General features: G+C 37.9%; 53 protein-coding genes and 4 pseudogenes (2 of these 57 running past the window's edge). 43 read left to right on the top strand and 14 right to left on the bottom strand.

The annotated features are described in order from the left end of the window. The 35 genes and pseudogenes from dnaE to AACL23_RS03420 all read left to right on the top strand — a co-directional run. On the top strand, nucleotides 1-2,475 hold the 3' portion of the coding sequence (dnaE, locus tag AACL23_RS03265) for a DNA polymerase III subunit alpha (protein WP_339050112.1). 1,008 nt of this gene lie to the left of the window's left edge; the window shows 2,475 of its 3,483 coding nt (coding positions 1,009-3,483); its start codon lies beyond the left edge, outside the window; its stop codon occupies nucleotides 2,473-2,475. Between the two features lie 18 nt (nucleotides 2,476-2,493). Then, nucleotides 2,494-3,453, top strand: coding sequence for an acetyl-CoA carboxylase carboxyl transferase subunit alpha (gene accA / locus AACL23_RS03270; protein WP_044612432.1), 960 nt, complete (start codon nucleotides 2,494-2,496; stop codon nucleotides 3,451-3,453). A 154-nt stretch (nucleotides 3,454-3,607) separates the two neighbouring features. Next, nucleotides 3,608-4,567, top strand: coding sequence for a ferrochelatase (hemH, locus tag AACL23_RS03275; protein WP_339050114.1), 960 nt, complete (start codon nucleotides 3,608-3,610; stop codon nucleotides 4,565-4,567). A gap of 248 nt (nucleotides 4,568-4,815) precedes the next feature. Further along, nucleotides 4,816-6,267 (top strand): murein biosynthesis integral membrane protein MurJ, encoded by a 1,452-nt coding sequence (gene murJ, locus AACL23_RS03280; RefSeq protein ID WP_234817448.1) that lies wholly within the window; start codon nucleotides 4,816-4,818, stop codon nucleotides 6,265-6,267. A 45-nt stretch (nucleotides 6,268-6,312) separates the two neighbouring features. Beyond that, a complete protein-coding gene (locus tag AACL23_RS03285) occupies nucleotides 6,313-7,077 on the top strand; it encodes an NTP transferase domain-containing protein (RefSeq protein ID WP_046493865.1) in 765 nt (254 codons plus the stop codon). Beyond that, entirely contained in the window at nucleotides 7,077-8,798 is a 1,722-nt protein-coding gene (aepX, locus tag AACL23_RS03290) for a phosphoenolpyruvate mutase (RefSeq protein WP_339050122.1), read from the top strand. Before AACL23_RS03285 ends, aepX begins: the two co-directional genes overlap by 1 nt. Beyond that, nucleotides 8,795-9,982, top strand: a complete 1,188-nt coding sequence (aepY, locus tag AACL23_RS03295; protein WP_046493862.1) for a phosphonopyruvate decarboxylase — start codon at nucleotides 8,795-8,797, stop codon at nucleotides 9,980-9,982. Before aepX ends, aepY begins: the two co-directional genes overlap by 4 nt. Beyond that, nucleotides 9,982-11,073: an aminotransferase class V-fold PLP-dependent enzyme gene (locus AACL23_RS03300; protein ID WP_339050126.1), complete on the top strand. Its 1,092-nt coding sequence runs from the start codon at nucleotides 9,982-9,984 to the stop codon at nucleotides 11,071-11,073. Before aepY ends, AACL23_RS03300 begins: the two co-directional genes overlap by 1 nt. Nucleotides 11,074-11,091: 18 nt before the next feature. Then, complete coding sequence (locus AACL23_RS03305) at nucleotides 11,092-11,499, top strand: class I SAM-dependent methyltransferase (protein ID WP_339050128.1); 408 nt, start codon at nucleotides 11,092-11,094, stop codon at nucleotides 11,497-11,499. Between the two features lie 567 nt (nucleotides 11,500-12,066). Beyond that, complete coding sequence (locus AACL23_RS10200; protein ID WP_157791393.1) at nucleotides 12,067-12,192, top strand: hypothetical protein; 126 nt, start codon at nucleotides 12,067-12,069, stop codon at nucleotides 12,190-12,192. After that, the gene (locus AACL23_RS03310; protein WP_339050130.1) at nucleotides 12,189-12,698 is read left to right on the top strand and encodes a hypothetical protein; all 510 of its coding nucleotides are present in this window, start codon (nucleotides 12,189-12,191) and stop codon (nucleotides 12,696-12,698) included. The genes AACL23_RS10200 and AACL23_RS03310 overlap by 4 nt, the downstream gene beginning before the upstream one ends. A 202-nt stretch (nucleotides 12,699-12,900) precedes the next feature. Next, the gene (locus tag AACL23_RS03315; RefSeq protein WP_200488459.1) at nucleotides 12,901-13,095 is read left to right on the top strand and encodes a LicD family protein; all 195 of its coding nucleotides are present in this window, start codon (nucleotides 12,901-12,903) and stop codon (nucleotides 13,093-13,095) included. A 55-nt stretch (nucleotides 13,096-13,150) separates the two neighbouring features. Then, nucleotides 13,151-14,305 (top strand): CDP-glycerol--poly(glycerophosphate) glycerophosphotransferase, encoded by a 1,155-nt coding sequence (locus tag AACL23_RS03320; protein ID WP_012737931.1) that lies wholly within the window; start codon nucleotides 13,151-13,153, stop codon nucleotides 14,303-14,305. Nucleotides 14,306-14,308: 3 nt separating this feature from the next. Then, nucleotides 14,309-15,406, top strand: coding sequence for a glycosyltransferase (locus tag AACL23_RS03325; protein ID WP_100096009.1), 1,098 nt, complete (start codon nucleotides 14,309-14,311; stop codon nucleotides 15,404-15,406). Next, complete coding sequence (locus tag AACL23_RS10205) at nucleotides 15,396-16,469, top strand: EpsG family protein (protein ID WP_422389619.1); 1,074 nt, start codon at nucleotides 15,396-15,398, stop codon at nucleotides 16,467-16,469. Before AACL23_RS03325 ends, AACL23_RS10205 begins: the two co-directional genes overlap by 11 nt. Beyond that, nucleotides 16,466-16,939, top strand: coding sequence for a glycerol-3-phosphate cytidylyltransferase (gene tagD, locus AACL23_RS03330; RefSeq protein WP_012737928.1), 474 nt, complete (start codon nucleotides 16,466-16,468; stop codon nucleotides 16,937-16,939). The genes AACL23_RS10205 and tagD overlap by 4 nt, the downstream gene beginning before the upstream one ends. Continuing rightward, on the top strand, nucleotides 16,940-17,962 hold the full coding sequence (locus AACL23_RS03335) for a sulfotransferase (RefSeq protein WP_100096007.1): 1,023 nt from the start codon (nucleotides 16,940-16,942) through the stop codon (nucleotides 17,960-17,962). A 391-nt stretch (nucleotides 17,963-18,353) separates the two neighbouring features. Then, nucleotides 18,354-18,698 carry a hypothetical protein gene (locus AACL23_RS03340; RefSeq protein ID WP_339050140.1) on the top strand — a complete coding sequence of 115 codons (345 nt, stop codon included), beginning with the start codon at nucleotides 18,354-18,356 and terminating at the stop codon, nucleotides 18,696-18,698. Between the two features lie 475 nt (nucleotides 18,699-19,173). Then, nucleotides 19,174-20,352 carry a glucosamine inositolphosphorylceramide transferase family protein gene (locus AACL23_RS03345; protein WP_100096005.1) on the top strand — a complete coding sequence of 393 codons (1,179 nt, stop codon included), beginning with the start codon at nucleotides 19,174-19,176 and terminating at the stop codon, nucleotides 20,350-20,352. 493 nt (nucleotides 20,353-20,845) lie between these two features. Next, nucleotides 20,846-21,892, top strand: a complete 1,047-nt coding sequence (gene galE / locus AACL23_RS03350) for a UDP-glucose 4-epimerase GalE (RefSeq protein ID WP_012737924.1) — start codon at nucleotides 20,846-20,848, stop codon at nucleotides 21,890-21,892. A gap of 171 nt (nucleotides 21,893-22,063) precedes the next feature. Beyond that, nucleotides 22,064-23,050, top strand: a complete 987-nt coding sequence (locus AACL23_RS03355) for an SDR family NAD(P)-dependent oxidoreductase (protein WP_012737923.1) — start codon at nucleotides 22,064-22,066, stop codon at nucleotides 23,048-23,050. A 30-nt stretch (nucleotides 23,051-23,080) separates the two neighbouring features. Beyond that, a complete protein-coding gene (locus tag AACL23_RS03360; protein ID WP_339050144.1) occupies nucleotides 23,081-23,881 on the top strand; it encodes a glycosyltransferase in 801 nt (266 codons plus the stop codon). 31 nt (nucleotides 23,882-23,912) lie between these two features. Continuing rightward, a complete protein-coding gene (locus AACL23_RS03365; RefSeq protein ID WP_100096003.1) occupies nucleotides 23,913-25,814 on the top strand; it encodes an HAD-IIIA family hydrolase in 1,902 nt (633 codons plus the stop codon). A 6-nt stretch (nucleotides 25,815-25,820) separates the two neighbouring features. Further along, on the top strand, nucleotides 25,821-26,015 hold the full coding sequence (locus tag AACL23_RS03370; protein WP_171770458.1) for a hypothetical protein: 195 nt from the start codon (nucleotides 25,821-25,823) through the stop codon (nucleotides 26,013-26,015). Between the two features lie 30 nt (nucleotides 26,016-26,045). Further along, a complete protein-coding gene (locus AACL23_RS03375; protein ID WP_422389640.1) occupies nucleotides 26,046-26,300 on the top strand; it encodes a hypothetical protein in 255 nt (84 codons plus the stop codon). Nucleotides 26,301-26,469: 169 nt separating this feature from the next. Further along, complete coding sequence (locus AACL23_RS03380; RefSeq protein ID WP_193432620.1) at nucleotides 26,470-26,799, top strand: hypothetical protein; 330 nt, start codon at nucleotides 26,470-26,472, stop codon at nucleotides 26,797-26,799. Further along, on the top strand, nucleotides 26,792-26,977 hold the full coding sequence (locus AACL23_RS03385) for a hypothetical protein (RefSeq protein ID WP_100096002.1): 186 nt from the start codon (nucleotides 26,792-26,794) through the stop codon (nucleotides 26,975-26,977). Before AACL23_RS03380 ends, AACL23_RS03385 begins: the two co-directional genes overlap by 8 nt. After that, nucleotides 26,965-27,219, top strand: a complete 255-nt coding sequence (locus AACL23_RS03390) for an SIS domain-containing protein (RefSeq protein WP_202972859.1) — start codon at nucleotides 26,965-26,967, stop codon at nucleotides 27,217-27,219. Before AACL23_RS03385 ends, AACL23_RS03390 begins: the two co-directional genes overlap by 13 nt. A 13-nt stretch (nucleotides 27,220-27,232) precedes the next feature. Then, nucleotides 27,233-28,552, top strand: a pseudogene (locus AACL23_RS03395) (mannose-1-phosphate guanylyltransferase/mannose-6-phosphate isomerase). 2 nt (nucleotides 28,553-28,554) lie between these two features. Continuing rightward, nucleotides 28,555-29,294 (top strand): annotated as a pseudogene (locus tag AACL23_RS03400) (glycosyltransferase family 2 protein). Between the two features lie 38 nt (nucleotides 29,295-29,332). Next, a pseudogene (locus tag AACL23_RS03405) lies at nucleotides 29,333-30,258 on the top strand (glycosyltransferase family 2 protein). A 6-nt stretch (nucleotides 30,259-30,264) separates the two neighbouring features. Further along, nucleotides 30,265-31,692: a glucosyltransferase domain-containing protein gene (locus tag AACL23_RS03410; RefSeq protein ID WP_339050150.1), complete on the top strand. Its 1,428-nt coding sequence runs from the start codon at nucleotides 30,265-30,267 to the stop codon at nucleotides 31,690-31,692. Nucleotides 31,693-31,748: 56 nt separating this feature from the next. Further along, nucleotides 31,749-31,862 (top strand): annotated as a pseudogene (locus AACL23_RS10210) (DUF6056 family protein); the annotation flags it as partial. 256 nt (nucleotides 31,863-32,118) lie between these two features. Next, nucleotides 32,119-33,078, top strand: a complete 960-nt coding sequence (locus tag AACL23_RS03415) for an NAD-dependent epimerase/dehydratase family protein (protein WP_100095998.1) — start codon at nucleotides 32,119-32,121, stop codon at nucleotides 33,076-33,078. A gap of 78 nt (nucleotides 33,079-33,156) precedes the next feature. Continuing rightward, entirely contained in the window at nucleotides 33,157-33,588 is a 432-nt protein-coding gene (locus AACL23_RS03420; RefSeq protein ID WP_100095997.1) for a DUF29 domain-containing protein, read from the top strand. A 49-nt stretch (nucleotides 33,589-33,637) separates the two neighbouring features. Here the strand turns inward: AACL23_RS03420 and AACL23_RS03425 are convergent, their stop codons facing one another. Then, the gene (locus tag AACL23_RS03425; protein ID WP_100095996.1) at nucleotides 33,638-33,859 is read right to left on the bottom strand and encodes a hypothetical protein; all 222 of its coding nucleotides are present in this window, start codon (nucleotides 33,857-33,859) and stop codon (nucleotides 33,638-33,640) included. 191 nt (nucleotides 33,860-34,050) lie between these two features. On the opposite strand from AACL23_RS03425, the gene cpsG reads away from it, so the two are divergent. Continuing rightward, nucleotides 34,051-35,427, top strand: coding sequence for a phosphomannomutase CpsG (gene cpsG / locus AACL23_RS03430; protein ID WP_100095995.1), 1,377 nt, complete (start codon nucleotides 34,051-34,053; stop codon nucleotides 35,425-35,427). Between the two features lie 218 nt (nucleotides 35,428-35,645). Here the strand turns inward: cpsG and AACL23_RS03435 are convergent, their stop codons facing one another. Beyond that, the gene (locus AACL23_RS03435) at nucleotides 35,646-35,939 is read right to left on the bottom strand and encodes a hypothetical protein (protein WP_100095994.1); all 294 of its coding nucleotides are present in this window, start codon (nucleotides 35,937-35,939) and stop codon (nucleotides 35,646-35,648) included. Between the two features lie 710 nt (nucleotides 35,940-36,649). On the opposite strand from AACL23_RS03435, the gene AACL23_RS03440 reads away from it, so the two are divergent. After that, the gene (locus tag AACL23_RS03440) at nucleotides 36,650-37,390 is read left to right on the top strand and encodes a helix-turn-helix transcriptional regulator (RefSeq protein WP_100095993.1); all 741 of its coding nucleotides are present in this window, start codon (nucleotides 36,650-36,652) and stop codon (nucleotides 37,388-37,390) included. 48 nt (nucleotides 37,391-37,438) lie between these two features. Here AACL23_RS03440 and AACL23_RS03445 read toward each other — a convergent pair whose 3' ends face one another. The 10 genes from AACL23_RS03445 to tolQ form a co-directional block, all read right to left on the bottom strand. Next, a complete protein-coding gene (locus tag AACL23_RS03445) occupies nucleotides 37,439-39,016 on the bottom strand; it encodes a hydantoinase/oxoprolinase family protein (protein WP_339050154.1) in 1,578 nt (525 codons plus the stop codon). Further along, nucleotides 39,016-40,113 (bottom strand): DUF917 domain-containing protein, encoded by a 1,098-nt coding sequence (locus AACL23_RS03450; protein ID WP_339050156.1) that lies wholly within the window; start codon nucleotides 40,111-40,113, stop codon nucleotides 39,016-39,018. The genes AACL23_RS03445 and AACL23_RS03450 overlap by 1 nt, the downstream gene beginning before the upstream one ends. Continuing rightward, nucleotides 40,110-41,408: a purine-cytosine permease family protein gene (locus AACL23_RS03455; RefSeq protein WP_422389620.1), complete on the bottom strand. Its 1,299-nt coding sequence runs from the start codon at nucleotides 41,406-41,408 to the stop codon at nucleotides 40,110-40,112. Before AACL23_RS03455 ends, AACL23_RS03450 begins: the two co-directional genes overlap by 4 nt. Before the next feature lie 97 nt (nucleotides 41,409-41,505). Then, the gene (locus tag AACL23_RS03460; protein WP_100095990.1) at nucleotides 41,506-42,645 is read right to left on the bottom strand and encodes a JmjC domain-containing protein; all 1,140 of its coding nucleotides are present in this window, start codon (nucleotides 42,643-42,645) and stop codon (nucleotides 41,506-41,508) included. Nucleotides 42,646-43,148: 503 nt separating this feature from the next. Beyond that, nucleotides 43,149-43,946, bottom strand: coding sequence for a tol-pal system protein YbgF (ybgF, locus tag AACL23_RS03465; RefSeq protein ID WP_100095989.1), 798 nt, complete (start codon nucleotides 43,944-43,946; stop codon nucleotides 43,149-43,151). A gap of 17 nt (nucleotides 43,947-43,963) precedes the next feature. Further along, nucleotides 43,964-44,485, bottom strand: coding sequence for a peptidoglycan-associated lipoprotein Pal (gene pal / locus AACL23_RS03470; protein WP_012737905.1), 522 nt, complete (start codon nucleotides 44,483-44,485; stop codon nucleotides 43,964-43,966). Nucleotides 44,486-44,524: 39 nt separating this feature from the next. After that, nucleotides 44,525-45,814 carry a Tol-Pal system beta propeller repeat protein TolB gene (gene tolB, locus AACL23_RS03475; protein WP_012737904.1) on the bottom strand — a complete coding sequence of 430 codons (1,290 nt, stop codon included), beginning with the start codon at nucleotides 45,812-45,814 and terminating at the stop codon, nucleotides 44,525-44,527. 71 nt (nucleotides 45,815-45,885) lie between these two features. Next, a complete protein-coding gene (tolA, locus tag AACL23_RS03480) occupies nucleotides 45,886-46,833 on the bottom strand; it encodes a cell envelope integrity protein TolA (protein WP_100095988.1) in 948 nt (315 codons plus the stop codon). Between the two features lie 43 nt (nucleotides 46,834-46,876). After that, nucleotides 46,877-47,299 (bottom strand): colicin uptake protein TolR, encoded by a 423-nt coding sequence (gene tolR, locus AACL23_RS03485; RefSeq protein WP_012737902.1) that lies wholly within the window; start codon nucleotides 47,297-47,299, stop codon nucleotides 46,877-46,879. Between the two features lie 34 nt (nucleotides 47,300-47,333). Then, a complete protein-coding gene (gene tolQ, locus AACL23_RS03490) occupies nucleotides 47,334-48,053 on the bottom strand; it encodes a Tol-Pal system protein TolQ (protein WP_044612428.1) in 720 nt (239 codons plus the stop codon). Nucleotides 48,054-48,685: 632 nt separating this feature from the next. Here tolQ and glyA point away from each other — a divergent pair. The 5 genes from glyA (at nucleotide 48,686) to AACL23_RS03515 (ending at nucleotide 53,627) form a co-directional block, all read left to right on the top strand. Then, complete coding sequence (glyA, locus tag AACL23_RS03495) at nucleotides 48,686-49,927, top strand: serine hydroxymethyltransferase (protein WP_339050163.1); 1,242 nt, start codon at nucleotides 48,686-48,688, stop codon at nucleotides 49,925-49,927. 375 nt (nucleotides 49,928-50,302) lie between these two features. Then, nucleotides 50,303-51,313 carry a PTS mannose transporter subunit IIAB gene (gene manX / locus AACL23_RS03500; RefSeq protein ID WP_100095986.1) on the top strand — a complete coding sequence of 337 codons (1,011 nt, stop codon included), beginning with the start codon at nucleotides 50,303-50,305 and terminating at the stop codon, nucleotides 51,311-51,313. A gap of 51 nt (nucleotides 51,314-51,364) precedes the next feature. Beyond that, nucleotides 51,365-52,168 carry a PTS mannose/fructose/sorbose transporter subunit IIC gene (locus tag AACL23_RS03505; RefSeq protein ID WP_012737896.1) on the top strand — a complete coding sequence of 268 codons (804 nt, stop codon included), beginning with the start codon at nucleotides 51,365-51,367 and terminating at the stop codon, nucleotides 52,166-52,168. A gap of 14 nt (nucleotides 52,169-52,182) precedes the next feature. After that, entirely contained in the window at nucleotides 52,183-53,076 is an 894-nt protein-coding gene (locus tag AACL23_RS03510) for a PTS mannose transporter subunit IID (RefSeq protein ID WP_012737895.1), read from the top strand. Nucleotides 53,077-53,162: 86 nt separating this feature from the next. After that, complete coding sequence (locus AACL23_RS03515; RefSeq protein ID WP_095033806.1) at nucleotides 53,163-53,627, top strand: DUF986 family protein; 465 nt, start codon at nucleotides 53,163-53,165, stop codon at nucleotides 53,625-53,627. A 72-nt stretch (nucleotides 53,628-53,699) separates the two neighbouring features. On the opposite strand, the gene recJ is transcribed toward AACL23_RS03515, so the two are convergent. Continuing rightward, nucleotides 53,700-55,436, bottom strand: a complete 1,737-nt coding sequence (gene recJ, locus AACL23_RS03520; protein ID WP_339050168.1) for a single-stranded-DNA-specific exonuclease RecJ — start codon at nucleotides 55,434-55,436, stop codon at nucleotides 53,700-53,702. A 115-nt stretch (nucleotides 55,437-55,551) separates the two neighbouring features. On the opposite strand from recJ, the gene AACL23_RS03525 reads away from it, so the two are divergent. Next, the gene (locus AACL23_RS03525; RefSeq protein ID WP_339050170.1) at nucleotides 55,552-56,013 is read left to right on the top strand and encodes a hypothetical protein; all 462 of its coding nucleotides are present in this window, start codon (nucleotides 55,552-55,554) and stop codon (nucleotides 56,011-56,013) included. A 323-nt stretch (nucleotides 56,014-56,336) separates the two neighbouring features. Here the strand turns inward: AACL23_RS03525 and ppnN are convergent, their stop codons facing one another. After that, nucleotides 56,337-57,671, bottom strand: partial view of a nucleotide 5'-monophosphate nucleosidase PpnN gene (gene ppnN, locus AACL23_RS03530; protein WP_339050172.1) — the 3' portion only. 48 nt of this gene lie beyond the right edge of the window; only the last 1,335 of its 1,383 coding nucleotides appear in the window; the start codon falls outside the window, past its right edge; its stop codon occupies nucleotides 56,337-56,339.

Below are 57,671 nucleotides of genomic sequence, written 5' to 3' on the forward strand. Positions count from 1 at the left end.
TTCCCTGGCTATTTTTTGATTGTGATGGAATTTATTCAATGGGCGAAAGACAATCACATTCCCGTTGGCCCAGGTCGAGGCTCTGGAGCTGGCTCTTTAGTGGCCTATGCGCTTCAAATCACAGATATTGATCCCCTTGAATTCGATTTGCTTTTTGAACGTTTTTTAAATCCTGAACGTATTTCTTTGCCTGATTTTGATGTGGATTTTTGCATGGAAAAACGGGATGCGGTGATAGAACATGTCGCGGACATGTACGGGCGAGAATCCGTTTCACAGATCATCACTTTCGGTACCATGGCTGCCAAAGCGGTAATACGTGATGTGGGGCGAGTGCTCGGCCATCCGTACAGTTTCGTTGACAGGATCGCAAAATTAATCCCCTTCGATCTCGGGATGACATTAGAAAAAGCGTTTGTGGCAGAGCCTGAATTAACGAAAGCCTATGAAGCCGATGAAGAAGTTCGAAGTTTGCTAGATATGGCGCGTAAGCTGGAAGGGGTCACTCGTAATGCGGGTAAACACGCAGGAGGCGTGGTGATCGCGCCGACAAAAATGACTGATTTTGCCCCTTTATATTGCGATTCTCAAGGCCAAAACCCGGTGACGCAATTTGATAAAAATGACATCGAATATGTGGGATTGGTGAAGTTCGATTTTCTCGGTTTACGTACTTTGACCGTGATCCACAAAGCCGTTGAGATGATCAATCAACGCATCACCACTCAAGGCGCACAGCCTATTGATATCTCTTTGATTCCGCTCAACGATCCAAAAAGCTTTGAGGTGCTACAGCGATCTGAAACGACCGCCATCTTTCAGCTTGAATCCAAAGGCATGAAGGATTTAATCAAACGCTTAAAGCCTGACTGTTTTGAGGACATCATCGCGCTGGTCGCTTTATTTCGTCCGGGCCCATTACAATCGGGCATGGTGGATAATTTTATTGATCGCAAACAGGGGCGTGAAGCCATTTCTTATCCTGATATTGAGTGGCAACATCCTTGCTTACAGCCCGTATTAGAACCCACGTACGGCATTATTTTATATCAAGAGCAAGTCATGCAAATTGCTCAGGTGCTTTCAGGTTATTCTCTAGGGGAAGCGGATATACTCAGGCGCGCCATGGGCAAAAAAGACCCTGTTGAGATGGCAAAACAGCGATCTATTTTTGAAAATGGGGCCAAAGAAAAAGGGATTGATGGTCAGTTGGCCATTAAAATTTTTGATTTGGTTGAAAAATTTGCCGGCTATGGGTTTAACAAATCACATTCTGCTGCTTATGCTTTATTGTCATATCAAACACTGTGGCTCAAAACACATTATCCGGCTGAATTTATGGCCGCCGTGATGACGGCAGATATGGATAACACCGATAAAATAGTAGGGCTGGTGGATGAATGCGCCCGCATGAGGCTTACAATGTTACCGCCAGACATCAACAGTGGATTTTATCACTTTCATGTGAACGCCCAGGGGAAAATTATCTACGGGATGGGCGCCATTAAAGGGGTCGGAGAAGGTGCAATAGAAGGTATCTTAGAAACACGTGATCAAGGAGGGGAATTTAAAGATTTGTTTGATTTCTGCGCGCGGACAGCCACTAAAAAATTAAATCGTCGGGTATTGGAAAAATTAATTTTCTCTGGGACTCTGGATAAATTAGGCCCACATAGAGCGGCATTAATGCACGCCTTACAGAACGCAATCAAAGCCGCAGAACAACATGCTAAAGCCGAATTGACTGGGCAAGCAGATATGTTTGGTGTGCTTACCCAGGATCCAAAAAAAATAGAGCAATCCTACGCACAGGTACCGCCATGGCAACAGCAAACGGTTCTGGATGGAGAACGTGAAACTTTAGGGCTCTACTTAACGGGGCATCCTATTACTCAGTATTTAAAAGAAATTCGTCACTATGTAGGGTCAAACCGTTTACAGGATCTTTCCCCCACTCCAAGGGGTAAAAATGTCACTGTGGCAGGATTTGTGGTCTCAGCAAAGGTGATGACCACAAAACGAGGTGCGCGAATTGGTCTCTGTAAGCTTGATGATCGTTCTGCACATTTGGATATCATGTTGTTTAATGATGCATTCGAAAAATATCAGCATTTATTGCAAAAAGACCTTATTCTAATTGCCAGAGGCCAGATCAGTTTTGATGATTTTAACAATGGACTAAAAATGACCGCCCACGAACTGATGGACATCAGTGAAGCCCGTGAAAAACACGTCCGGGCGCTTGCGATTTCAGTCAGCCATACACAGGTAAATAAAGTATTTTTTGATAAACTTCGTGACATTTTAGAGCCCTGTCGTTCAGGAAGTGTCAAAATACATTTTTATTATCAAGGCAAAAATGCCTCTGCTAAATTACGTTTTGGTACTGATTGGCATATCACACCGACCAACCGCTTATTGATTGATTTACGTAATTTGATCGGTCATCAGCAGGTACAACTAGAATTTGACTAAAACGAGAACATAATGAGTTTGAATTTAAATTTTCTTGATTTTGAGCAGCCTATTGTAGAGCTGGAAGCAAAAATCGATTCTTTAACCGCCATTAACCGTCAAGACAACCCCCTCAATATTGATCTAGACGAAGAGATCCAAAAATTGCGTGATAAAAGTATTCAGCTCACGCATAAAATCTTTTCTCATCTTTCTGCCTGGCAAATTGCTCAACTGGCTCGCCATCCGAATCGCCCTTATACGCTTGATTATATTGAGCATATTTTCACGGATTTTGAAGAATTAGCGGGGGATCGTCATTATGGTGATGATAAGGCGATTGTTGGAGGCATTGCGCGCCTGAATCAAAAGCCCGTCATGGTGATAGGTCATCAGAAAGGGAGAGAAACCAAAGAAAAAATTCGACGTAATTTTGGGATGCCTTCTCCTGAAGGGTATCGAAAAGCGTTGCGTTTGATGGAAATGGCTGAGCGTTTTAGATTGCCCCTGTTGACTTTTATCGATACGCCTGGAGCCTACCCAGGTGTTGGCGCCGAAGAAAGGGGCCAGTCTGAAGCCATCGCGCGAAATTTACGTGAAATGTCACGTTTGAAAACGCCTATCATTTGCACGGTTATTGGTGAAGGAGGATCTGGCGGTGCTTTGGCGATTGCTGTAGGTGATGTGGTGAATATGTTGCAATACAGTACTTATTCTGTGATTTCGCCTGAAGGCTGTGCGTCTATTTTATGGAAAAGCGCCGATAAAGCCTCAGTTGCAGCAGAAACGATGGGGATCACCGCGCATCGCCTGAAAGAATTAAAAATGATTGATACCGTGCTCCCTGAACCTTTGGGAAGTGCACACCGTGATCCCAAAGCAATGGCGGAGTCACTCAAAGAGCGATTGATCAAAGATCTGGAATATTTGAAACAGTTTGATTCTTTGAAATTGCTTGATAGAAGGTATGAAAAATTAATGAGTTACGGGTATTGCTAAAAACCTGTCTCTCAGCGACAAACAAACTCCGTTAGCTAGCTGCCCTCGTGCGTAGGCACCTGCCTTTTTTGATCACTGTTGTTGCAATCATTTATGATGATAGATAGTATGCCCCTGAAATTTAGGCAGCTGATTCATATCATGAGGAAAATGGGTGGTAAAAAGTAAACTTGGCGTACTTTTAGTGAATCTAGGCACTCCAGATGCCCCTACTGTTCCTGCTATTAAACGCTATCTTAAACAATTTCTCAGTGATCGAAGGGTAATAGACACTCCCCCTATTTTATGGTGGCCACTTTTGCGGGCCATCGTTTTACCCTTTCGTTCTAGACGAGTGGCTAAACTATATCAATCTATATGGATGCCTGAAGGTTCCCCTCTATTGGTTTATAGCCATCGCCAGCAAAAAGCATTGGCAGCACGCTTACCAGATGCCTCCGTAGAATTGGCGATGAGCTATGGCTCTCCTTCTTTAGGTGACGCGATTAACCGATTAATCACTCAAGGGATCATAAAACTGGTGATATTGCCGCTTTATCCACAATATTCTGCGACCACCTGCGGTTCTGTTTGGGATGCGGTGTCTGGCATTTTAAAAAAATATCGTTCTTTACCCTCAATTTACTTTATTCGTGATTATGCTCAGCACCCTTCCTATATCAATGCACTAAAACAAAGTGTCGCACGTTATTTTGAAAAACATGGCCAACCCGATAAATTATTGCTTTCCTTTCATGGTATTCCTCAACGTTACGTGCGTTTGGGGGATGATTACCCAAAGCGCTGTGAAGACACATATCGTGCACTCAGCACGGCTTTAGGGTTACACAACAATAAAATCATGATGACCTATCAGTCTCGCTTTGGCTGGGAGCCCTGGTTAACGCCATACACCGATAAAACATTAAAAAGCTTGCCAGCTAAGGGCATCAAACATATTCAAGTACTCTGCCCTGGGTTTTCCGCTGATTGTTTAGAAACATTAGAAGAAATCAAAGAACAAAACAAAGAGATATTTTTGAAGGCCGGGGGCAAAAAATTCGAATACATTCCGGCGCTGAACGATTCTCCAGAGCAGATTGACTTATTAGAGCAGTTGGTAAGTTCGGGTTAACGGCCATTTTTCAATCAATCGATTGTTACTTTTTGATAATAAATTTGAACAATAACATTGTTACAGTCACACCCCCGCTACATTGGTCGCTCACCGCCAAGGGCGGTAGCGTGTTTAAAGAATGTAAAAAAGCGATAAATTTTTCATGGCATCCTCCTTATCACTTAATTTTAAATAAACTGAAAATTCAATGAATGAAACAAGAGTCTTTTCACAAATCCATTAACGCCTCCATTTTCTGGAGAGGGTTGGCAAGACTATCGGGCTTAACAAAACACATCATCATAGCGGCCATGATCGGTTTAAATACACAGCTTGATGTTTTTTTTATGGCGACGGTATTGTTGGGTATTCTGGTGTTTTCCTGGGGCGAGATCGCAGATGTTATGTCGGTCCCCCATATGGTGAAAACCTGGAAAAATGGACAAAAAGAAGAATTTAAAAAAATCGCTTCTGGTTACATGTCGTTTATTTTTCTCGGATCTTTACTGTTAGCCTTCATGGTTTATCTGTTCAGTCATCAATTATCCTTATTACCCATAGGATTTAATCCGGAGAGAAAAAAACTCCTGGCTCAGTCTCTGCCTTGGTTATTACCGGCCATTATCTTATATGTGCCCTTTCGACATATGGGGGCTGTTTTGCGCTCTGTGCGACAATTTTCGCCCTTGTATCAAGGGGAATTTTTATTATCGCTGATAACGATGCTTTGTATTGTCTGCTTTTATCACTATCCTAACGTTTTATTCTGGTCTTATAGTATGGGAGTCACAGGAGCATTTTTATACCTTTTATGCAGAACATGGCGTTTTGTCCTCCCGCTCAGTAATCCTTTCTCGTTTATTGTTCGTCAATCACTCGTACTAGCACCGGGCCTGATGATTTTACAAGGCACGCAATATTTTTATACCTTCACAGATCAGCTATTTGTTTCATTTTTAACGGTCGGCATGGTCTCTGCGTTATTTTATGCGGTGAGCATCACCTATGTACTCCCTAGTCTGATGGGATTAGAGAATACTTTTATCACTGTGATAGCCGAGCAATCAGACAAAAAAGAACGAGTAAAAAAAATGGATGATCTGTTAGCGCTGGTCATTTACGTTGGTTTTGGGGCAACCCTATTGATGATAGTGGCAGGCAAAGCCATAGTGGCATTACTATTAGAGCGGGGATTATTTACGGTCGCAGACACTGAAAGTGTTTCGATTGCCTTAATGGCTTATAGTGGTGTGATCTTACCTTTCTTTCTGAACAAGCCCTTTGATCAAATTTTTCAAGTGGAGCGTAAAATTCGCTTAATGGTATGGCGCACCCTACTGGGCCTCATTGCCAATGTCATCCTCAACAGTGTTTTTCTTTTCATCTTTCATTGGGGAATATTCGGCGTCGCGCTCGCTACCTCGATCAGCTACTGGGTTATGATGCTTGCGAGCTTACAGGGATTAAGAAAAATAGGTTATGAATTTGACCTCTTGCGCGCTCTCAAGTGGTCAAGCTGGCTCCTATTATTCTTGGTGTTCGCTTATTTTGGGTGTCAATCGATACCTCAATATTTTACTCACCCTATTTTTGTATTAATCAGCTGTGCTTTATTGATTGGCCTCACGTTACTTCTAGCGGGTTTGATTTATCAGGGGAAGGAAAGGGTATTAATAATAGCTGTGATAAGGCGTTATAAAAAATTTGAATTTATATAAAATGTTTTCGTGTTACTCCGAAAGTGATTATTGGAGGCATTTTTAATGCGGGCTGTCATTCTTGCCGCAGGTCGAGGTCTACGTCTACAGCAACCTAAACAGGAACAAATACCAAAATGCCTGTTACAATTTGATGGTAAAACTTTACTTGAACGTCACCTGATACTTTTAAAAAGTGTGGGGGTCTATGATGTCACTATTGCACTTGGTTTTCGTCATGAATTAATTGAGGCTGAAATTAAACGCCTAAATTGGCAGCCATCCCCCGAAACTTTTGTGAATTCATCTTTTGATCTCGGGAGCGTGCTAACTGTTCATACTGTGACAGATGCAGTAACTCGAGGAGGTGATGTGCTGTTGATGGATGCCGATGTGTTGTGCGACATAGATATTTTAAGTGCCTTGGTAGCCAATAATCAATCAACAAACCGTTTGTTGATTGATTATAATTTTGAAGAGGGTGAGGAGCCAGTTAAGCTCTGTATACGTGATGGGATTCCTGTTGAATTAAGAAAGAAACTATCAGTTGACCTAAAATACGACACTGTTGGCGAATCAGTTGGTTTCTTTCGTTTTGATGAATCGGCAGCACAGCGCTTTGCTACTATTGTGCGAGAGTATATCGATAGTAACCGTGCGCATATGCCTCATGAAGAAGCCGTGCGTGATTTATTACAAGAATACAATCATATATTTGAAGTTCGTGATATCACAGGGGCTCCATGGATGGAAATTGATTTTCCTAAGGATATCATACGCGCAAAAAATGAAATTTTGCCTCAGCTAAAACCATTATTAGGAGTTGTTTAGTGAGTACTGTTTCCCCTTCTTATACCATCGATTCTACTAATAAAATTCCGTTAACTCATAGTGCGCAATTACGACAAATGTTGTTAAGTGATGAACTTGAATTTCTTATGGAAGCCCACAACGGTTTGTCTGCTCGCATTGTACGTGAAGCCGGTTTTCGTGGGATCTGGGCATCGGGTCTGTCGATTTCAGCACAATTTGGTGTTCGTGATAACAATGAAGTGAGTTGGACCCAAGTAGTTGACATGCTTGAATTTATGGTAGATGCAAGCAATCTACCTATTTTACTGGATGGTGACACAGGTTATGGCAACTTTAATAACATGCGTCGTTTGGTACGAAAGCTTGAGCAACGTGGTGTTGCTGGAGTTTGTATAGAAGATAAGCAATTTCCAAAAACAAATAGTTTCATTAACGGAGAGCGCCAACCTTTGGCCGACATTGAAGAATTTGTTGGAAAAATTAAAGCAGGCAAAGACACGCAAACCGATTCAAATTTTTCTATCGTTGCCCGTGTTGAAGCTTTAATTGCCGGTTGGGGGATGGATGAAGCATTACGCCGTGCGGAAGCTTATCGGCTCGCTGGCGCTGATGCGATATTGATCCACAGTAAACTCTCAAAATCAGATGAGATCGTGGCTTTTGCCCGTGAATGGGCCGATCGCGGCACTCCACTGGTGATTGTTCCAACACGCTACTACAGCACAGCGACCGATGTATTTCGTCAAGCCGGTATTAGTACGGTGATCTGGGCAAACCATTCGGTACGTTCAGCAGTTTCTGCGATGCAAAGCGTAGTTAAAGAAATTTACGAAACTCAAACGTTGATCAATGTAGAAGATCGCATTGCTTCTGTTAACGAAATTTTTCGTTTGCAAAATGCTGCTGAATATACTGCTGCCGAAAAAATTTATTTATCGGCTTCCAGTAGCCCACGTGCGGGGCTTGTGCTGGCTGCTAGTCGTGGGGCGCGTGAACTGGAGCCTATTACTCATGACCGTCCAAAAGTCATGTTACCGATTGCCGGTAAATCATTATTACGTTGGTTGGTCGATGGCTTCAAAAAAGAGGGGATTAATGACATCACGGTAGTCGGTGGTTATCGTGCGGAAAACATCGATAATACCGGGATTAGATTGGTTGTCAATCAAAATTACGCAACAACCGGTGAATTGGTATCACTAACCTGTGCCATCGATAAAATTAACAGCGAAGTTACTATCTGCTATGGTGATTTATTATTTCGTCATTATGTATTGCGTGATTTGCTTGAAAATACTGCTGAATTTTGTGTCGTCGTTGATTCATCACAAACAAGTGCTGACAATCGTACTGTACGTAACTTCGTTTATTGTACTGAAAAAGATAATCGAGGAATGCTTGGTCAAAAAGTACTACTCAAACATGTCACCAACGATTTAAACGCCATGCCTTATGAAGATCCTTTGGTACAAGGACGCTGGATTGGTCTACTAAATGTGTCTGGTAAAGGGTTAAACAGATTGAAGATTGTGTTAACGAATCTACGTATGCAACCTGAATTTAATACCTTTGGTATGCCAGAACTACTAAATGCGTTGATTGCAGATGGTGCGGCCATAGAAGTGCTTTATATTCATGGTCATTGGCGTAGTGTGAATGATCTCAATGATTTCACCAATGCACAGACACCGCTAAAAAATACAGAGAATTTGTCATACAAACCGGAGATTGATCAATGATTGAAGCGCATCAATTTGTTGAAGCAGCGCGCGAAAGGGGCTTTGACTGGTATGCTGGTGTGCCCTGCTCCTATCTAACCCCTTTTATCAATTATGTATTGCAGGAACCATCTCTACGTTATGTATCTGTGGCTAATGAAGGTGATGCTGTTGCGTTGATTGCTGGCGTTGCACTCTCCGGAGCAACTGGGCTATCTCACCGACGTGGTATTGCGATGATGCAAAATTCAGGACTGGGTAACGCAGTCAGTCCTTTAACTTCGTTGACTTGGACATTTCGTTTGCCACAGTTACTGATCGTTACCTGGCGTGGTCAACCCGGTGTTGCTGACGAGCCACAGCATGCATTGATGGGGCCGATTACACCCGCAATACTGGAAAAGATGGAGATCCCTTGGGAATTATTTCCCACCGAGCCTGATGCCATAGTCCCAGCCTTAGATAGATCGATAGCTCATATGGACAAAACGGGACGACCCTATGCGTTAGTCATGCAAAAGGGAAGTGTAGCCTCTTATCCGCTTAAATCCAGTATGACTGTAGTGTCGACTAATAAAACAACTTCCTGTGTATTTTCGAAATGGCGAGGCCTTGAGCCTATATTTAGGCCATCACAATATCAAGCCTTACAAAAAGTAATTGAAAAAACACCAACCGCTTCGACAGTGGTTTTTGCATCAACGGGATTTTGTGGGCGGGTATTGTATGCCATCGACGATCGACCTAACCAGTTATATATGGTCGGATCAATGGGTTGTGTGGTACCGTTAGCACTCGGATTTGCTTTGGCACGCCCGGATTTAAGAGTGGTGATACTTGATGGTGATGGTGCAGCATTAATGCGGATGGGAGCATTCGCCACTGTGGGTGCTTATGGTTTATCGAACATACAGCATCTATTGCTTGACAATGGTGTCCATAACTCAACTGGAGGGCAAGCAACAGTGTCGCCTCATCTTTCATTTGCGGGTGTTGCTACGGCCTGTGGGTATGCGTCATCACTTGAAACGGATGATATTGAAGAAATCGATACTTGGCTAAGTTCAGTACCCTCAGCTGGTCCCCGTTTTGCCTGCCTCCTGACAAGGATAGCCATGCCTAAAAATTTACCCCGTCCCTCTATGACTCCTGTTGATGTAAAAACACGGTTGATGCGACATATTGCGGTTAATGGAGCTAACTAATGCTATTACTAAACCCTGGCCCTGTAACATTAACGGAATATGTACGTAACAGTTTGTTGCAGCCTGATTTATGTCATCGTGAAAGCGAATTTTTTGATTTGCAAGATGAGATAAAAAAACGGATTTTAGCAATTTATGAGTTAGATCCGGCTCAATGGGCAGCGATATTAATAACAGGTTCAGGTACTGCGGCTGTTGAAAGCATGTTGGCGGGGTTAGTTCCTGAAACAGGTCGCTTGCTCATTGTCGAAAATGGTGTCTATGGTGAGCGTATTGCACAAATCTCTGCTCAATACGGTATTATGTATAAAAGGATCGTCGGAGATTGGATGCAGGGGCTTAACCTCGATGTGATTACCTCGGAGCTTGATTCTACACTTAAAGATCAACGTTTCAGTCACTTAGCGGTAGTACATCACGAGACTACTACAGGGCGGCTTAATGATTTGCCATCGCTAAGCAAATTATGTTGTGAACGGGGCGTTAAGTTACTTGTCGACGCGGTCAGCAGTTTCGGTGCGGAGCAATTAAATTTCTCCGACGAAAGCCTAATCGGTATCGCGGCAACGGCTAACAAATGTCTACATGCTGTGCCAGGGGTTTCATTCGTGGTAGTACGTCGTACTGCTATCTGTCAGGCAACCAGTCGTACTTATTATCTTGACCTTAAGCGATTGATTCATTTGCAAGATCAACGCGATACACCGTTCACACCTGCTATACATGCCTATTATTCGCTAGCGGCAGCGCTGTGTGAACTCGAGGAACAGGGAGGCCGAAGAACTCGTTACCAAAATTATTCAGCACTGTCCGAACAGGTACTGATAGGGATGAAGGCTCTCGGAATTGAGCCAGTCGTACCCATTTCTCAGTCATCAGTAGTGTTACGTGCCTACCATTTACCAATAGGGCTGACGTATGCCAAGTTACATGATGCATTGAAAGCAGAAGGTTTTGTGATTTATGCAGGACAAAGGGATTTATCAAAAACACTATTTCGAATTTCTACGATGGGTGATCTGAATTCAGCTGATATCGATCGGCTGTTGAAAGGCGTAGCTAAAGTAATAAATGAACTAAAAATATATTAATCAACAGATAATACATTAATGAAATATACAACATGTAATGATGAAGATGTAAGTAAATTAGAGGTTAAGCCTTTTTATGATGATTCCTCAGTAAATTCATTAAATATACATTTTAATAATACCGAAATTGAAGAAAGAGAAAATAATGAATTTGCAATTTTAAAGAAAATTTTCAATTCATATGATATTAAAGCATCTAGGATTATTAATCCGGGATGCGGAACCGGCTATGCTTGCAGTTTAGCGACACGCTTAAATTTAAACTATGTAGGGATCGATTTTAGTAGTCAACAAATAGCGTTAGCTAATTCACTAGTTAATAAAAATGAAAGAATAAAATTTATTAACGACAATTTTTTAAATATTAGTAATTATTTAAAAAATAGGGATTTTGTATTAATTCAATTTTTATTACAGTTTTTTTAGATAAAGAATTAGATTTAATCTTTAAAAAAATCAGTAAAAATTATAAAGGCTATCTTTTTATAGAGGAAGGTGTGTCTACTTTAAAGAATAGAATCATTATAAAAGATCATGATATGAAGATAAATCATTTTTATAATACCCAATATAGAACAATTCGTGATTTTCTTGAAATTTTTTCAAAATATTTTTTTGTCCTTGAGTATGATTTCATATTACAAAATATAAAAACGGAGAGGATAGATACTAAATATATGTATTTTGTTTTAAAAAATTTTTAAAAAATATGTTTATTTTATCCATTTTATTATTCTTGATTAAAGAATCAGAAAAATATGAAATTACTTTCAAATAAAGATATAATTTCAATAAATATTCAGTCGCAGAAAATTTTTTCTTGGATTTCTGAGTCAATAAAAATCAATCAATATTATCGCCAAAAACAAGTTTGAAGCCTAATCAAGATTCCTTTTATAATTTTATACCATGCCTACTACCACATGTCGATTTTGGGAGCATAAAAGTAGTTAATCGTTTCCAGATAGAATACCATTAATAAATGGCCAAATAATGCTCTATAATATTAATACTGGTGATATTAAGGCTATTATGGACGCAAATTTCATTACTACGATGAGAACTGCTAAAGTAGCAACACATTCGATAAAGCTTTTTGCAAAAAAAATATCCAGGTGATTTCTTTTATTGGGCTGGGCAATATAGCTTACACTGTTTTAAAAATGATAAAGCACACCTTTATCAATAAGGATGTACATATTCTAATATATAAAAACAAGAATCAACATAATGATTTCATAACTTTTTGCAAAAAAATAGTTGAATCTCATATAGTCACCTTTCAAATTTGTGAAACATACTTTGACTGTATTTTAAATAGCGACATTATTATATCATCAGTTACTTTTTTTGATGGCAACATTGCTCCAGATAATGCTTTTAAAGAAGGTTGTCTTTTGGTTCCAATTCATATTCGAGGTTTTATGAATTGTGATTTATTTTTTAATAAAGTTTTTTTTGATGATTTTTCTCATGTAAGTGGATTTAAATATTATTATAATTTTAAAAATAAAGCTCATGAAGTTAGTGATGTAGTGAATGGTATCAGCTTTTGGAAAGAGAAAAATATCATGAAAGAATTATATGTTAAAACGTCGGTACTACAGTTCACGATATATATTTAGTTAAAATATATTTACTTGAAAATCAATTAGATATTGGAAATTTTTTTAATATTAATGATTCTAACTAAAAACTCCATATTAACATATTTTCTTGCAGAAAATAGGAAATAAAGCTGTAAATAAAAAACCTGAAATATTATATATTCATTTTTTATTATGAAAATGTAGTAATAAACATAATATAAATTTGGAATAAAAATTTATGACAATAGAAAAATCAGTACTACGACAAGCACAATTACTTTTATTGGAAGGTTTAAAAGAAATAGATCGGATTTGTAATAAACACAATATTAATTATTGGATTGATAGCGGAACATTATTAGGAGCCAAAAGACATGGCGGATTTATACCATGGGATGATGATATTGATATATTAACCTTACTGTTCGAGTAAACTGATGGCTATTACTTAATTTAGATTAAGCCACGTTCACATAATCTATAGAATAATGAAATATCTATTTAATTATATTTTTTGCTTTTTTTTACCTTTATTATATCGCCCCAAAAAAAAATTGGTAATTTTTACATTTGATAAAAACAATATTAAATTCAACTCTAAAGCATTGTTTGAATATTCACTCAAAAAGAACATCTTTGATGTCAGATATATTATAAATGACGATAAATTAAGAAAAAAACTTATTTTAAAATATGGTGATAAATTTTTAACAACTAAAAAGATAAAAGATATAATAATAATATCAAATGCAAAAGTTTGGGTTACAGATGGTAGTTTCCCTCTTAAAACACCATTTGGGCATAAGATTAGAATTTTAATTAATTTATGGCATGGTATTCCTCTGAAAAAAGTAGGTATTATGGGGTACTCAGGTTTACAAAAATTAAGAATCTTTTTAACCCTAAAAATGTTTGCAAAACATTATAATTTATTTTCTACAACGAGCTCAAATTTATCATCAATTTATTCAAAAAGTTTCTTAATTAATGATAAAAAAATAAAGCCATTCGGGCAACCAAGAAATGATAGCTTATTTGTAAGCCATTATTCTATCAATGATTATATTTCTGATTTACCCAAATACGAAAGAATTATCTTATATGCTCCGACATGGAGAGTGGGACTCTACGGTAATGACTGGGTTGGTGAAGATACTAAGTTTTTTCCATTTTCAGACTTTAATCAAGATATTCTTGAAGAGTACTTAAAAAAGAACAATATTTTACTTTGCTTAAGACCACATCATTTACAAAAAATAGAGATAAAAAATTCAGAATGGATTAAAAATTTTTCATCAGATGTTTGTAACGAAGTGATGGATGTCATAGCGAAATTTGATCTATTAGTAACGGATTATTCAAGCATTTATTTTGATTTTTTAATATTAAATAAACCTGTCTTATTCTTACCGTACGATTTAAAATTGTACGAAAATAACGTGGGTTTAAACTTTGATTATCAAAATGTTACACCTGGTCCAAAACCCACAAGTCAGAGTGAATTTATCTATGAAATATCTAAACTATTAGATGATGAATCCTATTATAAAACTGAAAGACATAAAACTAATAATTTTTTTAATGAGATAAAATATGGAAGTTGTCAAAAAATACACAAATTTATTATTGAAAATTTGGATTAAGTGATGAAAAACAGGATTAAAAAATTAGTATTTTTAACTGAAAGTATGGTTAGTGCTGGCGGTGTAGTTCGAGTAATCAGTTTATGGGCTAACTATTTTTCACAAATGGGCTTTAATTGTAAAATACTATCAGTTATTCCTGGTAAAGCATATTTTGGCTTAGAGAAAAATATAAATTTCAAAATTAAAAAATATATTTTCAAGAACAAAATATTAGCTTTACCCATAAATTTGCTCTTAATTCTTCCTATTTTAAAAGAAGCAAAAAGCTCATACCTAATTGTAAATAAATCAGCTTATATAGAACCTATTTATTTTTGGAGAAAATTGGGTTTTTTTAAAAATATTAAGCTTGTTTATTTCTCTCATGGTGGAAATAATGAATTCGAAACATTTTATATGTCTCGCCGTACCACTAAGCATCGAGTTCGCATGATTTTTGATGTATTTGATGATGTAGTCTGTTTATTCAAAAATACCGACACTACACCAGATGTTGTAAAAGATGAAAAAATAAAATTTATTTTTAATCCATGCCCAATCCCAACTTACATAAGAGCAGCGAACGAGTATGATAAAGTTGTAATCTTTGTTGGACGGGTAACCAAGAAGAAAGGCGTTGACGATTTAATAAAAGCTTGGAAAATAATTGAGCCCAAACATAAAAATTGGAAATTACAGATTGTAGGTGATGGATCTGATAAAGAAGAATGCATATCACTAGCTCAAAATTTAGAATTAAAAAATATATCATTTTATGAGTCAACAAATGATATAGTGAAATATCTTAGAAGATCAACAATAAGTATATTACCTTCTTTATTTGAAGGAATGCCATTGAGTATACTTGAAGCAAAATCTCAAGGATGTGCTGTTATTTCAACAAAAACAAGTGGCGGAAAAAAATTAATTAATGATATGATAAATGGTATATTAGTTGATATCTCAAATGTACAAGAATTAGCGAATAAGATTGATCTTTTAATTAATGATGAAAATTTAAGAAATAGAATTATAAGGCAAGCTTATTCAGAAATGAATGTCTTTGATATATCATCCATAGCTAAGAGTTGGTCGCAGGTTTTTAAAGATGATATCTGAATATAGTCCAATTTTTTTATTAAATTTATCGTTAATTTATTTATTAATAGCTGTTTTTTGTGCAATAATTAAAAACAATTCTTTTTCTATATTTGTTTCCTTATTATTAATAATAATATATGTGACATTATTTGGGCTGCGTGATTACTCAATTGGTTCAGATACCAGAGATTATGTAGAAAATTTTCTTTACAATAACAATAATTTTGAACCCTTATTTGTAGTTATAACTTCGTTAATTCAATTAATTACTAGTAATCCAACTGCATACTTACTGATTTTATCATTAATTTATGGGGTAAATATATTTTTTGCGTATATCATATTTGGTAAAAATGTAAAATCTCATATAACCATATTTATATGGTTTCTTTTATTTAGTCTAACACCGCTTCTTGGAATAATTAATTATTTTAGACAACCTATCAGTATTTCATTTTTTTTGTTAGGGTTGGCTGTTTATTTAAATAAAAAAAAAATAAATTTCCTTTCGGGTTTTCTATTTATATTTTCTACACTTATCCATTATTCAAACATTATTTTTTTACTGTTATTAGTATTCTCTAGATTTATAAATCTTAAAGCAATATTTTTTATTTTTATTATTGCATTGTTATTGTTCTTAGATGATTTTGGACTGTTTATAATAAATAAATATGGAGATTACCATATAGTACAAAAAACATTGGCCAAACATATACATCTTAATGCGAAACGTTCAATATCGACCATACATATGTATATTTTTTTATATTTTTCCCATCTGTTAATTTTCTTGTATTTTTACAAATATAGAATAAATAATAAAATATATACAGATTTATTAAAGTTATATGTGTTAATATTATCAGTATCTGTTTTTCTATCATTTAATAGAGAGATAGCTATCAGAATCTATGTTCCGTTGCAGTATATACTCCCGATACTTTATATGCATATATATACACATATAAAACAAAAATTAACATTCAGCCTATTATTTATAAGCTATGGGTTATTCTATTTTTGTTATATTTTAAACCGTCCTTGGTTCACAGATCAATTTTCAGGCAATATCAATTGATAAAAAAAGTTATAACATACGGAACATTTGATCTTTTCCATGTAGGGCACATTCGTCTTTTGAAGCGACTAAAAGCACTTGGTGACTATCTGATTGTTGTAATCTCCACTGACGGTTTCAATCAACTTAAAGACAAGAAATCATTTTTTTGCTATGAAGAACGAAAAGAAATAGTTGAATCTTGCAAATATGTTGATTTGGTTCTTCCCGAAAATACATGGGAACAAAAAAGATCAGATATCATTAATAATAAAGTCAACATCCTAGGAATAGGAGATGACTGGACAGGTCATTTTGATGATTTAAATGATATATGTGAAGTTATTTATCTAAAACGAACTGAAAACGTTTCTACAACTGACATAAAAAATAAATTATCTGTCATTACACTTCAAAAACTGCGAGAGCTTGAAGAATCAGTCCACAATATTTTTGATATTATAAAAGCAATATCTGGAGCTAATAAGTAAATGTTAGGACCAAAGGTAATCACATGTACTGGTTATGGTGGTACGGGTTCAAGTGTTGTTTCCGATTTACTAAAAGAATTTTCTAATGTTTGTTCATTTGGAAATTTCGAGTTTAGGTTTTTGCACGATCCTCATGGACTTAGAGATTTAGACTATGGGATTGTCCAAAATAATAATCGATTAACTACAAGTTACCATATCAATAACTATATAAAGTATATAAATTTTCTTAGCAAAAGTAATGTTTATCCATATGAGAATTTTTTTAATAAGAAATTTAAAAAAATTACAAACGAATATTTAAGAAATATTATTAATATAGAGTGGAACGGTTTTTTTCATCAAGATGTTATTAGTGATACGTCTATTAAAAAATTTATATATTACCTTGAGAGATTTTATCAGAAAAAAATTCTAGGTATGAAAGAAGGTGGGGCAAAAATTTATGGAAAGATTTTTAATAAAAAAATGTATTATTCTTACCCAAGAGAGAAATTTTATATAGAAACTCGTAAGTATTTGCGAAATTTAATCAATGCATCTAATTACGATTTAAAAGAGTATGTAATGTTTGATCAACTTGTTCCACCTAATAATACTCATCATTATTTGAAGTATTTTGACGATTTAAAAATTATTGTTATTGATCGTGATCCTCGTGATTTATATCTTTTAAATAAATGTCTTTGGAATGAGAAGTGGATTCCTACTGAAAATATTCATGACTATATTAACTGGTTTAAAATCCTTAGAGAACATCAAAAATTTGATCAAGAAGATAAAAAAAGCGTTCTACGATTGCCTTTTGAAGACTTCATCTATAAATATGATCAAACAGTACAAAAAGTATGTGACTTTTGTTGTCTTAAAAGCATTAAACATACTAACAAATATAAATATTTTGATCCAAAAATATCAAAAGACAATACAAACTTAAAAAGTAAATATTCTAAATATAATATTGAAATCGCTTCTATCGAAACGGAGCTTGTTGAGTTTTGTTATAATTTTTTATACAAATAATAAAAGAATTAATTATGAAGAATGTTATCTGTTATACTTTTGATGTTTTTGGTTTATACACTTCAGTTATATTAAACTTTTCAAGTTCGCTAAAGTTCATTTCATAAAAGAAAACCATATACCAAAACTGTGATCAAACCACTGATGTGAAAAAATATGGGATCAAAAATGGAGGCATCTATGTTTGGCCCGCAAACGCATATTTCAACTAATATACCTGAGTATCATAGCATCGCCAGTTTCCAAAGATAAAACAGGCAAAATAAAGAATTTATTAAATATAACAATCATCTAACACAATTATATTTTTTATCTTAATAGGCTAAAATTCTAAAAATTTACTAGAGGCTGTCATATATCATGTTCACATCAGAATATCAAAGATGATAGTTTGCACATTTTAGAATGTCATTATCATGATAATATCAGGCTATTATACAACGACTTAATTAAAAAATCAGAGTATGATATATTAAAATGTTATCAAGTAGATACGCAACTTCCTAATCTCCAAAAATTTTACACGTTACAAATAAATTTAAATGAAAATTTGAATGATATTTTTAAAAAATTTGCAAAAAATACCCGTAATGAAATTAATAAATGTTATCGAGATGATAAATTATTGTTTCTAATAAATGAAAAAATTAATCAGAAAGATATTGTCGAATTTATCATTTTATTTAATAAGTTTAATAAATTTAAAAACCTTGGTACCAACGTTAATGAACTGTAAAAAAGTCTTGTTAGAAAAAAAGAAAATATTGCATTCTTTAAAGCAGTAAAAGACAATAGAATTGTAGTATTTAATGTTTATTTCGTAGACAATAATAGAGCTAGGCTAAAATGTTCTGTTTCTCTTCGTGGAGAAGATGGCAAGGAAAGAAATTTAATTGGCAGAGCCAATCGCACATTACATTTTGAAGCAATTTCATTTTTTAAAGAAAAGGGATACAAGCTTTATGATATGGGTGGCGTTTCACTTACTGAGGATAAAATGGGTATAGATTCGTTTAAATCTAAATTTGGCGGAATTTTATTTACAGAATGGGAAGGTAATTGTCCTATCAGTATGAAAGGTAAATTATTCATTGAATTATATAAAATAATAAATAAGCTAAAATAATTAAATTTAATATTAATAAAAAACCTTCAACGTGAAATATAACTTTTATCCAAAAGTTTTAATTTAATGCAAATGGAGCTAAATATTGATTTCTATAAAGATTGGTAGTGGTAAATCCATCGATGCTGAAGTAGTAAATTCATGTTTATTTTATGATAAATTAACATTAGAATTTTCATTCCCTGATGGTAGTGTTATAAAATCATCCTTACTACCGAATAGAGTTTCGTTTACAAAAAACAAAAAGCTCATTAATGAAAAAATTACTTTATTTGAAAAAAGATTTAATCAAAAAATTAAAACTATCAACCCTAAACGCATATTATTTATAGAATATTTTTTGTACTATTTTTGCTTAATTTTAAAAAATATCTTTGTTAAATTTTTTATGCCAAATCAATGGGTTATAGCATATCGTAAAATTGGCAATAAAGATTGGAAAATCATTGAATTTAAAAAAAATGAATTAATGGCAGATCCCTTTATTTATTATTGTGATAATAAATACTATTTATTTTATGAGGGATTAAATTATGATGTAGACCGAGGATACATTTGCGCTGGTGAGTTAGATACAGAAAAAAATAAAATAATAAATATTAAAAAGATTATTAATGAGAGCTATCATCTTTCTTTCCCTTATATATTTGAGATTAACTCTGAATTGTACATGGTTCCTGAATCATCAAATAATCACACAGTAGATCTTTATAAGTGTAATGAATTTCCATATAAGTGGGATAAAGTAAAAACACTTATTGGTAATATAGAAGCCGTTGATACAGTCTTGATTAAAAATGAAAATATGTGGTATTTGCTCACTAGTGAAAAAGTTTACGGTGCTTCTTATGGGGATGAATTAACAATATTTATAAGTGAAGATCCATTAAAGAAACCCTTTAGGCGTATTTCTGATATGCCTGCTGTTCATGATATTGCTTTAGCACGTAATGCCGGTTCTATTTATGTGAGTAAAGCAGGTAACTTATATCGCGTATCACAAGACTGTTCTCGTCGATATGGTTTTAAAGTCAATATAATGAAGATCACCCAATTATCTGAAAAATATAAGTACCGTGAAGAACTTATCTCTAAGTTTGACTTACCAAAAAATGCAATTGCAATGCATACGTATAATTTTGCCCATGAAATAGAAATTACTGATTTAAAAATCATTAATAAAGATATTGCTTCATTACTAAGAAATGCCCGTCGTATTTTTAAAAAAATATGGGCATCTATTCGGTCCCGGATCATTTCATAGATCCTCGTCATTCACTCGGTTCATGGCCAAAATAGCTACTGAGGCACATAATCGAAAGCAGATTAGCTTGATTGATTAGGCTCCTGCCAGGCAACTCCAACTAGAACCGTAATTCAGGCAAGCAAAGAGCATTCACATTGGCTAAACGTTATGGTGTCACTGAAATGACCGCTTAATAAATGGTAAAAACGTGATGATGTTTGTTTAGTACAACCATTATTGTTCATCGTTTGCAAACGATGCTGTGCCTGTTCAGGAAGCCATGATTGTTTCCCTAACGAGTTTTACACAAAGTTAACTTGAGTGAAATTCGTAAAAAAATTCATGAAAACGACGAATTTTAAAGATAATACGAAAACAGAACTCGTTAGGATAGATATCTGGGTTGTCGTAGGGCACGATGAGGTTCTAACGAGGGGGTGACTACCAACCGAAAGGCAAGCGCCGCTCTACTCACTTATGTCTAGTAAGTACTAATTTCACAGAGGTGAAAATGAATAATGTAAAAGTATTGGTCACGGGTGGCCTCGGCTATATTGGTAGCCACACATGTGTACAGATGATTGAGCAAGGTGTCCAACCTGTTATTTTAGATAATTTATGTAATGCCAACCCTGAGGTATTAAACCGTATTGAAACGATTACGGGAACAAGACCGACTTTCTATGAAGGTGATGTGCGTGATAAATCGATCATTGATGCGATTTTTACTCAGCACAACATAACTTCCGTGCTCCATTTTGCAGGGCTTAAAGCGGTTGGTGAATCAGTACAAAAACCAATTGAGTACTATGACAATAATGTTTATGGGACATTGGTGTTGGTTCAATGTATGCAAAAAGCTGGCGTAAAAAGCCTTATTTTTAGCTCTTCTGCGACAGTGTATGGTGACCCAGAAAAAGTTCCGCTTACTGAACAATCTAAAGTAGGTGCAACCACGAACCCATATGGCACCAGTAAATATATGGTAGAGCGTGTTTTAACCGATTTACATATTACTCACGACGAATGTTCAATTACACTACTGCGCTATTTTAACCCTGTTGGTGCTCATCAATCAGGGTTAATCGGTGAAGATTTTCAAGGTATCCCTAACAATCTCATGCCATATATTGCACAGGTTGCCGTTGGTCGATACAAAGAAGTCATGGTGTTTGGTGTCGATTACCCAACGCTTGATGGTACTGGTGTGCGTGACTATATTCATGTGATGGATTTAGCAGATGCTCATATCACGGCACTGAACCATGTAAGCCAAAAACCAGGCTTACATATTTATAACTTAGGCACTGGTAAAGGCACTAGCGTGTTAGAAATGATTGCTGCTTTTGAACAAGTGGTAGGTAAAACTATCCAATACAAAATTGTTGGACGCCGCTCTGGTGATATTGCGGAATGTTGGTCTAGCCCTGCAAAAGCTTTTCAGGATTTAGGCTGGAAAGCAAAGTATTCTCTACAAGAGATGGTTGATGATAGCTGGCGTTGGCAATCACAGAATCCTAACGGTTATAGTACTGTTGAAAACATTAACTTACTTTAAATTTAATCATTTAAAAAAATTTGCCCTTGCTTCAGAATAATAATGAAAAAAATAATATTCTTTTTTATCAAAAAGATAGATAAAAAAACCTTAGGTCTTTCTACATAGAGCCTCTTCCATTTTATTTTTTTGAATAAAATTTTTGATTAATTTTCATTAGGTACTAATTAAATGCACAATAAAAAAAATATTCCTATATCCCTAGTCGCAGGAGCTGCAGGTTTTATTGGCTCTCATTTATGTGAGTGCCTGCTTAATGAAGGAAAAAGGGTCGTTGCGGTTGATAATTTTTCCAGAGGACAGAAGCGTTATCTAGAAAGGCATGTCAATAATCCTGATTTTAAGTTGCTATCTGCCGATTTATCTCAGCGTGATGACACATCATATACCTTCGAAGAAGCCGCTAAGCAAGGCACTATATCAGAGGTTTGGCATCTTGCTGCCAATTCTGATATTTCTGCTGGCGTTGCTGATGGAGACATTGATCTTAAAGATACCTTCCTAACGACGGTGGAAATATTAAAAGCGATGAAATTACATTGCGTAAGAGAGCTTTACTTTGCTTCGAGTTCCGCTATATACGGGGATCTGGGTGATCAACAGTTGCATGAAAATATCGGGCCCTTGATGCCTATCTCGAATTATGGTGCGATGAAATTAGCCTCAGAGGCATTGATCAGTGCCTCTTGTGAAGCTGAACTTGATAAAGCTTGTGTTTTTAGATTCCCCAATGTGGTTGGGGCTCCCGCTACACATGGAGTGATCTATGATTTTATTCATAAACTTATCGCGAATCCTGAGTGTTTAGAAGTGCTTGGAAATGGTACGCAGCAAAAAGCTTACCTCCATGTTTCAGATCTGATCTCTGCAATGATCGCCTTCAGAGCAAGAACAGATACCTCAAAACGTGAGGTGATTAATATTGGGCCGATTGATACAGGGGTGACCGTAAAATGGATCGCAGAACAGGTGGTTTCCCGTATTAATCCGCTAGCTCAAATTAAATATGGTAAAGGCAATAAAGGCTGGATTGGAGATGTACCTAAATTTCATTATTCAACAGAAAAACTGCAAAGCTACGGTTGGCAGCCAAAGTTAGGATCTGCTGAAGCCGTTCGATCTGCTATCAATGAAATAGCAGATCAGCTTGGTCAATAAATATTCATTATTAACAACAGTAGAAAATTTATGCAACCTCTTGTCTCAATCATTGTTCCAACCTTCAATGAATCAATTAACGTATTAGAAGCCAGTTTGAAAAGTCTCTTTAAACAAACTTTTAGAAATTTTGAATGCATTGTGGTTGATGACAGCACAGATCTAGCGCTCGCAGATTTTTGTAAACAACTTTGTTTACAAGATAGCCGCTTTGTTTATGTTAAGCCGCCAAACAGGCTGGGATTGGCGGCCAGTCTAAATTTAGCGCTTCAAAAGGCTCGCGGCGATTGGGTTGCAAGGTTTGATGCCGATGATATCTGTATGCCAGATAGACTTGCTCAACAGATTGAATTTTTATCTAAGAATAAAGACATCGACGTATTGGGTGGTGCTGTTGAAATTGTTGATGACTCTTTAAATAGATTGGGGTTTAAATTTTATCCCAAGGCTCACAATGACATCATCAAAAAAAGTCATTTTATCAATCCTCTTGCACATCCTACTGTGATGTTCAAGCGTGATCTGGTATTGAACTTACGTGGCTACGATACAACCTTTAAATATGCTGAGGATTTAGAATTATGGCTTCGACTGATTAACAAAGGTATAAAATTCGCTAATCTTGACAAAATCCTCATCCAATATAGGCAGTCAACCTTAAATCGAGCCCATGTTAATTGGCGTTTTAATCTCAAGGCAAGGATTAAAAATTTTAAATTAAATTATTTCATTCGCCGTGTTTCAGGCATCGTTATGATTGGATGCTGGGCTTTTTTACCAAAAAAAATATATGAATTTATTTACAAGGCACTGATGCTTCGCCCTCAATAAATTCTATTCAATCACGTTTTTGAGGAATATCATGGATTGTCAGGTCGCTATATTGGCGGGAGGGTTAGGTACCAGATTAAAGTCGATGATGGGCTCTTTACCCAAACCTATGGTGCCAATATTAGATAAACCCGTTCTTGAGCACCAAATTGAATTATGTAAACAGCACGGTTTTGAGCGAATTGCATTATTAGTCCACTATCAAGCAGCAGTAATACGCTCCTACTTTGGTGATGGCTCAAGGTGGGGCGTTGAAATTGCTTATATTGAAGAGGCCGATGCGAGGGGCACAGCAGGTGCACTGAGAGATGCTCTTCATGTATTGAAAGATAAATTTTTAGTGCTTTATGCCGATACTTATGCTGATATCGATTTGAAACGTTTATGGCAGGCGGGAATTGAAACCGATGCTGTAGGAACGCTTGTAGCGCATCCTTGCGATTATTCTCATCATTCAGATTTATTGCAACTTGACGAAGCCAACTATATTAAGGCCATAAGACCTTATCCTCACCCAACAGACGTGTGTTATGAAAATGTTTCAAATGCAGCACTTTTCGTACTACAAAAAAAGTATTTGATAGACTTCATTCCAGCTCAGGGTCAATATGACCTCGTTAAAGATATCATTCAATCAATGATAACAGAAGGGTATAAATTTAAGGCTTACATTACCCTCGAATACATCAAAGATACAGGTACACCAGAGCGCTTAAAGAAAGTAGAGCAAGATCTGATGTCGGGTTTGCCAGAGCGATTATCTTTTCGTCAGCAACGTGTTTCGGTTTTTCTCGACAGAGATGGTACGCTCAATAAAGAAGTGAATTATTTGTCTTCTGCAAAACAGCTTGAGCTTTTGCCAGGGGCGGGTCAAGCGGTTCATCGGCTTAACCGTGCCGGATATCTGGCTATTTGTGTGACAAATCAATCTGTACTTGCCAGAGGAACGGCCACTTGGGAAGACATGCGTCAGATTCACGCTCACCTGGATCACTTGCTTGGGCAAGACCAAGCTTATCTTGATCGCCTTTACCTTTGTCCCCATCATCCAGACTCAGGCTTTTCAGGAGAAATCCCTGAGCTTAAAAAAGTATGCAATTGCCGAAAACCTAACTCAGGACTTCTTGATCAAGCCATCAAGGAATTGAATATTGATCGTCGGCCTTCCTGGATCATAGGGGATACCACCAGCGATATATTGGCGGGTCAGCGCGCGGGCGTACGTACCATATTGTTGCGCACGGGCCATGCTGGGCTAGACAACAAATATCCAGTAATTCCTGATTATATCTGTGATGACATTCTGTCTGCGGTAGACTGGATTTTATCCGGTCATGCCTATGTCGTAAAAAGATTGATGCCGGTTGCCATCGAGTTACAAGAGTCTCGTATGATGCTGATGGGCGGGCCTTCGCGCTCGGGTAAAACCATGGCATCTCAAGTGCTGAAAGAATTAATGGAAGCGATGGGGCGCACCGTTCACGTTCTTCCATTAGATGCCTGGCTTAAAGCAAAAGAGCAGCGCAGAGAGGGCGGAGGGGTCTTATCACGTTACGATCTTGATCGTTTGATTTCTTTTTTAAAAACATTACTGAGCACAGATAAACGCGTTAACTTAGAACTTCCGCTGTGGGATCGAAAAAAAAGAGAGCGAGTTTCGACTCGCTCTCTTTCGATTGGGCCTGATGATCTTCTGATATTAGAAGGGGTTCCCGCTTTGCTGCATCCCGCCTTAAGAGAAATGACCCCGCATAGACTACACCTAGATGTTTCCCAAAAAATTCGACACCAACGAATGCATTTTGAATATCAGTGGCGAGGTTATGATGCCTCTGAGATTGATCAATGTATCGCCTCTCGGGAAGAGGATGAAGTACCGGATGTATTGGCCGCTGCACAGTGTTCTCGTTATAGCATCACTTTTTCGGATTAATAAAAAATGATAGTCAGTAAAACTCCCTTGCGAATGAGCTTTGTCGGTGGGGGAAGTGATTTACCGGCCTTTTATCGAGAAGAGCTGGGAGCCGTTCTCTCCACTTCAATCGACAAATATATGTACATTTGTGTGAATAAAAAATTTGACGCAGGGATCAGGATTAATTATTCGAAAACAGAAGAAGTAGACTTCCCCTGACAAATTCAACATCCGCTCGTACGTGCAGCACTGACGCTCACAGGCATATCAGGTGGCCTTGAAATCAGCTCGATAGCCGATATTCCTTCAAAAGGATCGGGGTTAGGCTCTTCCAGCACCTACACAGTGGGTCTATTAAATGCGTTGTATGCGTTCAAAAACTCTTTTGTCTCCAAGGAGACCTTAGCAAGACAGGCTTGTCAAATAGAGAGCGTAAAATGTGGTGAACCCATAGGTAAGCAAGATCAATATGTGGCGGCTTATGGCGGACTTAATCTGATATGATTCCACGCTGATGAATCAGTATCGGTGGACCCAGTTATTTGCAAACCTGAATTATTAAGGGAGTTAGAATCATCTATTCTGGTTTTCTATACCGAGTAGAACACGCAGTGCGTCCGCCATTCTTGCACAACAATCGAAAGCAATCGCTTGTTCTGATTGTAAACCATTAATGCGGCGTATGGTTGAACTGGCTTTTGAGATTAAGAAAGAACTCGAGTCTCATTCTTTAAAAAATTTTGGCGCTATGCTAGACGAGAATTGGCGTCTTAAATCTCAGTTGGCTAATGGCATTACGGATCCTCAAATTGATGATTGGTATCAAAAAGGCATGACTCATGGCGCCGCTTTAGGTGGAAAAATTTTGGGGGCAGATAATGGGAGATGTATCCTGTTCTTTGCCCCACCAGAAACGCATGACAGGATCAAAAAAGCCATTTTGATCGAAATGGTGCTCAAATCGTTTTTTATCAACCTTCCGAAGGACAGATATTGTGACTGATAAAAAAAATTTTAATATCTCTGATTATTTAATTTCTCACGCCAATCTGGGAAAAGAACTTAATCTGAATGCTTTTGAAGCAGGGATTCAGCTTATTAAAGAAAAATTTTTTGCCAAACCGCTTTTGGAAACGATCTTTCTTATGAAGATATATTTTCAGGACAATTGGCAGCAATAGCGGATGAAGGAGATCTCCTTGTTGCGATCAGTGGGAGTGGAAATTCTTCTAATATTTTACGCGCTGTTGAATACGCGAATGCAAATAATATTGACACCTTAGGGGTGGTCGGATATGACGGAGGGAAATTAATACATCAAGCAAAATATTCTGTTTTAGTTCCTACATTTGATATGCAGCTTTGCGAAGATGTCCACTTGATGTTTGGTCATATGGTAATGAAAGCTTTGAGCATATTGTAAGGGACTCATTATTATGAGTCTCCACATTATCATAGCCGGAGGCTCAAGCAGTCGCTTGTGGCCTCTCTCCCGTGAGCTTTATCCTAAGCAATTTTTAACACTCACTTCTGAATTAACCTTATTACAACAAACTTTGTCACACAGTGGAATTATATTAGAACCAGTAGGGCGGAATACTGCCCCTGCGATTACCTTGGCCGCGCTATATGCAAGCAACAAGGGGGAAGATTCGTTACTTTTTGGTGTTGGCTGCGAATTCACCGCATTCAAGATGATTCCGCTTTTATTCGTGCGATTCAAATTGCACAACCTCTGGCTTCAGAAGGTAAATTAGTGACTTTTGGTGTTGTGCCAAATTCTCCAGAAACAGGATACGGTTATATCCAGAGAAGCGAAAATGTGGGTGATCATGCCTATAAAGTTTTAAGGTTTGTTGAAAAACCCGATTTGGCAACAGCAAAACAGTATTTAGAGGCCGGTGGTTATGATTGGAACTCGGGCCTCTTTCTTTTTAAAGCTTCCCGTTATCTGGAAGAGCTAAACCAGCATAGGCCTGATATTCTCATAGCTTGCCAAAAGGCGTTAGTGGGCGCGCATCATGATCTATCTCGATTTTATTCGTTTAGATGAAACGGCTTTTCAAGTTTGCCCTGATGATTCAGTAGATTATGCCGTGATGTAAAAAACCGCTGATGCGGTTGTGGTTCCGTTGGAAGCAGGCTGGAGTGATATCGGCAGTTGGTCGGCGCTATGGGAAGTAAATGATAAAGATGCGCAAGGGAATAACGTGCAGGGCGATGTGTTAACCGATACAACTTATAACAGTTATATTTATTCTCAAAGTAAGCTGGTTACCACGGTGGGTGTTAACAATTTAGTCGTGATCGAAACGAAAGATGCGGTACTGGTAGCACATAAAGATCAGGTGCAAAGGGTCAGGCAAATAGTCGATCAGCTTAAAAACAAAGGCCGGAGTGAATATTTAAAACATAAAAAAGTCTATCGCCCTTGGGGATCTCATGAGGTGATAGCCGAAGGGGCACATTATCGTGTCAAAAAAGTGATCGTGAAACCTAAAGAGCGCACCGCCACGCAGATTCATTATCATCGACCGGAACATTGGGTTGTTGTTTCAGGTACTGCCAGAGTGTACCATGATGACAGAACCTATTTGTTAAAAGAAAACGAATCAACTTACATTCCTGCAGGGGTAGCTCATGCGATTGAAAACGCCTGTAAAATAAACCCGCTTGAAATTATTGAAGTTCATACAGGGGCTATCCTTGATGAACGAGATATAAAACGGATTAATTCTATTAACGATAAAAAATAATAATGAAAATAACGATTATTACGGCCACCTATAATAGTGAACTGACGATTCTGGATACGCTGACATCCATCAATCAGCAGACCTATCGTGATATTGAACACATTATTGTAGATGGCACCTCAACCGATAACACCTTGGCATTGATAAAAAACAATATGGGCAACGTGTCTCTCGAGTCATATCAGAAAAAGATAAAGACACTTACGATGCGCTCAATAAAGGTATTTCATTAGCGACAGGAGATATTATTGGCCTACTCCATGCCGATGATTGCTTTGCTTATGATAAGGCATTAGCGGATATTGCCCATACTTTTAAAACGCATGATCCTGATGCCATTTATGGTGATTTAGCCTATATCCCGCGCTTTGGAAAAAGGCGATTAGTCCGAACCTGGATCAGTGGAGAATATACTGATAAAAAGTTTTACCAAGGTTGGATGCTCCCTCATCCCACCTTTTATATGAAAAGGTCATGTTACCAATCATTAGGTGGCTATGATCTCAGCTTAAAAATTGCCGCAGATTATGATGCCATGGTGCGTTATATGCTGATAAAAAAAATAACGGTGGTTTATATTCCCAAAATATTGGTTTATATGAAAATGGGGGGCATTAGCACACGTCTCTCAGATAAATATGCCTCGTTTAAAGAGGAGATGATAGTCATACAGCGTTATCAGTTAGGCGGATTTATCACGTTTATAAAGAAAAAATTATATAAATTGCCTCAATTTTTTTAATGATAAAAATTTTTTATTTCAGGATTACAGGAGTAAAAATGAAACTGTCTTTGATTGTTCCTGTTTTTAATGAAGAAGATGCCCTCCCTATTTTTTATCACACGGTTCGTGATTTTCAGCCTCTCTCTCAGTATGAAATTGAAATCATATTCATCAATGATGGTAGTCAGGATAAAACCTCTGATATTGCTGGTACCTTAGCGCTTGCTGATCCTCTTGTTACTTTAATTAATTTTTCAAGAAACTTTGGAAAAGAAGCGGCTCTTTTTGCAGGGTTGGTTCATGCTACTGGTGAGATAGTGATTCCGATAGATGTTGATTTGCAGGATCCGATTGATGTGATCCCTCTGATGATTGAAAAATGGCAAAAAGGCGCTGATGTGGTCTTGGCCAAAAGGTCAAAACGCCCTGCAGATAGCTATTTGAAGCGTATGAGTGCTTCGATGTTTTATAAAGTACATAACAAAATATCTTCGCAAAAAATAGAAGAGAACGTAGGGGATTTCCGCTTGCTTTCTCGTCAAGTTGTCGACGAGATTAAAGCCCTGCCAGAACGAAATTTATTTATGAAAGGCATACTCAGTTGGGTAGGCTTTAGAACAGACATTGTCGAATATAGTCGAGCAGAACGTATTGCCGGTGTCAGTCAATTTAATGGTTGGAAATTATGGAATCTTGCTTTGGAAGGGATCACTTCATTTTCGACTGTTCCCTTACGTATTTGGTCATATCTCGGGCTTGTCGTTTCTGGTGTTGCTTTTATCTATGCGGCATGGATGATTTTTAATAAGTTGATATGGGGTAATCCTGTTCCTGGATACCCCTCTTTGATGACAGCCATTCTTTTCTTGGAGGCGTTCAGCTCATTGGTATCGGTGTGTTGGGTGAGTATATAGGCAGGATTTATATGGAAAGTAAAAAGAGGCCACGATATATCATAGAAAGTATTACAAGGAGTAAATAGTAAATTATGAAAGATAATAAAAATATGATTTTTTATCTAGTACTGACACTGATATATATATTTCCATTAATCCTGGCAAATGTGTATTACATCGATGATATGGGTAGGGCCATGTCTGGGTATGGTTGGAACCATAGCTATGATGGAAGAATTCTATCAACTTTATTGATGCAAATGCTTTCTTTAAACACAATTATAGGCGATTTATTTCCTTATACCACTATTCTATCGGCATTGATATTCACCACCTCAGGGTATTTTACTTGCAAGATATCAGGAATAGAAGATCAAAAAAAAATAAAAATATGTTCTTTCATCCCTTTAGTGAGCCCCTTTATTTTACAAAATCTTTCCTATCGTTATGATTGTTTACCTATGTCAATATCAGTCATAGCTTGTATTATTCCTTTTTTATTTTTTAGTAATCAATATATATTTATAATATTATCAATAATAGGGCTTTTAGTTTCAGCTTTCACTTATCAGTCTTCTATTAGCATATATCCTATGCTATGTATCATAAAATCGATTAGAGATTTGATTGACAAAAAACACCAGGAAGTAATTAAAAATATTTTTTTATCAATAGTGAGTTTTTTTATCTTTCTGCTGATGTTTAAAATAATTCAAATATTATTTTCAATACAAATTGATGAATCTAGATCTGATTTGGTTTTTTCTACATCAAACCCATTTGAATTAATAAAAAATAACATAAGACGCGTAAAAAATAGTGTATCCATACTAAATTATGGCATAACAAAATTTAATGTATATGGATTATCTACATTAACATTTTTATCTGTCATTCTTTTTTTATTTTCACCTGTAAAAATCATCAATAAATTAATATTAATATTTTTATTATTTGGATTACCAGTTATAAGTATATTAATTCCCTTACTTCTTAAAAATACAAATGTTTCACCAAGAGTTCTTATTGGTATATCTTTTATTCCATATGGATGTTTAATTTTTATTTCAAGACTGTCAAATAAAATGTGTACCTATATCGGTACATTTATTTTTCTCACAGCATTACCCATTATGTCTAATTACTCAAATGCTTTATTATCTCAAAACAAATATGAATTAGAAATGGCCCGTAGAATTTTTAATAAAATTGACATTAAAGACCAGAAGATAGTTGTTGATGGTATTTTTACTGAGTCGTCTGAGGTAAAAATTGCTAAAAAGAATTTTCCTTTCCTTAACTCAATAATACCTCATCACTTTTCTGAATCTTGGATTGGTCTTTTATTAAACTTAAACGGTATAATTAATAATGGAAGACATCTACCAACCCCTGAAGAATCAAAATCAGCTCGTAATAAAAAATGTTTGATCCCTATTACCGATACTCATCACCATTACATTATTAGAAGTGATTTAAAAAATATTGTCATAGATTTTAACAAGGAAAAATGTGATTAAATAAGCTGAATGTTATAAAAATATTTAATAATAAAAATACGTTTTCAGTAATGTCATTTTTGCTTATTTTCATACTTTATTGGATCGCAAATCCAAATCCTGGATAAACATCTTTCTGGATTGTCGGATTAGCAAATTATATGTGGAAGAACATGTTTATTGCTGCTTTTTATGATATTAATACAGGAATAAGAACTGTTGATAAAACAATTTTTATTAATTGATATAATTTTTTAAAAAAAGAAATTTTTCTGTTTTAGCTGAGACCTATAAATATTAATAGATGATTAATACAACAACTTAAATTACATGCATTTTTTAAATAAAGCAGTGATTTAGATCCAATCTCTGTTAGAACAGTGTTATAACATAAAGTCATTTTACTGATTTAATTTTTTAAGAGATTTAATAAATAAAGGTAAAAAATTGAAAACATCAAAAAAAATCGCCATTTTAGGCGGATCGGGTTTTATTGGCACTCGTTTATGCCAGCGTTTAGTCGAGGCGAATAATGATTTTGTTATTTTAGATAAAAATAAAAGCGCCGCCTTTCCTGAAAAATGGCAATTTGCTGATGTGACTCAACCATCCAGCTTAGATAAAACTTTGTTAGGCATCGATATGATTATAAATCTTTCTGCTGAGCATCAAGATAACGTGGAACCTAAGAGCCTGTACTACGATGTCAATGTTCAAGGGGCAAAGAATCTGTGTGATGCCGCAGAGCGTTTAAATATTCAGCATATGGTTTTTACTTCTTCCGTGGCTGTGTATGGTTTTGTTGAAAACGAAACGGGCGAAGACGGGGCTTATCATCCCTTTAATGATTATGGAAAATCAAAATTAGCCGCAGAGCAAGTTTATGATGAATGGGTGGCCAAAGATCTCAATCGAACCTTGGTTACGGTCAGGCCAACCGTGGTGTTTGGCGAAAATAATCGCGGGAATGTCTATAATCTTTTCAAACAAATCGCCTCAGGGCGATTTGTGATGGTCGGGAAGGGAGAGAATCAAAAATCGATGGCGTATGTCGAGAACGTAGCAGCATTTTTACAGTATGTGCTCACTTTGCCTCCCAATCGCTATCTTTTTAATTATGTCGATAAACCGGATTTTACGATGAATGAATTAACAGATATTATCTGCGATACATTAAATAAAAAGAAAAATCATTTGCGGTTGCCTTATAGCCTGGGTTTATTGGCGGGTTCCTGCTTCGATTTATTGGCTAAAATAACAGGAGAAAAATATCCCATCAGCCGTATTCGAATTGAGAAATTCTGTGCTCGAACCCAATTTAAATCAGATGAGATCAAACAATATGATTTTAAACCCCCCGTATCTCTAAAAGAAGGGATTATTAGAACAGTGCGTGAAGAATTTTGAATGAATCGGATTGATGCCGATGATCAATGTAGAATGAGTCAACATGACGTTAATGCTTCATAAAAAATGGAGGAAGTGATGACCACACTTTATGATGATGATTTTTATGGATGGAGCCAAGAACAGGCAAATTTGCTCCGTACAAAGCGTTTTAATGAGTTAGATACCGGAAATTTGTTGGAGGAAATAGAGGCAATGGGTCGAAGTGAACGCAGGGAGCTGGAATCTAGACTTGAAAAGCTACTGTCTCATCTCCTTAAATGGCAATATCAACCCAGCCGAAGAGGAAAAAGCTGGCTGCTGACGATTAAAGAACAACGTAGAAAATTTGTCGATTGCTTGAATGAAAATCCTAGTCTGAGAAATAAAAAAGAAGAGCGTCTTATAATCGTATACCAGTACGCAAGGCTTTCTGCTGAAAAAGAAACAAACCTCTCAGAAAGTGTTTTTCCTGATCAATGCCCTTGGACGTTTGATCAAATTATGGATAATGGATTTTTCCCAGAATAATGGTTTCTATTGTTTTAAGAAATGAAAAATCTTCATAAAATAAAAAATTTTAATGACAGATAAAAACATGAAAAGTGCCTCCTGTATTCCAGCATTCTTTTTTATTTTCTTTTGAAGATGTATTCATAACCTCCTTTTCGGGCATGGTTTTGAGATCATCTTTTTGAAACAGAGAAAACTCATTGAGTAAACATCTTGGTATCTGCTCTGCCTGTGCGTTAAAGTGAACAATCAATAATAGAATAAAAGTCAACAAATGAGTTTTGATCATAACTATTCTTTAGCCTCCATAATGATGAAAAATATTTTGTGGGATTGATATGATTTACTTTGGGTGAAAAAATCAATTTTTTCAAATCTTGATCAAATATGTTTGATATTACCCATGGCGACGACAATACGGGACTCAACCGATACTGTTCTCCGATGAATCATTCATTTTATAACTTTAAAAGCGCAATTATGCCTAAATTATCCTGTTTTAAAGCTTATGATATCCGTGGGCGCTTAGGTGAAGAACTCAATGAAGAAATCGCCTATCGCATTGGTCGAGCTTATGCGGAATTGACTAAAGCCAAAACCGTCGTCGTGGGTGGTGATGTGCGTTTAAGCAGCGAAAGCCTCAAGTGCGCCCTCTCTCGCGGTTTACAAGCAGGCGGTGTAGATGTGTTGGATATCGGTGTCTCAGGTACAGAAGAAATCTATTTTGCTACCTTTCATCTTGGCTTGGACGGGGGTATTGAAGTCACTGCCAGCCACAATCCCATCGATTATAATGGGATGAAACTCGTGCAAAAAGGGGCTCGCCCTATCAGTGGCGATACAGGGCTCAAAGAGATCCAAAAACTAGCTGAATTAAATGCATTCTCACCTCTAGAACACCGTTCGACAGGCTGTTATAAAAAAATCTCGACCATGACAGCCTATATCGATCATTTGATGAGTTATATCACGCCTGCCCATTTCACTATGCCTTTAAAGTTAGTGGTGAACAGTGGCAATGGCGCCGCAGGCCCTGTGATTGATATGCTAGAAAATCGATTCAATACGCTCAAAATGTCTTTGACACTGGTCAAAATGCATCATCAGTCGGATGGCACTTTTCCTAATGGGATCCCAAACCCACTGTTGCCAGAACGCCGCCAAGCGACTTCCGATGCGGTGTTGGCAGAAGGTGCTGATATGGGCATCGCCTTTGATGGTGATTTCGATCGCTGTTTTTTCTTTGATCATCGAGGCCAATTTATTGAAGGGTATTATATGGTCGGCTTGTTGGCAGAAGCTTTTTTACAAAAAGAACAGGGCGCCCGGATTATTCATGATCCCCGTTTAAGCTGGAACACCATCGATACAGTGAAGGCGTATGGGGGTAAAGCGGTTATGTCGAGAACAGGCCATGCGTTTCTTAAAGAGCGTATGCGTTCAGAAGATGCCATTTATGGCGGCGAGATGAGTGCCCATCATTATTTTCGCGATTTTGCTTACTGTGACTCTGGGATGATCCCCTGGCTGTTGATTGCCGAGCTCCTGTGTGTCAAAGGCCAAAAACTACAACAACTGGTGGAAGAACGCATGGCGGCTTATCCTGTGTCTGGTGAAATTAATTGCCAGTTGGCGAATCCGACTCAGGCGATTGAGCGTGTTCGGGCCGCATATCAACCAAATGCGTTGTCTGTAGATGAAACGGATGGTATCAGTATGGAATTTAAAGATTGGCGTTTTAATCTTCGCTCTTCGAATACGGAACCTGTGGTTCGGCTTAATGTAGAATCACGTGCCAATAAAGCGCTGTTAGACGAAAAAACCGCTGAAATATTAACGTTATTAAATGCTCGATAATGATATGGCACTTTTAACAAAGTTGAGTCATTGAATCGTAATGTTTTTATAAAAACTACCCAGTTCTTTACGGTGAATATGAAATAAAAATAATCTTCTTTCTGGATGAAAAATAATATCAAGCACTACAATGGGTGGAAAACACAGATTATCTCATTTTTAGCCATTCTGGACCTCATGCCGACTGACTACCCGTTCAAAGCTGGAGCGCGGTCCGACTATTTCATCCATTCAGAGCCACTAGCCCCTAAATTATACTCTATTGTCACTGGGACATGCTGAACTGAGAGGGTTGAGCTAGCCTTATTTCCTGTTATCCATTGTTCAGTTTTATCCGAAAAGTTGTACTCTCTATTGCTGGTTTTAAAAAAAAAGCTGGAGAAAAATTCTCTTAGAGTTATATAGACATTATTTACCCCAGTTATAACCCCTGCCATTGAATTTTTTGTCGAGTTATTAAAGCACCCCAATTTTGAACTATTAACTGTTGTTATTTCTGAAATTTTGCACATAATACACTCTCATTTTAGTAAATTTAAATTAAAAAATTTTTAATCTTTTTTTTAAAAAGGTTTATTTTTATTTAACTAAAATAAAGGCTATAAAACCATCAGGTAAAAACCTGATTAAATGAAATAAAGTGCGCGTTTTTTATATTTTTTGATGGCGCTTCAATAAACTTGATTTCAGCTTCTTTTTTGTCATTTCTTTTCTTAACGTTTTTAAATTACTCTGTTATGGCACTGTTAACAAAAAAGCAACTTATAATTTTTTAAAAGTGATGTCCGTGTGCTCATTTATTTTATAAGGCACCGCCTGTGCTGCCAGTATCACCAGCGTGACTCCGTTCAAAAGTACTAAGAATACACTATCCTCTTCTCACCTCTAACATTGAAACTTTTACCCATCTATCACCCTACCTTCAATGTGATTGATAGCTTGATTGCACTGAAAATCATATCAAACACCATTGCAAAGCAAAAAAACTTATGTTAGTGGTTATGATCAAAAATTGAGTTTTAGCGGGCATGCAACAGTGTATTTACCTTTTTTAAGCAAACTCTACTGATAACAACGACAGGCAATCCCCTGGATTCCTAAATTGCCATAAAATTCGTGAGGAGAATGAGGAGAATACGGATGACATCGAGCCTCTTTAAACTATAAAGGCTGTAATAACGCTCAATATGGAGCTGCAATCTAAAAAACGGGGTGCATTGATGTGAACAGTCTAAAAAAAATCACGAATTCTCTTCCTGATACGACTCAAGCTTCTGATGTTTTGCCGCCACAGTTCGTGATGTTATGGGAAACTTCACAGGAGCCTTGGGGAGTCAAGGATGTTGATTCAAAATATATTTACGCTAATCGCGCATATTACCGTCTTCTTAATATTAATCCCGCAACGTTCTGTATTGTCGGTCACCTTGATGATCAATTACCCTCACCCATAGCAGATTTCGCCCCTCACTTTCAACAGCATGATCGCCAGACAATGCAACGACAGGATCGTCTTTGCTCGATTGAAATCCACCCATACGAACCTGATCAATTGATGCGCCCTTATTATTTTGACAAGTACCCACTCTATGAAGCGCATAGCCGACTGTGTATTGGTACCATTTTTCACGCCAGAAAAGTTGAGGAAATTTTACTCAAAAAACGATTATTACAGGATGCTAAACCCGGTTATTTTTTATTTTATCCGCCGGAAAACATATTTACCGAAAAGGAACTCGAGGTTATTTTTTGTGTGTTGCAAAATATGAGTAGCAAGCTCATTGCTCTTCATCTGGGGTTATCTCACCGTACGGTGGAAAATAAACTACAGGTAATTTACGAAAAAGCAGGGACTCACTCTTTGTCTCAATTCAACGATTACTGCAGGGATAAAGGTTATCATCATTACTTTCCACAAAAACTTCTGAGCCCCGACAGTAAGCTACTGGATATGAGTCTTTAGGGGCACTATGATCTCCATTCAACGATTCCTGACAAAAAACAGGGATCGTTAGTCCTGATCTGGCGAGAGACAAGTACTGAGTGTGCCCGCCGCTTTGGCCCTTATTCTCACTGTATTGCCCGGCATATAGCCAAGTGGCAGAGATTCCAGCTCGATAATTCTGACCGTATCAGGTATCGCTCCGGCTTCCACTGCCGCTTTTCGTGCCTGTTTTTCCGCCTGCAACAAACAGGCTTCCAGCGTCTCAGTACCGGTAGAAACAATAGTGTCAACACTACCACTGACCTTAGCAATCGCAACACCAGTGGCATTCGCTACTGAGGCATGCGCAGGCCTTATCACCTTTGAAGCTCCTCGCAATCCGATGGGTAACAAGCAAGCTCCACCACCCACCAAAATGACCGGCATATCACTAAGAGAGGTATTCATTCGTTCCAGGGTTCTCTCCACCATTGCCACATAGTGGGAGGCGACCCGTTGCATCTGTTTGGAACAAAGGTGAGCCAGTTTGCCCGGATCGCCTATATTAGCCCAACCATTCGCTACCGCGATATCGGTCACGGTCAAGGTGTCACCACCAAACACGAGCGAATGCTGAGTCAACTGGTAACCTACACTTTTCGGTCCCACATGAATCGTACCATCAGAGTCGAAAGTCACTAAAGAGCCACCCCCTAGACCGATCGAGGTAATATCCGGCATACGAAAACTGGTACGTACTCCACCAATTTCTGCTGCTAGCGAAGATTGACGAGGGAACCCGTTTTTTAATACACCCACATCAGTAGTGGTGCCACCAATATCTACCACCAGTGCATCCTCAAGATCCGTTAACATGGCAGCACCACAGATGCTATTGGTTGAACCAGAAGCAATCGTCAGAATAGGGAGGCGTCGTGCCTGTTTGACTGGCATTAAGGTGCCATCGTTTTGACCAAAATAAAGCGGAGCACTGATGTTGTGCTGCAACAGCGTTTCCTTAAATCCGTTGGTCAAACTTTGAGCCACACCGCAGAGAGCTGCATTCAATATCGCCGCATTTTCTCTCTCGAGTAAACCGATACAGCCGATTTCTGATGATAAAGAGATCGCAATATCAGGCCTCAAGATCTCCTGAGCTATTTCTCCCACTAGACGTTCTTGAGTATCCATCACCGGGGAGAATACACCACAAACCGAAACTGCGCTGACCAGACCTTTTACCGAGTAAAGCTGGCGTCGGATCATTTCTTCATCGAGTACTGCCAGTAGCTGGCCATCATAGTGATATCCACCTGAAACGGTAAACAGATGTACCGATAACTTTTCACGAAAATTTGCCGGTATATTAACCAAAGGAAGCACTGCCAGAGTTGCGGGGGCACCTAGACGAAAGTGTGCTACAGGTTCAAGATTTTTGCGTTCGACTATAGCGTTGGTACAGTGGGTTGTACCCAGCATCGCCCGATCAATTTGGGCGGGATTGATTGACGACTGGGCAAGGATGACTTCAACTGCGCGCCCAATGCCTTGCATCACATCAGCAGTGATGGGCTGTTTAGTAAAGGCCACTATTTCCTGCTGAGAGTTTAGTAGTACCGCATCAGTATGAGTGCCCCCCACATCAATACCCATCGAATAATTCATTAGATCGCTCCTTTAGGTGCCATCGCTAGCATCTCAACGGGTTTATAATCATCAGGGTAGTTAAAATAACCTGGCCCACATACTTCGATACCTCGCGAAGTGCGCCATTTATCGTCAGCAGGGGCCCCAATCACCACCACACGCATACCATAACTCAGCCTTTCAGCAAGAACCGGCAAGCCCGTGTCCTCGTCAAGCAGGATAATTAAATCAGGGGTGATACATAGTGGTATTTCTTCCTGTTTTGCCAGAAGGTATTCATTTTGAAACAGCACTTCAAAGCGACCGCCGACATTCTCGTCTACACCTGTAAAAATCGCTATCCCACGAGTAAACCCATCTTCGCTGCGCTGATTTACCCGTATTGCCTTGCCACGAAACAAAACATGGCCTCTGAGTAAACCGACCAAGGTATCCACTAAATTCTCTCTGGCTGCGCGAGCCTGCTCCATCCTTTTACCGATATGCCGCATAAAACTGATTGTGCCTTTTATACCTGAGTTTCTTGCCTGTGTGGGTGAAATAGGCGAAGCGGCAAAAATCGCGGCACCTCCCATTTTCACTGTCACTGCACGGGCAAATTTTTCAGCCTGATGGCTGTCGATAGCGTCGACCAATACGGTGTTCAATTTTTCATCTGCTATGATAAAGGTTGAGACGTTAATCCCATCGAGATAAAAGGTGGTCATCTGAAATTCTGGAAACGCACGGCCCATGCCATCAACGTCGACCACAGGTAATCCCAAACGACAGGCGGTTACCAGTGGAAGCAGCGAGTTAATACCACCTGCTTCAATAGGATAAATGCCAGCAATGGTACGGCCCAAGTGCTTTTCCATACACTGGCAAGCGACAATAGATTCTTCCCCGTTTGGGATTTTTTCTACCATAACAGTCGGTGAGCCTATCATGCCAGTGGATAAAAGCAGCTCGTGCGTTTGGAATACCTCGGAGTCAAGCAACCGAATCGGCCCATGCTGTTGAATTGCCTGCTGTGCCATAATTTTACCGATATAGGGATCTCCGCCGCCGCCACTGGCGAGAACAGAGGCACCATAGCTAATATGTTCTATCGCTTCCAAGTCTAGCCAGGTCATTTGACAGCCTTTTTAAAGGGATAACCGTTAAGCAGCGCGTAAACCGTTATCGACACCAAAAGTGAATTCAAAGAGGGAATACCCATCTTAATCATCAGCCCGGTTAAGATCCCAGCCAAACAAGCAATGACTCCGTTCCAACCCACGGCTGGAAGGATTTTTGGGTCAGGCAGCTGTTGCTGACGAAGACTTTCATCAAGTTCCACCCGATGAGTTTTCAATAGCCAATAATCGCACAACATCACACCAGCGACAGGGGGAAATATGACCCCCAGCAGTATTAAAAAACCGGTAAATTGCTCAAGAATGCCTGCCACCGTCAGCAATGTGCCAGCTGTACCGAGCGCGAGTGTTAATCCGACATAGGATAACCTGCGGCCACTGATGCCTTCTACCGCACTGAGCAGGGCCAGAGAAGAGGAGTAAAGATTGGAGTCATTGATTTTTAACGCCGACAGTATGACGGCCAACAGACCAATCCAGCCAGCGGTTTGTGTCATAATGGTCACTACGTCGGAGGTATTAAGAGCGTGGGCAATAAGTATCGCGATACTATTTACCACGAATTCACCCACGATGATAGACAAAGTAATCATCCAGAAAACATGACGACTATTTTGACAATAGCGCCCAATATCAGCTGTGGTGACAGAGGTGACGATATAGCCTCCTCCCACTGCAGTCGCTGCCATACCCAGGGTCATTGGCTGTCCTGTAGGCAGGGTGGTCATCAATTCGATTAAATGATATCCCGCCAGCAGTTCACAGACGATCCAACCTACGACCAGCATAAACAAGGGCACTGTAACTATAGCTATCCATCCCAGAGCTCGAAATCCGAATGTCATTAATGCCGTTAATCCCAATCCCGACATTAGGGCACTGGTAACAAATCCTGGCTTATTATTCAGGGCATAGTTCAGACCATTCGCTAAAATAGCATTCTGTACACCAAACCAGCCTATTAAACTCAAAACGATGAGTATGCTGACCATAGATGACCCATAAAGGCCAAATCCGCACCATCGTGCTAATTGACTGGTAGAAAACCCCTCACGTGCTCCGGCAATTCCGAGTCCCAAACTCACAAATTCCAACAGCATACTTCCAAGAAAAGTTGCCAGCAAAGCATCATAAAAAGGCATAGCATGGCCCAGCATGGCACCCAGCATAAATTGTCCAAGGGCCGTCATAATCCCAATACGCACCATGACCATGGTAAAAAGACTGTAGCGGCAATCCAATGGTACGCGCATAAAAGAAAAATCATGGGTATTAGGTAATTTATTTTTCATAATTTCCACCAATGGTTAGGTATTGTTTAGATAAATCACATTCGTTTAATTCGAGGAGGTAGCTGGGACATATCCTATGAAAAATAAAAAATTCTTTTCAAACGTTTATGTCAAAAAAATTTTTCATGCTGATACCCTGAAAATACCAATACCCTTTATTGATAAGCAAGGTTAACTGTGTCATAAAATCGTTATCATCTATGAATTTTCTAAGCATATATCCATTAATCGTCGTGTTATGCGCCATGATATTCCATGCGTCAGCATAATTCGATGCAAGTGATTCACCGTTGAGAAAATAACGATCGCCGATGTGTAACATGCGTAGACCCATTAAGCGGCATAATGAAATATCCTGCTGCAATATTGATTGAACTTGTGATGGTTGATAAACCTGAGCCGCGGGAGCCATAGGTAAATCGTAAGATGATTGAGACATCTGCTGACCAAACCAGGTTTCGAGATCATCTCGCTGCTGTAGTAAAAATTGGTTCATTATGTTTTGAATGGCGGTAATATCTTGAGGCAGAATTTCTGTAGGGTCGTCACGCATAAGCAAATCAGGAGAGGGGGAATACTCAATGCCTCTATGATTTTTGTCTGAAAGAGACTCAGTCCAGTTCCTTATCATACGAAGGCTGTTGTCTGTCCACAAATTAATGCAGTAGCTCAAGGCAGTTTCTGACGAAATTGCTTCATGGGGAAAGCCCTTGGGGATATACAAAACGTCACCAGAGACCAGCTCTTCGTTAATAATCGATGGGAAAAAATTCTTTTGATCGTAGTGGACAACCGATGATAATGGATTCCATATACGCCATCGGCTGCGCCCTATACCTTGAATAATAAATACGTCAGATGTTTTAGCATATAGGCCTAGCCCACCCCCGGGTACTGAAAAAGACACCGTTAAATCTTCTCTGTACCAATCGGGAAAAGTACGAAACAAATACATGAATTCTTCAGCAGGTCTATGCCAATGATTAATTGCCTGAACCTTTAGTGACCAGTTATGCCGACCTAACGATTTATATCCATTGAAAACATTATGCACTACTTGACATTTTCCATTAACCTTTTTAATGAGCTGGCTCTCAAGTGCTTTTTCTATCACCAGTTTAGCCAGCTCATCAGGTGAAACTGGGTTAATAAAATTAACAACAGCTTGCTTTAACAACATAGGATGCTTTTGCCAGTAATGTTGTAAAAAATCCTGCCAGTTTATCATCAGATACATCTTACTTGCCTTCCCCCCCTATTTATAGCTAGGCAAAATTAATAAAAATCAACAATATAAGGATGAAGCCACTGTTGGAGATGTTCATGAACGTTTCGTCGGTAATTTTAACCTGAGATTGATGGGGTGTAGCATAGACTTTAGACGTTTTTCTCATCACACGAGGCCACAATTTCCAGTCCAAAACATAGCACTCTTTGATGAGCAAAAATGAGGTTTTCTTTTACAGCTTTATTATTTTTGTGGTCAAAAAGTGTAGATGAATGCTTAGATTAATCCATTAATCGAATAAGTATATATAAAATATATACCAGTTATATACATACTATTGTAAAAAATTGCATCTATACAAAAAGCTAGTTAATTTATCGGGCATAAATATGCCAGTGTTAACAACAGTTAGCTAGTTAATTAACTAAAATAGAAAAAGTTTAAGTGAAAAATTTATTTGCAGTAGATTGAAGCTAAGCTGACAGACACAAAAAGGCATAACGGTAAGTGACTCAGGAAGGTGAAAATGGGGAATACTTATTTTTTTTAGCCGCATTCAGTTTTTTCTGAGCTTCTTTTTTAGCGGCACTTAGAGGATATTCCTCAATGACTCTTTGATAAATTTGCTTTGCTTTATCAGTTTTACCTGTTTCCTGCATGATCATACCCACTTTTAACATGGCATCTGGCCTTTTAGGCGATTTATGATATTTTTTAACAAGCACGGCATAATAATAAGAGGCTTTATTTTTCATTCCTTTATTATAAAAAAGCTGCCCTAGCCAATAATATGCGTTAGGTCGATAGATGGATTCCGAATACTCCTCTACAAAATGTTGTAACTTGATGATCGCTTGATCATCATCTTTTTTTTCAAAAATAAAAAAAAGTGCCGCATCATAATCCTTTTTTTCATTATTTTTACTTTCTGGGGTGGCTACTTTTGTTGCTCTGTTTTTATTATCTGTATTTTTTAGAGTTATGGCTTGTATCTCGGTTTTATCATTTTTAAAAGACATATCGCTCTGTTGATTGCTTTGTTTCTTTTTTATTTGCTCAATCTCATACTGATTTTTTTGAATCTGCCCCCGTAAATCATTTACATCCTGCTGTAAATCGGCAATTTTTTGTTCATATTCTGTTAGTAACTGACCACGACCGCCAGAAATACGCTCAAGCTGCGTAATACGATATTCCAGAGATTCTGAGTTTAGTTGACTGACGGGCGCTTTAGCCATCGTGGTGGATGGAATTGTTAATGCGCCAATCAGTAACGACAAACTGTATCGCTGTTTGAAGTTACTGTTCATTTCATTTGCTCACTTTATTAATAAATCAACACAGCTCTACGATTTTGAGAATAATCTTCTTTGTTATTACCCCGATAAACTGGCTTTTCTTTACCATAAGATACAATTGACATCTGTTGAGCAGAAACACCTTTACCTTGGAGGTACATCTTTACAGCGTTAGCCCGACGTTCCCCTAAAGCCATATTGTATTCTGATGTACCACTTTGATCTGTATGTCCCTCTATATCGACTTTAAAAGAGGGATTATTAAGTAAGAAATCAGCATGGGCATTAAGTATCTCAGCAAAATTGGGCTTAATGTTGTATTTATCAAAATCAAAATACACCACACTGGTTTTTTGCAATCCTTCTATTTGTGCTCGAGCCCGTTCATCAGCAGAAGACACACCTGAATTACCATTCATATCCGTGCTAATATCCGTTGTTTCAGCTCCCATTTCAGAATGATTTGTATTTTTATGAGAGGTACAAGCCATTACAGAAAAAATAAATAGAGCCAAAGTGAGGCGTTTGAGTATTTTATGATTGAATTTCATCATTTTAAACCTTTTTAGTTAAGAGAGAGGGAGGTTGTATCACAAATAAGGCGACCATGCTGGAAATTTTACCTGTCCGTCCACTTCTGGTAATAAGGCTTTAAAGCGCCCATCTGTTGAAACTAGCTGTAGTACTGAATTCGCGTTCTGAGTAGAACTATAGATTACCATTGTCGTATTAGGCGCGATGCTGGGCGTTTCGTCTAACAATGTGTCTGTTAATATTTGAACATCACCGGTTTTTAAATCCTGTTTGGCAATATGCTGTTGCCCATCTTTTGAATTCACCAAAATTAAAAATGTCCCGTCTGGGCTGACAGCTGAATTTTGATTCTGCTTTGCATTCCAGGTGATTCGTTGTGGTACACCATGACCGCTGATATCAATTTTATAAACTTGAGGCCGACCTGCTTGATCAGAGGTATAAGCTAAGTACCGACTATCCGGAAACCAACTAGGCTCTGTATTATTGCTGCGACTATCCGTGATTTGAGTGATGTTTCCAGAAGCAAGATCCATCATATAAATATTAAGGCTCCCAGTTTTAGATAAAGCAAAAGCCAATTTAGCCCCATCTGGAGAAAATGCCGGGGCACCATTATGACCTTGAAAATTCGCTATTTTTTGAATACTACCACTAGCTAAATTTTGTATGACTAAAGCTGATCTGCCACTTTCAAAATTCACGTAAGCCAATTTTTGACCATCAGGAGACCAAGCAGGGGACATCAATGGTTGAGATGAACGATATACAACAAATGGATTATAACCGTCATAATCAGAAATTTTTAGTTCATATGGGAGCTGGCGAGTGTTTTTTTGTACAACATAAGCAATTCTAGTAGAGAAAGCTCCTTTAATGCCTGTTAATTTTTGAAAAATTTCATCGCTGGCACTATGCGCCGCATAACGTAACCATTGTTGAGTCACTTTATATTGATTTTGTGTTAGCACTGTCCCTGATGAAAGTTCTACCAGCTGGTAAGAAATTAAATAGTGATTATCAGCCCCGGCTTGAATTTGACCGACTACAACAGCATCCACACCTAAACCATACCAAGAAGACGTGATCAATTCCGAGGCAGTAAAAGGTTTCTCTGGCATTCGAGAAGGATCAATCGGATTAAATTTGCCGCTATTTCGTAAATCTGAACTAATAATGTCCGCTATTTTTTCTGGCGGCTCAACAGTGCCTAGCCACTTAAATGGTACAACAGCAATAGGTCGGGCTGAATCAACCCCTTGAGTGATTTGAATACGTACTTGTGCATGTAATAAAGAAGTCCATAATATCAACAGACTGAGTAGCATTTTAAATACAGGCTTCATTTTATTTCCTTTATTCTATCAAATCATTCCAACAACTTTATAGAAAGTAAAAACGAGATTTTTATAGATGATTATGGTGTAAAAACCAGAGAAGAGTTTTTAAATACTTGATAAACATCTTTGTTGGGTGGCTTAGGAATATGTGCTTGCTTTGCTGCTGCTACCGCCGCTTGACAAAGATCAGTATCTCCGCTTTCCTCTCTAATACTGATTAATTTTCCATCAGGGGCTAATTTAATACGTAAATGACACGTTTTGCCCTTGTAAAGACTGGCATCATAGAATTTACTTTGAATCGCTTGTATAATTTGATTTAAATAACTTTTTATTTCAGTATCCGATCCCTTTTTTCCTCTTTCAGTCGTCTGGATTTTAGGCGTATTTTGAGGCGATGCCAAAGCATCAAATAATTGATCAACATTTTTTGTTGTGTTTTCAGACTTTTTTTTGGCTGCTGCCACTGCTTTTTTTCTTTTTTGTTCAGCCTGCGCTTTTTTTTCTATTTCAGACCTGATTCGCCTGGCCTCTATTTTTGCTTTGGCGGCGGCCAATTTAACTTGTTCTTGCTCTTCTTGTGCTTTTTTAATCGCAGAGTCGATCTGTTTTTGTTGATCGACTAAACGTTGATGCTGTTCTTCCATCTGGCGCTTTCTTTTTATAATTTCCTGTTTTTCATTTTCTTGTGCTTGCAAACGTTCCTCTTCTAAAATTTTTAAACGCTGTTGTTCTTCATTCTGTTTTTTCAATAATACTTCCGCTTGCTGTTGTGCTTCTTTTTTTTGCCTTTCTAACACCAGTTTTGATTCTGCTCCTTGATTTTTCTGAGGTTGGTATTTTTCTGTCATTGCAGATGAGTCTACTATAATCGCATCTATGACGTTATCTTTATCACCCTGACTTCCTTTATTCAGTTTGAACCTGGAGGAATTGACAATAATGAAAATGATGAAGATCAAATGCAAAAAGCCCGAAAGAATAAGAGCATAATTTAATTTATTCTCTTTAGTAAACTTTTCCAAAGTTATCTTCCAAATAAATCATCAGATTGAATGAATTTAAAATTTATATCGTCTGTGTCATCAGACCGACAGAAGTGACGCCGGTCTGATGTAACATATTGAGCACTTTCATGATTTCATCGTAAGCGACTTCTTTAGCTCCCCCTATCAAAAAAATCGCTTTTGAATTGTTTTTCAGCTGCATTTTTGCTTCAGAGATTAATTGTTGCTCTGAGAGTGCTTCCATTCTTTTATGATCAATAATCATAGCGTATTGACCTGTCCCAGACACTTCAATAATCACAGGGGAATGATTTCCATCTACCATTTTAGAGTGGCTTGTTTCAGGTAGGTTGACTTCAACACTTTGAGTAATAATAGGCGCCGTTGCCATAAAAATAAGCAAAAGTACCAATAATACATCGAGCAATGGAACCATATTAATTTCGGGCTTCAGCTCACGACGATGACGACCACGTATTCGCATTAAATAACCTTTTCTATCAAAGTGATCCAGGTGTTTATTGTTGGACCGCTTTTGTATTTATTATAGAGTTTTTATCCGTCTCAGAAGTCACAACCTCACGATGCAAAATAGCAATAAATTCCTCTACAAAGTTATCGTAATTTTGCTCAATTTTATTAATATTTTGATTAAAACGATTATAAGCCATAACGGCTGGGATAGCAGAAAACAAGCCAATCGCGGTGGCAATTAAAGCTTCTGCAATCCCAGGCGCTACCATTTGTAAGGTCGCTTGTTTTGCGGCACCTAATGCTATAAAAGAATGCATAATGCCCCAAACTGTACCAAAAAGACCAATATATGGACTAATAGATCCGATGGTACCAAGAAATGGAACATGCGTTTCTAAAGCTTCCAGCTCACGATTCATCGAAATACGCATGGCTCGGGCTGCCCCTTTAACAGCGGATTCACAAACATGATGATGTGCACGATGCAAACGAACAAATTCTTTAAACCCAGAATAAAAGATTTGCTCTGAACCGGAAAGCTTATCGCGTCGATCATCACTTTGTTGGTACAAACGCGACAGCTCAATACCAGACCAGAATCTGTTTTCAAAAGCATTGGCTGCCTTTGTAGCTGATCTTAAAATGCTTGTTTTTTTAAGAATAATTGCCCATGAAAAAATAGAAAAACAGATTAATATTGAGATAATACCTTTAACCAAAAAACTTGCCTTCAAAAACAAATCTAAAATACTCATTTCAGCCACAAAAAACTCCACGACTATCATTACAGTCAATATTTCATTAAAGTAAATCTTTATGATTCTGCTTATTTTATATACATCTACTTTTTTACACCGGTCTTATGAGTGAAACTCAGACCAAGTATCACTTCGATTTAACGGCTAAAGCCAAAAATCCTGATAATAGCAAAAAAAAAGACGCCAAATAAGTGTTCCAGGTATAAAAGCGAGAAGACATATATTTTTTGAAAATATAAATTTTCAGTGCCATTAATAGCGTTTTAGTCAGTATGACAAAAGGTTTTACAACAACACACAAATAGTGAGAGCAAGATAATTCGAATAAAAATAAATGCAATAAAAGTTATTACTTTAAAACTTAAAAAAGTTTCTGCTAAATCACATAAAGTAATACAAAAATCAAGATTTTTTATCATTTAGAAACAAATAAACCTACTTGAATCGTAAACCTATAATGGATCTTACCAGGCAAAACATTCAGAAAACGTTGCCACAAGCCGGAACAACCCAAATCATATCGCCGCCTTCTTGTAGAACATGAAAAATCTGATGTAAACTTTAAACCCGTTTGCTCCAGGACAGGTATGTCGGGTTTGACGTGGCCATACTAAAAACCAAATCATTAGGAGATTTTCATGTCAAAAAATATTGCAGAGTATGATGCTGATCTATGGCGCGCCATGGAGCAGGAAATAATACGTCAAGAAGAACACATTGAATTAATCGCGTCTGAAAACTACACAAGTCATCTTGTGATGGAGGCTCAAGGTTCACAGCTGACTAATAAATATGCGGAGGGATATCCGAGTAAACGCTATTACGGTGGATGTGAAAATGTTGATATCGTTGAAGAACTCGCAATAGAACGAGCAAAAAAATTATTTGATGCTGATTACGCAAATGTGCAACCGCATTCAGGCTCACAAGCGAATACTGCTGTTTATATGGCATTACTCAATCCTGGCGATACGGTATTAGGGATGGATTTAAATCATGGCGGCCATTTAACACATGGATCTGCAGCCAATTTTTCAGGAAAGCTGTATAATATTGTTCCTTATGGTGTTGATCAAAAAGGAAAAATTGACTATAGCACTTTAGAAAAATTGGCAACAGATCACAAACCCAAAATGATTATTGGAGGATTTTCTGCTTATTCAGGTATCGTTGATTGGAGAAAAATGCGCACTATTGCAGATAGCGTTGGGGCTTATTTATTGGTTGATATGGCTCATGTAGCAGGTTTAGTGGCAACGGGCGTTTACCCAACGCCGCTGCCTCATGCGCATGTGGTCACTACCACCACTCACAAAACCTTGGCTGGCCCTCGGGGTGGTTTAATTCTTGCAAAAGGGGGCAATGAATCATTATATAAAAAACTCAATTCGGCGATTTTCCCAGGAATTCAAGGGGGGCCATTAATGCACGTGATTGCAGCAAAAGCCGTAGCATTCAAAGAAGCCTTGGAACCTCAATTTAAAATTTATCAGCAGCAAGTGGTAAAAAATGCCAAAGCGATGGTCGACATATTTTTAAAGCGGGGTTATGAAATTGTTTCAGGTGGAACAGAAAATCACTTATTTTTACTGAATTTAGTAGATAAAGGCTTAACTGGAAAGGAGGTAGATGAATTGCTGGGCCGTGCTAACATTACAGTGAATAAAAATACGGTGCCCAATGATCCCAAAAGTCCTTTTATCACATCGGGTATACGGATTGGGACTCCAGCAATTACAAAACGAGGGTTTAAAGAGGAAGAAGCACGTGAAGTATCAGCTTGGATATGTGATTTATTAGATCATACTCAAGATGAAAAATTGATACATAATGTTAAGGAAAAAGTGCTGTCTATTTGCGCGCGCTTTCCTGTTTATTGATTTTTTTAAAAATTTTATTAAAGAAATATTGATTCATCAACATAAAACAATATTTCTTTTTTATTGATATTAAAAACAAGTTTCAATTAGCCTACCCTTCAATGAATACGGTCATTTTCTGCTCACATCTTTTCTTAGGTGAATATTAGTTTTAATTCTGGTTAATCAAAGTATAATATTAAAAAAAAATCTTCTTACTATAAAGCCATTTATCAAGCGAATTATTCGAGTGATATGCAAAACGATACCGTCTCAGGTGTGAGATAAGTAGAACAACAGACGTTTCAGATTGTATAGACAGGGAAAATGTGTCAGGTACATTTTTAAATTCAAACACGTCTATTTTTATTAAATGTAATATTGGGGAGTCAGCAAGTGAATATTGCTATTATCATTGGCACACACGGAAATTGTGCAAAATACCTTTTAGAAACAGCAGAAATGCTGATAGGTCAACAAAAAAACGTGGCTTATGTTGACTTTTTGCCAGGGGAAAACACGGAAACATTAGTACATAAATATCATGAAATATTAGCAACTTTGCAGGCCCAGGATGGGGTGTTGTTTTTATTGGATACTTGGGGTGGAAGCCCTTTTAATGCAGCAAATAGAATAATTGCTGATAAAGAAAATTATGAAGCGATTTCTGGTGTTAACGTGCCGATGCTGATTGAAGTTTTGATGGCGCGAGATGATGACATTTCTTTATCTCAATTAGTTTCTATCGCATTGGAAACAGGGAGTGCTGGAATCAAAGCGTCTAAAATGAGTAACGAACCTGCTCTGAAAAAATCGAATCTCCCTTCTTTGAATATTCATCCCGAATCTGAACGCTTCAATTTAGCATCTGTAAATGATCCACAGAATCAGGGCCACATGAAGATTCAATTAGTTCGTATTGATGATCGTTTAATTCATGGGCAAGTAGCCACTCGATGGACCAAAGAAACCAATGTAAATCGCATTATCGTGGTCAGTGATGAAGTCGCAGCAGATCAAATGCGAATCAGTTTATTAAAACAGGTTGCGCCGCCTGGCGTCAGTGGTCATGTTATCAATATTAACAAGGCGATTCGTGTTTATCACAATCCTAAATATGCAAATGATCGAGTCATGCTGCTATTTACTCATCCTTCTGATGTACTACGGTTGATTGAAGGGGGAGTGAAGATTTCGTCAGTGAATGTAGGGGGTATGGCTTATACTCAAGGTAAAATCAAAATAAACAATGCTATCTCGGTTTTCGAGAAAGATATTGATGCATTTACGACATTATCTCAACTAGGAGTAAAATTGGATGTTCGTCAAGTTCCTTCAGATATCTCCTCTAATATCATGGATTTAATCAGTAAGATAAAAAATAAAAAATTAATTTATTCAGAATAAATTAATTTTTTTGTTGTGTTTCAGCTTTTTATTAACAGCAGGAAAAGTTCAATGGAGATCACGACTCTTCAAATTTTACTCATATTTTTTATTGCATGCATTGCTGGCATGGACTCTGTTTTAGATGAATTTCAATTTCATCGTCCATTGGTTGCCTGTACTTTGATTGGCTTGGTTTTGGGGGATCTCAAAACAGGGATCATCATAGGGGGGACCCTTGAAATGATTGCCCTAGGCTGGATGAATATTGGTGCTGCGATGGCTCCCGATACGGCTTTGGCTTCTATTATTTCCAGTATTTTAGTAATAGCGGGAGGGCAAAGTATCGGCGCAGGGATTGCGTTAGCAATACCTCTGGCAGCGGCAGGGCAGGTTTTAACGATCATTGTTCGTAGCATCACTGTTGCTTTTCAACATGCTGCTGACAGAGCTGCGGAGCAAGGCAATCTCAGAGGCATCAGCTTCTTGCACATTTCCGCTTTATTTTTGCAAGCGATGCGTGTTGCTGTGCCTGTCCTGGTTGTTGCTTTATCAGTTGGAACCAGCGAAGTACGAGCCTTACTGAGTTCTATTCCTGAAGTAGTCACAGGAGGATTAAATATTGCAGGAGGTATTATCGTGGTAGTCGGCTATGCCATGGTCATCAATATGATGGGAGCTCGATACCTGATGCCATTTTTTTATTTAGGATTTGTCACTGCCGCATTCATTCAGTTCAACCTTGTCGCTTTGGGTGTCATCGGAATAGTCATGGCGATTTTGTATATCCAATTAAATCCGAAATATCATAAATCAGCGTCTGAGCCATCTGATGCAAACAAACTTTATAATGATCTTGATAACGAATTAGATTAATTCAGAGAAAAATTATGATTGATACGACTGAAACATCTCAAAAAGAAACCCAAACAATCGCAGATGAAAATGTGGCATCCAGTAAAAAAAAATTAACGGCAGGTGATATGCGTTCGGCATTTATCCGTTCTAATCTTTTTCAAGGTTCCTGGAATTTTGAACGTATGCAGGCATTAGGATTTTGTTTTTCGATGATCCCTGCGATCCGCCGTTTGTATCCAGAAAATAATGCTGAACGTCAACAAGCAATCAAACGCCATTTAGAATTTTTTAATACTCATCCTTACGTTATGGCGCCTGTCATAGGTGTCACGATGGCAATGGAAGAAAAACGAGCCAATGGTGCACCCATTGATGATGCAGCCATTAACGGAATTAAAGTCGGTTTAATGGGTCCTCTTGCCGGCGTGGGTGATCCGATTTTTTGGGGAACGGTACGTCCTGTTTTTGCTGCTCTTGGAGCAGGGATTGCCATGAGTGGAAGCCTACTGGGACCTTTATTGTTTTTTATATTATTTAACCTTGTGCGTTTATTATCTCTCTATTACGGCATAGCTTATGGTTACTCAAAAGGCATGAGTATGGTGAGTGACATGAAGGGAGGGGTCTTGCAAAAATTAACAGAAGGCGCTTCTATTCTTGGGTTATTTGTGATGGGTGCCCTAGTGAATAAATGGACACATATTAATATCCCTGTCGTTGTCTCTACAATCACAGATCAAACAGGTCATACCACTGTCACGACGTTACAAACTATTTTTGATCAACTGATGCCTGGTTTAGTGCCATTACTATTGACCTTTGCATGTATGTGGATGTTACGGCGAAATGTTAATGCCCTATGGATTATTCTAGGTTTCTTTGCCATCGGCATCTTTGGTTATTGGCTCGGCTTTCTTGCTCCTTAATTTTTGAATGCCTGTTTTAATTTCTGAACCTGGATCTTGAATAATAAAAAACAGGCAAAAATTAAGAGATTTTAGGAACTCACTTTATGTCAAATGTCGATCATACTTTAATTATTTTCATCATCTCCTTTTTAATTTATGCCGTTTATAATGAATTTATTTTAAATTTCATCAAAGGAAAAACCATTCTTAAGGTTAATTTAGAACGTAAAAATAAAGTTGATGCCACTATTTTGATAGGATTAACAATAATTTTTATATATAACAATATGATAAATTTATCATCGCCCTTAACGATATATTTACTATTCGGTTTATTATTGTTAATAATTTATATATTTTATATTCGATATCCAAAATTAATTTTTAAAAAAGACGGATTTTTTTATTGTAATATTCTTATTAATTATAAAAATATAAAAAAGATAAAATTATCTGAAGACGGAATTTTAGCCATTCATTTAAAAAAACGATCAATATTTATTAAAGTGGTGTATTTCGAAGATTTAAAAAAAATGTTTCATGTCTTTCTTGAAAAGACCACATTTTGAGATGTTTAAAAAGTCGATCATTTTGAAGAGAAATCAAGACGTTTTATATTAACTGATGAAATAAGGGTTTCACTATCCGTTGTCTTCCCAAATACCCTGGATCATGAGTTGCAGTTGTGGCTGCTGACGAAATACATTGATATCCAGCTTATAGGCCAAAGTCACTTTTTTGAACAGGGGATACGGCCACGATTTTGAATCAACATTAAAAGCAATCGCATCTAAAGGGATACCACCTTCAATCGGTTCAACTTGTAATTTAAGATGACAACCACAAAGTAGACGTTGTTGTAAAATGCGAAATTTTCCATCAAAAACGGGTTCTGGAAATCCTTGCCCCCAAGGCCCTGCATCACGAAGTAATTGCGCTGTTTCTAAAGAAATCTTATCAGGAGAGAGCTCACCATCGGACCAAATACTATTTTCAAGCTCCAGGTCCTTTAAAGAAGCCGTCACTCGTTCGGCAAAACATTGACGAAAGAGATCAAATTTATTCTGCTCAATCAATAAACCAGCAGCCATAGCATGTCCGCCAAATTTAAGTATCAGCCCAGGGTAGGCTCGGTCAATCTGTTCCAGGAGATCTCGCATATGTACGCTCGCCACAGAACGCCCAGACCCTTTGAGCTGTCCGCCGTCGGTTGGTGCAAAAGCAATGACTGGCCGATAAAAACGATCTTTGATACGTGACGCTAAAATGCCAACCACACCTTGATGCCATTTAGGGTGATAAAGCGCAAGACCCTTTGGTAGCGGCTGATCATGACATTCAATTTGATGACATAAATCCAATGCCTCTTTTTTCATGCTTTGTTCAATCTCTCGTCTTACTTTATTTAAAGCATCGAGATCTCTGGCCAACTCTCTGGCTTCAGACAGATCTTGCGTCAGTAACAGAGAAACGCCTGTCGACATATTGTCCAAGCGACCTGCCGCATTTAAGCGAGGAGCAAGAGCAAAACCAAGGTCAGCGGCCGTTAATCTGTGCGCGCTTCGAGAAGCCACTTCGAGTAAGGCGACAATACCAGGGCGACTTTTGCCCGCACGGATGCGATTTAAGCCCTGATGCACCAAAATACGGTTATTTGTATCAAGTGGGACGACATCTGCCACTGTGCCTAAAGCCACCAAATCCAAAAATTCCGCCAAATTCGGCTCCTGGATATTTTTTTTATGAAACCATCCCTCTTTTCTCAAATGCGCTCTTAATCCAAGCATCAGATAAAAAGTGACCCCGACCCCCGCTAGAGATTTAGAAGGAAAAGGACAATTAAGTTGATTGGGATTAATAATGGCATCCGCATTAGGCAAGCGCTCAGTCGGAAGATGATGATCTGTGATCAGTACCTGCATGCCTTTGTGATGTGCCAAATCGACACCTTCATGTGAAGAAATGCCATTATCTACAGTGATGATCAGATCTGCGCCACGAAGAGATACCTGTTCCACTATCTTTGGAGTCAATCCGTAGCCTTCTTCAAAACGATTGGGTATCAAAAAATGCACATTTTGGGCTCCCATTGCTTTCAGGGCCATCATCGCCAATGCTGTACTGGTCGCACCATCTACATCAAAATCCCCCACAATCATCATCCGCTTTTGCAATGAGAGGGCCTCTTTTAAAATCTGAATCGCGGCTTCTATGCCTGCCAATGCTTGCCAATCGCATAAACTTTTTGTCCCTCGCGCCAGTTGTTGATCTTTTGTTATCCCTCGGCTGGCATATAACTGGCGAATCAATTGAGGGTATGTTTCTGAAAGCGGATGATGGTGCATTTCCCTTCGGCGTAATTGTTTATTGATATTCACGATGATTTCCGTTTTATAGAGACATCTTTCAGTGGAGGTAAACCTTAATGGGTTTTAAACCGGGTGAAGACTTTATTTTTCGTTCAAATGAAATTTGAACAAGAGGTTAAGTGTATTGAGTAAAAGAAACAATTCTGAAACTGATCACCCACGATTTTTATCGTTAATAGTGATGATGAGGCGATTAAATCATTTTACTGATTTAGGGGCATTTTGGGGTAGTAAGCCAGAGCGTTTTTTGGAGGAATTGCAGGTGCAGAATCATAAGCCGACAGATTCTACAGGAAAGCCTCAAACTACACTAGAAGAGGGACAAAAAAAATCGACAGAGACACCGCCACCGATATCGCTAAAGACAAAGGACATGGAACGGACAAAGAAACGACCACCAGTATCACCGTCGCAGAGCGACCCAAAAGAAAATTTCTTAGAACAGATTCAAAGAGGTGTCCCTCTAAAAAAAGTAAAAGTAGAAGAAACGCCGAAAAAACCAAGTGACTCAACTGCTTTTAAGAATATGATCACTCACCGAATGCTTGATACTGGTCCTGGTCCTGATGCTGATTGGGGTGATTAATTGAATAAACCTCAAAATCCTCCTCTCTCAGAGGATTTATTTTCAATTTTTTATGAGGTTTGCTTTGTCTGGAGGTAAAGCGGCGTTGTATTAGGGGAATTTGTGTGTTTTTAGGAGAGATAATATGAATACACACTTTTCTCACGCTTATCAACAGCGTTCTGACATTTCTAAATGGGGTTGTTTGAATACCTTTGGTAAAGGGGGAAATTGTTTTGCCAATACAATCAGTTGGCGATAGCGATCTTCCAACTGATGGCAAGCATGAAATCACGCGATCAGATCACAATCAGTGATTTGATGACCAAAAAGATGAGGGGCAATCACAGCTGATCGACAAAAGTGGATGAGATGTCAATTTCATAACAGGGTTGATAAGCCGTTCCAGTTAATTTCATTCGTCCTTGATGAATAAAATTTTCTAATAATTGAGCCAATTGTTGCAACATGTCTGGATCCCCTTTAAGTTTAAAAGGCCCTTGAGTTTTTACAGCTTGTATGGCTTTTTCTTTGACATTACCCGCCACAATGCCTGAGAAAGCACAACGTAAAGCAGCCGCGAGCGCCTCTGGCGCTTGATCGCATTTTAGATTGAGATCTGCCATATTTTGATGCGTTGGATTAAACGGATGCTGTTGTTTTTCGTTAATATGAATCGACCAGTTGAAACTATAGGCATCTTTTGTGTAGCAACGATTTTCTTTGACTTTTTTCATCATTTTTTTCATTTTTTGTGCGACTTCTTGCTCCTGACCAATCATAATTTGATAAAAACGACAGGCTTGAGGGCCCAATGTTTCGATAACAAACGTATTAAGTGCATTAAAATATTCCGCGCTTTCTTCTGGGCCGGTGAGAATCAGCGGTAAAATCTGATGCCTGTTTTTAACATCCATCAAAATGCTTAAAAGATAGAGAAATTCTTCTGCTGTGCCGACACCACCAGGGAAAATAATAATGCCGTGGGCCATACGTACAAAAGCCTCCAGGCGTTTTTCTATATCTGGCATAATAATCAGCTCGTTAACCATGGGGTTGGGTGGCTCTGAGGCAATAATAGAAGGTTCCGTAATGCCAATAAAACGCCCTTTTTTATATAGTTGCTGAGCGTGACCAATCGCCGCGCCTTTCATTGGCGCTTCCATGACACCTGGCCCGCATCCTGTGCAGATATTCAATTCTCTCAAACCCAGCTGATGCCCAACCTGATGAGCATATAAATACTCTTGGGTGTTAATAGAATGGCCACCCCAACAGACGATAAGATTGGGTTCTTGGTGAGTATGAAGCGCTCGCGCATGACGGAGTATAGAAAAAACTTGATTTGTTAAATAAACAGAAGCCGTTGAATCTTGAAGAAATGGGGTTTCTGACATTTTACCCTGTAAAAATAAAATATCGCGTAATACAGAAAAGAGATTCGCTTGTAATAGTTTCATTATTTTTTGATCAATAAGAGCTGCAGCAGGGGGATTGATCAGCTCCAGTTCAATACCGCGTTCGTGGCGCAATATATTGATCCGAAAATCTTCATAACGTGATAACAATTCTTTGCTATCGTCTGTTTGGCTACCTGAACTGAGCACAGCCAGCGCGCAATGACGAAAAAGATCATACAAATAGGTATTTTGTGTTTGTTTGAGCATGTCTACTTCTAG

Source organism: Candidatus Williamhamiltonella endosymbiont of Tuberolachnus salignus (assembly GCF_964019775.1).
In the GTDB taxonomy this organism is placed as follows: Bacteria; Pseudomonadota; Gammaproteobacteria; order Enterobacterales; family Enterobacteriaceae; genus Hamiltonella; species Hamiltonella defendens.

Bases quoted from the DNA above. Each gene is read 5' to 3' on its own strand.
- pal (WP_012737905.1), bottom strand. From the start codon at position 44,485: ATGAAATTCAATCATAAAATACTCAAACGCCTCACTTTGGCTCTATTT.
- AACL23_RS03360 (WP_339050144.1), top strand. From the start codon at position 23,081: ATGCAACCTCTTGTCTCAATCATTGTTCCAACCTTCAATGAATCAATT.
- AACL23_RS03380 (WP_193432620.1), top strand. From the start codon at position 26,470: ATGCGGCGTATGGTTGAACTGGCTTTTGAGATTAAGAAAGAACTCGAG.
- AACL23_RS03355 (WP_012737923.1), top strand. From the start codon at position 22,064: ATGCACAATAAAAAAAATATTCCTATATCCCTAGTCGCAGGAGCTGCA.
- AACL23_RS03370 (WP_171770458.1), top strand. From the start codon at position 25,821: ATGATAGTCAGTAAAACTCCCTTGCGAATGAGCTTTGTCGGTGGGGGA.
- AACL23_RS03285 (WP_046493865.1), top strand. From the start codon at position 6,313: ATGCGGGCTGTCATTCTTGCCGCAGGTCGAGGTCTACGTCTACAGCAA.
- AACL23_RS03515 (WP_095033806.1), top strand. From the start codon at position 53,163: ATGTCAAATGTCGATCATACTTTAATTATTTTCATCATCTCCTTTTTA.
- AACL23_RS03320 (WP_012737931.1), top strand. From the start codon at position 13,151: ATGAAATATCTATTTAATTATATTTTTTGCTTTTTTTTACCTTTATTA.
- AACL23_RS03450 (WP_339050156.1), bottom strand. From the start codon at position 40,113: ATGACCTGGCTAGACTTGGAAGCGATAGAACATATTAGCTATGGTGCC.
- tolB (WP_012737904.1), bottom strand. From the start codon at position 45,814: ATGAAGCCTGTATTTAAAATGCTACTCAGTCTGTTGATATTATGGACT.
- ybgF (WP_100095989.1), bottom strand. From the start codon at position 43,946: ATGAACAGTAACTTCAAACAGCGATACAGTTTGTCGTTACTGATTGGC.
- AACL23_RS03505 (WP_012737896.1), top strand. From the start codon at position 51,365: ATGGAGATCACGACTCTTCAAATTTTACTCATATTTTTTATTGCATGC.
- AACL23_RS03435 (WP_100095994.1), bottom strand. From the start codon at position 35,939: ATGTGCAAAATTTCAGAAATAACAACAGTTAATAGTTCAAAATTGGGG.
- AACL23_RS03365 (WP_100096003.1), top strand. From the start codon at position 23,913: ATGGATTGTCAGGTCGCTATATTGGCGGGAGGGTTAGGTACCAGATTA.
- AACL23_RS03305 (WP_339050128.1), top strand. From the start codon at position 11,092: ATGAAATATACAACATGTAATGATGAAGATGTAAGTAAATTAGAGGTT.
- AACL23_RS03335 (WP_100096007.1), top strand. From the start codon at position 16,940: ATGTTAGGACCAAAGGTAATCACATGTACTGGTTATGGTGGTACGGGT.
- AACL23_RS03300 (WP_339050126.1), top strand. From the start codon at position 9,982: ATGCTATTACTAAACCCTGGCCCTGTAACATTAACGGAATATGTACGT.
- galE (WP_012737924.1), top strand. From the start codon at position 20,846: ATGAATAATGTAAAAGTATTGGTCACGGGTGGCCTCGGCTATATTGGT.
- AACL23_RS03460 (WP_100095990.1), bottom strand. From the start codon at position 42,645: ATGTATCTGATGATAAACTGGCAGGATTTTTTACAACATTACTGGCAA.
- AACL23_RS10200 (WP_157791393.1), top strand. From the start codon at position 12,067: ATGCTCTATAATATTAATACTGGTGATATTAAGGCTATTATGGACGCA.
- tolR (WP_012737902.1), bottom strand. From the start codon at position 47,299: ATGCGAATACGTGGTCGTCATCGTCGTGAGCTGAAGCCCGAAATTAAT.
- AACL23_RS03510 (WP_012737895.1), top strand. From the start codon at position 52,183: ATGATTGATACGACTGAAACATCTCAAAAAGAAACCCAAACAATCGCA.
- cpsG (WP_100095995.1), top strand. From the start codon at position 34,051: ATGCCTAAATTATCCTGTTTTAAAGCTTATGATATCCGTGGGCGCTTA.
- AACL23_RS03455 (WP_422389620.1), bottom strand. From the start codon at position 41,408: ATGAAAAATAAATTACCTAATACCCATGATTTTTCTTTTATGCGCGTA.
- AACL23_RS03315 (WP_200488459.1), top strand. From the start codon at position 12,901: ATGACAATAGAAAAATCAGTACTACGACAAGCACAATTACTTTTATTG.
- AACL23_RS10205 (WP_422389619.1), top strand. From the start codon at position 15,396: ATGATATCTGAATATAGTCCAATTTTTTTATTAAATTTATCGTTAATT.
- AACL23_RS03445 (WP_339050154.1), bottom strand. From the start codon at position 39,016: ATGAATTATTCGATGGGTATTGATGTGGGGGGCACTCATACTGATGCG.
- AACL23_RS03410 (WP_339050150.1), top strand. From the start codon at position 30,265: ATGAAAGATAATAAAAATATGATTTTTTATCTAGTACTGACACTGATA.
- glyA (WP_339050163.1), top strand. From the start codon at position 48,686: ATGTCAAAAAATATTGCAGAGTATGATGCTGATCTATGGCGCGCCATG.
- AACL23_RS03325 (WP_100096009.1), top strand. From the start codon at position 14,309: ATGAAAAACAGGATTAAAAAATTAGTATTTTTAACTGAAAGTATGGTT.
- aepY (WP_046493862.1), top strand. From the start codon at position 8,795: ATGATTGAAGCGCATCAATTTGTTGAAGCAGCGCGCGAAAGGGGCTTT.
- AACL23_RS03420 (WP_100095997.1), top strand. From the start codon at position 33,157: ATGACCACACTTTATGATGATGATTTTTATGGATGGAGCCAAGAACAG.
- AACL23_RS03425 (WP_100095996.1), bottom strand. From the start codon at position 33,859: ATGATCAAAACTCATTTGTTGACTTTTATTCTATTATTGATTGTTCAC.